The organism is Mesorhizobium sp. B2-4-3 (genome assembly GCF_006442815.1).
GTDB lineage: Bacteria > Pseudomonadota > Alphaproteobacteria > Rhizobiales > Rhizobiaceae > Mesorhizobium.
This window is the reverse complement of sequence record NZ_VFVL01000043.1, coordinates 1-41,778: the sequence shown is the minus strand read 5'-3', so window position 1 is coordinate 41,778 and position 41,778 is coordinate 1. Positions and strand designations below refer to the sequence as shown.

General features: G+C 64.8%; 44 protein-coding genes. 30 read left to right on the top strand and 14 right to left on the bottom strand.

Annotated elements, in window-relative coordinates; translation table 11 throughout:
* Positions 1-295: 295 nt before the first annotated feature.
* The 3 genes from ccmB (at position 296) to FJ956_RS27965 (ending at position 1,966) form a co-directional block, all read left to right on the top strand.
* On the top strand, positions 296-961 hold the full coding sequence (ccmB, locus tag FJ956_RS27975; RefSeq protein WP_140684299.1) for a heme exporter protein CcmB: 666 nt from the start codon (positions 296-298) through the stop codon (positions 959-961).
* 262 nt (positions 962-1,223) lie between these two features.
* Entirely contained in the window at positions 1,224-1,391 is a 168-nt protein-coding gene (gene ccmD, locus FJ956_RS27970) for a heme exporter protein CcmD (protein WP_140684301.1), read from the top strand.
* Complete coding sequence (locus tag FJ956_RS27965) at positions 1,388-1,966, top strand: DsbE family thiol:disulfide interchange protein (RefSeq protein ID WP_140684303.1); 579 nt, start codon at positions 1,388-1,390, stop codon at positions 1,964-1,966. The genes ccmD and FJ956_RS27965 overlap by 4 nt, the downstream gene beginning before the upstream one ends.
* Before the next feature lie 235 nt (positions 1,967-2,201).
* Here FJ956_RS27965 and FJ956_RS27960 read toward each other — a convergent pair whose 3' ends face one another.
* A complete protein-coding gene (locus tag FJ956_RS27960) occupies positions 2,202-2,366 on the bottom strand; it encodes a hypothetical protein (protein WP_246672231.1) in 165 nt (54 codons plus the stop codon).
* A gap of 292 nt (positions 2,367-2,658) precedes the next feature.
* Here FJ956_RS27960 and FJ956_RS27955 point away from each other — a divergent pair, with 292 nt between their 5' ends.
* Both FJ956_RS27955 and FJ956_RS27950 read left to right on the top strand, forming a co-directional pair.
* Complete coding sequence (locus tag FJ956_RS27955) at positions 2,659-3,579, top strand: SMP-30/gluconolactonase/LRE family protein (protein ID WP_140684307.1); 921 nt, start codon at positions 2,659-2,661, stop codon at positions 3,577-3,579.
* Positions 3,580-3,738: 159 nt separating this feature from the next.
* On the top strand, positions 3,739-3,945 hold the full coding sequence (locus FJ956_RS27950) for a 4-oxalocrotonate tautomerase family protein (protein WP_140684309.1): 207 nt from the start codon (positions 3,739-3,741) through the stop codon (positions 3,943-3,945).
* A gap of 217 nt (positions 3,946-4,162) precedes the next feature.
* On the opposite strand, the gene FJ956_RS27945 is transcribed toward FJ956_RS27950, so the two are convergent.
* The 8 genes from FJ956_RS27945 to FJ956_RS27910 form a co-directional block, all read right to left on the bottom strand.
* Positions 4,163-4,711 carry an NADPH-dependent FMN reductase gene (locus FJ956_RS27945; RefSeq protein ID WP_140684311.1) on the bottom strand — a complete coding sequence of 183 codons (549 nt, stop codon included), beginning with the start codon at positions 4,709-4,711 and terminating at the stop codon, positions 4,163-4,165.
* Between the two features lie 39 nt (positions 4,712-4,750).
* Positions 4,751-5,371: a pyridoxamine 5'-phosphate oxidase family protein gene (locus FJ956_RS27940; protein ID WP_140684313.1), complete on the bottom strand. Its 621-nt coding sequence runs from the start codon at positions 5,369-5,371 to the stop codon at positions 4,751-4,753.
* Between the two features lie 33 nt (positions 5,372-5,404).
* A complete protein-coding gene (locus tag FJ956_RS27935; protein WP_140684315.1) occupies positions 5,405-6,061 on the bottom strand; it encodes a septation protein A in 657 nt (218 codons plus the stop codon).
* Positions 6,062-6,125: 64 nt separating this feature from the next.
* On the bottom strand, positions 6,126-7,847 hold the full coding sequence (ftsY, locus tag FJ956_RS27930) for a signal recognition particle-docking protein FtsY (RefSeq protein WP_140684317.1): 1,722 nt from the start codon (positions 7,845-7,847) through the stop codon (positions 6,126-6,128).
* Positions 7,848-7,862: 15 nt separating this feature from the next.
* Positions 7,863-9,191: a tRNA (N(6)-L-threonylcarbamoyladenosine(37)-C(2))-methylthiotransferase MtaB gene (gene mtaB / locus FJ956_RS27925; RefSeq protein WP_140684319.1), complete on the bottom strand. Its 1,329-nt coding sequence runs from the start codon at positions 9,189-9,191 to the stop codon at positions 7,863-7,865.
* Positions 9,191-10,075, bottom strand: a complete 885-nt coding sequence (gene dapF / locus FJ956_RS27920; protein WP_140684321.1) for a diaminopimelate epimerase — start codon at positions 10,073-10,075, stop codon at positions 9,191-9,193. The genes mtaB and dapF overlap by 1 nt, the downstream gene beginning before the upstream one ends.
* 73 nt (positions 10,076-10,148) lie before the next feature.
* On the bottom strand, positions 10,149-10,310 hold the full coding sequence (locus FJ956_RS27915) for a DUF1328 family protein (protein WP_140684323.1): 162 nt from the start codon (positions 10,308-10,310) through the stop codon (positions 10,149-10,151).
* Positions 10,311-10,370: 60 nt separating this feature from the next.
* Positions 10,371-11,381, bottom strand: coding sequence for an MBL fold metallo-hydrolase (locus FJ956_RS27910; RefSeq protein WP_140684325.1), 1,011 nt, complete (start codon positions 11,379-11,381; stop codon positions 10,371-10,373).
* A 127-nt stretch (positions 11,382-11,508) separates the two neighbouring features.
* Here FJ956_RS27910 and FJ956_RS27905 point away from each other — a divergent pair, with 127 nt between their 5' ends.
* The 3 genes from FJ956_RS27905 (at position 11,509) to zapE (ending at position 14,075) form a co-directional block, all read left to right on the top strand.
* Entirely contained in the window at positions 11,509-11,946 is a 438-nt protein-coding gene (locus FJ956_RS27905; RefSeq protein WP_140684327.1) for a VOC family protein, read from the top strand.
* 196 nt (positions 11,947-12,142) lie between these two features.
* Entirely contained in the window at positions 12,143-12,682 is a 540-nt protein-coding gene (locus FJ956_RS27900; RefSeq protein WP_140684329.1) for a protease inhibitor Inh/omp19 family protein, read from the top strand.
* A 193-nt stretch (positions 12,683-12,875) separates the two neighbouring features.
* Positions 12,876-14,075, top strand: coding sequence for a cell division protein ZapE (gene zapE, locus FJ956_RS27895; RefSeq protein ID WP_140684358.1), 1,200 nt, complete (start codon positions 12,876-12,878; stop codon positions 14,073-14,075).
* A gap of 158 nt (positions 14,076-14,233) precedes the next feature.
* On the opposite strand, the gene FJ956_RS27890 is transcribed toward zapE, so the two are convergent.
* Positions 14,234-14,698, bottom strand: a complete 465-nt coding sequence (locus tag FJ956_RS27890) for a GNAT family N-acetyltransferase (protein ID WP_140684331.1) — start codon at positions 14,696-14,698, stop codon at positions 14,234-14,236.
* 212 nt (positions 14,699-14,910) lie between these two features.
* On the opposite strand from FJ956_RS27890, the gene mdh reads away from it, so the two are divergent.
* The 12 genes from mdh to lpdA all read left to right on the top strand — a co-directional run bounded on the left by mdh (position 14,911) and on the right by lpdA (position 27,625).
* A complete protein-coding gene (gene mdh, locus FJ956_RS27885; RefSeq protein WP_140684333.1) occupies positions 14,911-15,879 on the top strand; it encodes a malate dehydrogenase in 969 nt (322 codons plus the stop codon).
* Between the two features lie 25 nt (positions 15,880-15,904).
* A complete protein-coding gene (gene sucC / locus FJ956_RS27880; RefSeq protein ID WP_140684335.1) occupies positions 15,905-17,098 on the top strand; it encodes an ADP-forming succinate--CoA ligase subunit beta in 1,194 nt (397 codons plus the stop codon).
* A 4-nt stretch (positions 17,099-17,102) separates the two neighbouring features.
* Positions 17,103-17,474: a cupin domain-containing protein gene (locus tag FJ956_RS27875; RefSeq protein ID WP_140684337.1), complete on the top strand. Its 372-nt coding sequence runs from the start codon at positions 17,103-17,105 to the stop codon at positions 17,472-17,474.
* A 3-nt stretch (positions 17,475-17,477) separates the two neighbouring features.
* Entirely contained in the window at positions 17,478-17,975 is a 498-nt protein-coding gene (locus tag FJ956_RS27870) for a DUF1579 family protein (protein WP_140684339.1), read from the top strand.
* A gap of 12 nt (positions 17,976-17,987) precedes the next feature.
* Complete coding sequence (sucD, locus tag FJ956_RS27865; RefSeq protein ID WP_140684341.1) at positions 17,988-18,890, top strand: succinate--CoA ligase subunit alpha; 903 nt, start codon at positions 17,988-17,990, stop codon at positions 18,888-18,890.
* Positions 18,891-19,034: 144 nt separating this feature from the next.
* The gene (locus FJ956_RS27860) at positions 19,035-22,022 is read left to right on the top strand and encodes a 2-oxoglutarate dehydrogenase E1 component (RefSeq protein ID WP_140684343.1); all 2,988 of its coding nucleotides are present in this window, start codon (positions 19,035-19,037) and stop codon (positions 22,020-22,022) included.
* Positions 22,023-22,083: 61 nt separating this feature from the next.
* Positions 22,084-23,364 carry a 2-oxoglutarate dehydrogenase complex dihydrolipoyllysine-residue succinyltransferase gene (odhB, locus tag FJ956_RS27855; protein ID WP_140684344.1) on the top strand — a complete coding sequence of 427 codons (1,281 nt, stop codon included), beginning with the start codon at positions 22,084-22,086 and terminating at the stop codon, positions 23,362-23,364.
* Positions 23,365-23,380: 16 nt separating this feature from the next.
* A complete protein-coding gene (locus FJ956_RS27850) occupies positions 23,381-24,115 on the top strand; it encodes a DUF4241 domain-containing protein (RefSeq protein ID WP_140684346.1) in 735 nt (244 codons plus the stop codon).
* Between the two features lie 151 nt (positions 24,116-24,266).
* Positions 24,267-24,932 carry a DUF4241 domain-containing protein gene (locus tag FJ956_RS27845; protein WP_246672232.1) on the top strand — a complete coding sequence of 222 codons (666 nt, stop codon included), beginning with the start codon at positions 24,267-24,269 and terminating at the stop codon, positions 24,930-24,932.
* Complete coding sequence (locus FJ956_RS27840; RefSeq protein WP_140684350.1) at positions 24,932-25,444, top strand: hypothetical protein; 513 nt, start codon at positions 24,932-24,934, stop codon at positions 25,442-25,444. The genes FJ956_RS27845 and FJ956_RS27840 overlap by 1 nt, the downstream gene beginning before the upstream one ends.
* Complete coding sequence (locus FJ956_RS27835; protein WP_140684352.1) at positions 25,441-26,196, top strand: SDR family oxidoreductase; 756 nt, start codon at positions 25,441-25,443, stop codon at positions 26,194-26,196. Before FJ956_RS27840 ends, FJ956_RS27835 begins: the two co-directional genes overlap by 4 nt.
* A 22-nt stretch (positions 26,197-26,218) precedes the next feature.
* Entirely contained in the window at positions 26,219-27,625 is a 1,407-nt protein-coding gene (gene lpdA, locus FJ956_RS27830; protein WP_140684354.1) for a dihydrolipoyl dehydrogenase, read from the top strand.
* A gap of 701 nt (positions 27,626-28,326) precedes the next feature.
* Here lpdA and FJ956_RS27820 read toward each other — a convergent pair.
* Both FJ956_RS27820 and FJ956_RS27815 read right to left on the bottom strand, forming a co-directional pair.
* Positions 28,327-29,391: a TraB/GumN family protein gene (locus tag FJ956_RS27820; protein WP_140684356.1), complete on the bottom strand. Its 1,065-nt coding sequence runs from the start codon at positions 29,389-29,391 to the stop codon at positions 28,327-28,329.
* A gap of 334 nt (positions 29,392-29,725) precedes the next feature.
* Positions 29,726-30,664: a tyrosine recombinase XerC gene (locus FJ956_RS27815; protein WP_140684905.1), complete on the bottom strand. Its 939-nt coding sequence runs from the start codon at positions 30,662-30,664 to the stop codon at positions 29,726-29,728.
* A gap of 98 nt (positions 30,665-30,762) precedes the next feature.
* Here FJ956_RS27815 and rimM point away from each other — a divergent pair, with 98 nt between their 5' ends.
* The gene (gene rimM, locus FJ956_RS27810; protein ID WP_140684904.1) at positions 30,763-31,362 is read left to right on the top strand and encodes a ribosome maturation factor RimM; all 600 of its coding nucleotides are present in this window, start codon (positions 30,763-30,765) and stop codon (positions 31,360-31,362) included.
* Complete coding sequence (trmD, locus tag FJ956_RS27805; protein WP_140684903.1) at positions 31,359-32,054, top strand: tRNA (guanosine(37)-N1)-methyltransferase TrmD; 696 nt, start codon at positions 31,359-31,361, stop codon at positions 32,052-32,054. The genes rimM and trmD overlap by 4 nt, the downstream gene beginning before the upstream one ends.
* A gap of 75 nt (positions 32,055-32,129) precedes the next feature.
* Here trmD and FJ956_RS27800 read toward each other — a convergent pair whose 3' ends face one another.
* Positions 32,130-32,882, bottom strand: a complete 753-nt coding sequence (locus FJ956_RS27800) for a sulfite exporter TauE/SafE family protein (RefSeq protein ID WP_140684902.1) — start codon at positions 32,880-32,882, stop codon at positions 32,130-32,132.
* 340 nt (positions 32,883-33,222) lie between these two features.
* Between FJ956_RS27800 and rplS the strand changes: the two genes are divergently transcribed.
* The 7 genes from rplS (at position 33,223) to leuC (ending at position 39,765) form a co-directional block, all read left to right on the top strand.
* Positions 33,223-33,744: a 50S ribosomal protein L19 gene (gene rplS / locus FJ956_RS27795; RefSeq protein WP_095769549.1), complete on the top strand. Its 522-nt coding sequence runs from the start codon at positions 33,223-33,225 to the stop codon at positions 33,742-33,744.
* A gap of 487 nt (positions 33,745-34,231) precedes the next feature.
* Complete coding sequence (locus FJ956_RS27790) at positions 34,232-34,651, top strand: organic hydroperoxide resistance protein (protein WP_140684901.1); 420 nt, start codon at positions 34,232-34,234, stop codon at positions 34,649-34,651.
* A complete protein-coding gene (locus FJ956_RS27785; RefSeq protein ID WP_140684900.1) occupies positions 34,648-35,148 on the top strand; it encodes a MarR family transcriptional regulator in 501 nt (166 codons plus the stop codon). The genes FJ956_RS27790 and FJ956_RS27785 overlap by 4 nt, the downstream gene beginning before the upstream one ends.
* Before the next feature lie 232 nt (positions 35,149-35,380).
* A complete protein-coding gene (locus tag FJ956_RS27780) occupies positions 35,381-36,178 on the top strand; it encodes a transporter substrate-binding domain-containing protein (protein WP_140684899.1) in 798 nt (265 codons plus the stop codon).
* A 260-nt stretch (positions 36,179-36,438) separates the two neighbouring features.
* Entirely contained in the window at positions 36,439-37,251 is an 813-nt protein-coding gene (locus FJ956_RS27770) for an amino acid ABC transporter permease (RefSeq protein ID WP_140684898.1), read from the top strand.
* Between the two features lie 57 nt (positions 37,252-37,308).
* Positions 37,309-37,959 carry a methyltransferase domain-containing protein gene (locus FJ956_RS27765; protein ID WP_140684897.1) on the top strand — a complete coding sequence of 217 codons (651 nt, stop codon included), beginning with the start codon at positions 37,309-37,311 and terminating at the stop codon, positions 37,957-37,959.
* A gap of 396 nt (positions 37,960-38,355) precedes the next feature.
* The gene (gene leuC / locus FJ956_RS27755; RefSeq protein WP_140684896.1) at positions 38,356-39,765 is read left to right on the top strand and encodes a 3-isopropylmalate dehydratase large subunit; all 1,410 of its coding nucleotides are present in this window, start codon (positions 38,356-38,358) and stop codon (positions 39,763-39,765) included.
* Positions 39,766-39,830: 65 nt separating this feature from the next.
* On the opposite strand, the gene FJ956_RS27750 is transcribed toward leuC, so the two are convergent.
* Positions 39,831-40,136 carry a hypothetical protein gene (locus tag FJ956_RS27750; RefSeq protein ID WP_140684895.1) on the bottom strand — a complete coding sequence of 102 codons (306 nt, stop codon included), beginning with the start codon at positions 40,134-40,136 and terminating at the stop codon, positions 39,831-39,833.
* Positions 40,137-40,294: 158 nt separating this feature from the next.
* Here FJ956_RS27750 and FJ956_RS27745 point away from each other — a divergent pair, with 158 nt between their 5' ends.
* Positions 40,295-41,491 carry a GGDEF domain-containing protein gene (locus FJ956_RS27745; protein WP_140684894.1) on the top strand — a complete coding sequence of 399 codons (1,197 nt, stop codon included), beginning with the start codon at positions 40,295-40,297 and terminating at the stop codon, positions 41,489-41,491.
* Positions 41,492-41,778 lie beyond the last annotated feature (287 nt).

Genomic DNA, 41,778 nt, shown 5'->3' with positions numbered 1-41,778 from the left:
CATCTGGCGGATGGGGGGATTGTGGTGGCGGCAACGCATCTACCGCTGGGGCTGGAGGGGGGGAAGGTGTTGGGGATGGGCGATTGATGTTGGCGCGAGGCACCCCCCTCTGCCCTGCCGGGCATCTCCCCCTCAAGGGGGGAGATTGGCTGTTCTGTCGCCGGCCTCTCCCTTTCGACCTGGGAGATTGGCGAAAGCCTGCGCGACATTCGATCTCCCCCCCTGCGGGGGAGATGGCCGGCAGGCCAGAGGGGGGTGTGCCGGAGCGCCAGCCTCGCCAAGGGATCCCTTCCTGATGTGGTCCCTCTTCCTGCGCGATATCCGCCTTTCCATCCGCGCCGGCGGCGGGGCGCTCATCGGCGTCATCTTCTTCCTCGCCGTCATCGTCACCATCCCGTTCGGCGTCGGGCCCGACCTCAACCTTCTGTCGCGCATCGGCCCGGCGATCCTGTGGATCGCCGCCCTGCTTGCCTGCCTGCTCGGGCTCGATCGCCTGTTCCAGGCCGATCGCGAGGACGGCTCGCTCGACCTCCTTGTCCTGAACAACGACCGCCACATGCTGGCGCTGACGGTGCTGACCAAATGCCTTGCGCATTGGACCGGCAGCGTGCTGCCGCTGGTGGTCGCGGCACCCCTGCTCGGTCTGTTCATGAACATGGAGCCGCTCGGCATCGGCGCCACCGCGCTCACGCTTCTCATCGGCACGCCGGCCATCACCTTCATCGGCGCCGCGGGTGCCGCGGTGGCGGTGGCGCTGCCGCGCGGCGGATTGCTGATTTCGGTGCTGGTGCTGCCTTTGACCATTCCGGTGCTGATCTTCGGCGTTTCGGCAAGCTATGGCGCCGTCGCCGATCCGGCGCCATTCCTGCAGCCTTTCCTCATTCTTGCCGCGCTGACGCTGTTTCTTGCCGTGCTCGGGCCGCTGGCGGCGGCGCTGGCGTTGCGGCACGGGACGGATTAGGGTCTGTTGGGATTCAGGTGATGTCGGCCTGCAAATGGCGGCTTCCTGCGCTTCCGGTGCTCACGTACATGGAAGTACGCTCCGCTCCGGTTCTCGGAACCCACCATTTTTGGCTCGGCCTGACCTGAATCTCAACAGACCCTGAGACGACGAGGACGTTCCTTCACTGCGGCACCGCGACAAATTGCGGAACTGCCGGCGCGAGGTTAAGGGAAGACATGATCGCAACGATTGGCACGGCGCAGAGCGGGGAGCGGCTGATATGAGCGCGCATGCCCTGTTCGTCACCGCCGCATACGCCATCACGGTCGTCGTGCTCGCCGGGTTGATCGGCTGGATCCTGCTCGACCAACGGGCGCGCAAGCGCGAGCTTGCGGCGCTGGAAGCGACCGGTGTGCGGCGTCGTTCCGACAAGGCAGTCAAATCATGAGCATCGAAAGCGGAGCTCCGGCGCCGCGGCGCCGCCTGTTCGTGCTTTTGCCGCTGCTGGTGTTCCTGGGGCTGGCCGGGCTGTTCCTGTCGCAGCTTCTCTCGGGCCGCGACACCTCGGAAATCCCCTCGGCGCTGATCGGGCTGCCGGCGCCGCAGACCGACTTGCCGCCGCTCGAAGAGACCAGCCTGCCGGGGCTCGCGTCAAAAGACTTTGCCGGCAAGGTGACGCTGGTCAACGTGTTCGCGTCCTGGTGCGCGCCGTGCCGGGAGGAGCATCCGGTACTGCTCGGATTGTCGCAGGACAAGCGCTTCACGCTCGCCGCGCTGAACTACAAGGACCAGCCGGAAAACGCCCGTCGCTTCCTTGGCGAGCTCGGCAATCCCTACCAGGCGATCGGCGTCGATCCGGCCGGGCGCGCGGCGATCGACTGGGGCGTCTATGGCGTGCCGGAGACCTTCGTCATCGGCAAGGACGGCAGGATCGCCTACAAGCATGTCGGGCCGCTGACGCCCGACTCCGTGAGGGCGTTGCTGCTGCCGCAGATCGAGAAAGCGCTGGCGGCGCCGGGCTGACGCGGCGCTGGGTCAAGACGCCCCCCTTATGTCGTCATTCTAGGGCGAAGCAAGGAGCGAAGCGACGCGGCGCAGACCCTAGAATCCATTCCGTGACGTCGATCGAGGAATGCGGCGCTCCAGAATTGGCGCTTGTGGGCGCGCGTTCTGCATCGCTGCGACGCTTGGAAGTCACGGAATGGATTCTCGGGTCAAGCCCGAGAATGACGAAGTGGCCGGACGATCGGCCTGTCGCTCAACCGTAGATCTGCTTGTGGATCTGGTAGAGCATTTCGGAACGGTCGGCGCGCAGATCGGCGAGATCGCGGCTGGACAGGTTCTCGATTTCGGCGATGAGGCGGTTGTAATGACGGCGCTTGGCCATGCTGGCGCGGGCGCGGGAGACAAGATTGTCGAACATGACAGGGTTCCTTTCATGCCGCAGTGGTGCGGCCGGTTGTTCCTCCCTGACGATTGCCAGCATGACATAGGAATGGTGCGTTGCAAAAGAAAGATGTTGCAATGCACCATTGCAGCCAGCGCATAGCCGGTTAATTGCGAGCTAACAGGCCCTGCGTCCGGCGCGGCATGCAAGCGCGCCCGGCTTCATGCAGCTTGCATCTGTTTTGTCATACAAATTGCTGGGCTGCCGTCTTGCCAGATCGGGCGCGGGCTGGCTTGATCCACCGTCACGTGATGCCGGGAGGAAATTGATGGCGGCCGCAGACTATTACGAAGTTCTCGATCCGCGCTTCGCGCGCCTGTTCAACGGCAGCGCCCAGGTGGAGAAGCTGTTCACCGGATGCCGGTGGGCGGAAGGGCCGGCCTGGTTCGCCGCCGGCCGCTATGTCGTCTGGTCCGACATCCCGAACAACCGCATGCTGCGCTATGACGAGACCGACGGCAGCGTCAGCGTGTTCCGCCAGCCGTCCGGCAATTCCAACGGCAACACGGTCGACCGGCAGGGCCGGCTGGTGACCTGCGAGCATTCCGGCCGCCGCGTCAGCCGGACGGAGTTCGACGGCTCGATCACCACCATCGCCGAGACGTGGAAAGGCAAGCGGCTAAACTCGCCCAATGATGTCGTGGTGCGCTCCGACGGCTCGATCTGGTTCACCGATCCGAGCTACGGCATCGACACCGACTATGAGGGCGACAAGGCCGAAAGCGAGATCGGCGCTTGCAATGTCTATCGCGTCGATCCCGATACGGGCGATATCGAGGCCGTCATCACCGACATGGTGCGGCCGAACGGACTTGCCTTCTCGCTCGACGAGAGCCTGCTCTATGTCGTCGACACCGGCCGCACGCATGGCGAGAAGAACCCGGCGCATATGCGGGTCTTCAACGTCGGCAAGCACGGCAAGAAGATTTCCGGCGGCAAGGTGTTCGCCGACTGCAGCGCCGGCCTGTTCGACGGTTTTCGGCTCGATTCGGACGGGCGCATCTGGACGAGTGCCGCCGACGGCATCCATTGCTACGATCCGGACGGCACGCTGATCGGCAAGGTCAAGGTGCCGGAAGTGACCGCCAACTGCGTGTTCGGCGGCAACAAGCTCAACTGCCTCTACATCGCCGGCACCACCTCGCTCTACATGGTGCGGCTGATGGTGAATGGGGCGAAAACCTATTGAAGGTCCTGCAGGCGCTTCTTCGGCCATTCCTGGCCTTTCTGCGCATCCCAGCAGCGCCTGCGGCGCTGCGGCTCCCGCAACCGCCGCCATCCGCTTTGCCGGAGCGAATTGCCAAACCGTCGCCTGACACCAAACGGAAGAACCCACGGGGAGAACATCATGCCATTCGTCAACATCCGCATCGTCAAGGAAGTGATCGCCGCCGATCCGGCCGGCAAGAAGGCTGACATCGCGAAGAAGGTGACCGCGGCCATCATGGACGCCACCGGGCTCGGCAATGACGATGTCTGGGTGGTGTTCGAGGAGGTCAACGCGCGCGACTGGTATGTCGGCAAGACCGACGTCGAGACGCGGCGGAAGGGGTAGGGCGCAGCAGGTTCGGGTGCCTGCGAGGTTCTTTCGGCGACGGCGAGGTATGGGCGCTCCCCTTCGCGTTCGTCATCCTCGGGCTTGACCCGAGGATCCATTCCGTGACCTTCGACGTCGAGCGCAACGGTGCAGAATTCTGTAATCGTCGCAACGCCTTAGCGTCACGGCATGGATCCTAGGGTCTGCGCCGCGTCGCTTCGCTCCTTGCTCCGCCCTAGGATGACGAGGCTATGCTGGCGCCGATAAACCCCACAAAACCCCGCACCGCCTCCTGCATCGCCCGCCGGTTCGCATCTTCGCCAAGGACCGCCTCCGCCTCCACCGGCTTCTTGCCCAGCAGCGCGATCTCCAGCGCCGTCTCCTCATACATCGCGAACGACATCGTCCGCATGATCTCAGCCAGTGCCGCCCGCGCGTAGAGCGAACGCGGCGAGGCGTGGACCAGCATCGCCGGCTTGCCGACCGCGGCATCGCGCGAGACCAGCCAGTCCAGCGCGTTCTTCATGCCGCCGGGCACGCCATGCGCGTATTCCGGGCAGGAGACGATGACGCCGTCAGCCTGGGTGACCATCTCGATCAGCCGAGCCGCTTCGGGCGGCGTGCGCTCGCCCTCGTCGTCGGGGTTGAAGATCGGCAGCCGGCCAAGGCCGTCGTAAACCTCGACGCGGCAGTCCGCGGGCGCGTTGGCGGTCAATGCGGCAACGAGGGCCGAGTTGGTCGAGGCGGCGCGCAGGCTGCCCGATATGGCGATGATCTCGATCAAGGGAGGGAGCCGGACGAAGGGTTGAGTCGTCCGCGAAGCCTACCACATGGTCTGGCGGTAATCGTCGTCCAGCTCGCGGTCGATCTCGCCGGCGCTTTCGCCAAGGGCCAGCTGGTCGCGTATGATCTGGCCGAGCGTCGGCAGGGTCGCGCGGTCGTACCAGGTCTCCGGCTTCCACAGATCGGAACGCATGAAGGCCTTGGCGCAGTGCATATAGGCAGCCTTGACCGTCACCACGATCACGCTCTGCGGCTCCTTGCCGTCGACGGCCAACCGCTCGCGCAAGGTCGGGTCGACGGTGATGCGGGCATCGCCATTGACGCGCAGCGTCTCGTTCATGCCGGGGATGAGGAAGAGCAGCCCGACCGATGGGTTGCGGATGATGTTTTCCAGCGTGTCCAGCCGGTTGTTGCCGGGACGGTCGGGGATGGCGATGGTGGAGTTGTCGAGGATGGCGGTGAAGCCGGGCTTGTCGCCCTTGGGCGTCACGTCGGCATTGCCGGCGCCGTCGGAGGAGCCGATCAGCACGAAGGGGCTCTTGCCGATGAAGGAGCGGCAATGGCCGTCGAGGCTTTTCAGTTCCTTGCGGATCGAGCCGTCGGTCGGCCGGGGCGTCTTGTAGATCGTCCTCAGCTCGTCGTGCGTGGTGAGGAATTCCATGCTGTCCCCCAAGTCTCGCCTAAAGTTCTGCTCTTAATTTCCGGCCTTCTCTTCCTTGGCTTTTTCCTCCAGCGAGTGGCGCATGATCAACGGCATCTGGCTGAAGGTGAACAGCAAGGTGATCGGGATCGTGCCCCAGACCTTGAAATAAAGCCAGGTCGCCTCGGAAAAGTTGCGCCACACGACCTCGTTGAGCACGGCGAGGAACAGGAAGAACAGCCCCCAGCGGAAGGTCAGCTTGCGCCAGCCCTCGGCATCGAGCTGGAAGGCGGAATCGAAGACGTAACCAAGCAGCGACCGGCCGAATAGAAGCCCGCCGAGCAGGGTTACGCCGAACAGCGAATTGATGATCGTCGGCTTCATGAAGGCGAAGGTCTTGTCCTGCAGGTAAAGCGCCAGCGCGCCGAAGACGAAGACGACGATCGCCGAGACCAGCGGCATCAGCGGCAGGCTGCGCGTCAGCAGCCAGGAGGCGCTCAGCGAAAGCGCCGTCGCGACCATGAAGAAGGCGGTGGCGATCAGGATCGGCTCGCCGAGATGCGTAAGTATCGGAAATTTCTCGGCCAGCCACTCGCCGCGGATGGTGGTGAAGAAGAACACGAGCCCTGGCCCGAGCTCGAGCAGGAACTTCAAGCCGGGGTTCATCGGCTTGCGGCGTGGATCGGACGGGTCGCGTTCGAGGATGTTCATAAAAGTCCTTCTTGCGCATGATCTGGCCGAAAAGCAGGCGGCCCTTCCAAGATCGCGCCTTTGTTCAAGCCACGCCGGCGATTGCTCTCGCGAATTCGCTGGCGGAAAACGGTTCGAGGTCGTCGACCTGCTCGCCGACGCCGATGAAATAGACCGGCAGCCGATGCTTGGCGGCGATCGCCACCAGAATACCGCCGCGCGCCGTGCCGTCCAGCTTGGTCATCACCAGCCCGTTGACGCCGGCGACGTTGCGGAAGATCTCGACCTGGTTCAGCGCGTTCTGGCCGGTGGTCGCGTCGACCGTCTGCAGCACCGTGTGCGGCGCTTCGGGATCGAGCTTGCCCAGCACGCGCACGATCTTCTCCAGCTCCGCCATCAGCTCGGTCTTGTTCTGCAGGCGGCCGGCGGTATCGATGATCAGCACGTCGGAGCCGGCCTCCTTCGCCTTCTCGAAGGCGTCATAGGCGAGACCCGCCGCATCGGCGCCGAGTTTCGAGGCGACGACCGGCGATTTCGTCCGCTCGCCCCAGATCTTCAACTGCTCGATCGCGGCGGCGCGGAATGTGTCGCCGGCGGCCAGCATCACCTTGAGGCCGCCATCGGTGAGCTTGGCGGCAAGCTTGCCGATGGTGGTGGTCTTGCCGGTGCCGTTGACGCCGACGACCAGGATGACATGCGGCTTATGGCTGAGGTCGAGCTCGAGCGGCCTGGCGACCGGCGTCAGCACCTTCTCCACCTCCGCGGCCATCACGGCGCGGACTTCCGCGTCGGAGACATCCTTGCCGTAGCGGCTGGAGGCGAGAGAATCGGTGACGCGCAGCGCGGTTTCCACGCCGAGATCGGCGCGGATCAGCACGTCTTCCAGGTCCTGCAGCGTGTCCTCGTCCAGCTTTCGCTTGGTGAAGACGCCGGCGATGTTGCCGGTGAGCTCGCGCGAGGAGCGCGCGAGCCCTTCGCGCATGCGCTGGAACCAGGATGGCCGCGGCTCCGGCTCCGGCGCCTTTACCGGCTCGGCCTTCTGCTCGACCTTTTTTGAAACCGTCACCTTGCCGGCGGCGGGGACGGGCTTTGGCGGCGGCGGCACAGCCTCCGGTTCCGGCGCGATCTCGGCCAGGATCGGCTGCGGCTCGACAGGCGCCGGCTGTCGAATAGGAGGCGAGATTTCCGCGGCAGCTCCGGCGGATGGTTCTGCAGAAGGCGCCTCCGCTGGCGGCACCTCGATCGGCACCGGCGTATCGGCGGGAATCTCGCTGGGCGGCGTCGGTACTTCGGCCGGTGCCGGCTCAGGCAGCGGTTCCGGACGCGAGGGCTCGATCTCCGGCTGAGCCGGCGCGGGTGCGGGCACTTCCTGCGGAGCAGGTTCAGGCGCCGGCGTCGGCGCGGGTAAAGGCTCAGGTCGCGCGGGCGGCACTTCTTCGGGCGCCGGCGGCTCGGGCTTCTCAGGCGCCGGTTGCGGCTCTTCTTCCGGTTCAGATTGCGGCAGCGGTTCCGGCTCGTCGGGAACGATCGGCTCGGGCGTCGGTGGGACAGTCGGAGCGGGCTCGGGCTTCGGCTCTTCAGGCAGAGCGGGAGCAAGCTCAACAGCGGGTTCGCTCGCCGGCGCGGCCTCCGCCACGGACTGCTGCTCGTCGCGCGCCAAAAGTTCCGGCGCAGCCTGCTCGGCCTCGGGCTTCAGTGCTTCGAGCGCGTCCCATTTGATCGGCGGCAGCGGGGCCGTCTCGTCGGCGCGCTCCTCGACGACCTCTTTCTTGCCGAACGAAAATATCTTCTTGAAAAAACCAGCCATGCGTCTCGCAGTTTCTCAGGCGGCTTGCGCGGCAAGCGGAGCCGCAATCAGTCGGGCGCCGTCATGGCCGGCGATCACGGCCTCGACGATCTCGCCGGGCGCGCCGGTGTCGATCGCGGCCAGCGTGAAACCCTCGGTGCGGCCAAGCCCATCGCGCTCGACCAGGATCGACTGTCGCGTGCCGGCAAGCGACGACAAATGACGACGATAGGCGGCCTCGCCGGCGGCGCGCAGCCTGGCGGCGCGCGCCTTCACCACCTCGCGGCGGACCTGCGGCATGCGCGCGGCGGGCGTGCCTTCGCGTGGGCTGAACGGAAAGACGTGGAGATGCGTCAGCCCGCATTCCTCGACGATTTTCTCCGAATTCTCGAACATCGCCTCGGTCTCGGTCGGGAAGCCAGCGATGATGTCGGCGCCGAAGACGATGCCGGGGCGAAGCTTGCGCACATCCTCGCAGAAGCGGATCGACTGGTCGCGCAGATGCCGGCGCTTCATGCGCTTCAGGATCATGTCGTCGCCCGACTGCAGCGAGAGGTGCAGATGCGGCATCAGCCTGTGCTCAGTGGCGATGGCGTCCAGCAGGTCGTCGTCGGCCTCGATGGAATCGATCGAGGACAATCTCAGCCGCCTCACGTCGGGCACCTGGCGCAGGATCGTCTTCACCAGCTTTCCGAGCTTCGGGCTGCCGGGCAGGTCGGCGCCGAAGCTGGTCATGTCGACGCCGGTCAAAACGATCTCGGCATAGCCGTTGCCGGCCAACCGCTTGACCTGCTCGACGACCGCGCCCATCGGCACGGAGCGCGAGTTGCCACGGCCGTAAGGAATGATGCAAAAGGTGCAGCGATGGTCGCAGCCGTTCTGAACCTGCACGAAGGCGCGCGCCCGGCCCTCGATGGCGTCGACCATGTGGCTTGCCGTCTCGCGCACGGAAAAGATGTCGTTGACGCGCGCCTTCTCGGTGTCGTTGACGCCGAAATCGGGCAGCGCGCGGTAGGAGTTGGCCTTGAGCTTCTCCTCATTGCCGAGCACCAGGTCGACCTCGTCCATGGCGGCGAAATTCTGCGGCTCGGTCTGCGCCGCGCAGCCGGTGACGATGATGCGCGCCTCAGGGTTCTCGCGGCGCGCCTTGCGGATCGCCTGCTTGGCCTGGCGCACCGCCTCGGCGGTGACGGCGCAGGTGTTGAAGATGACGGCGCCGCCCTGAAGCGCGCCAAGGCCGGCGCTTTCGGCCTCGCGGCGCATCACTTCCGATTCATAGGTGTTGAGGCGGCACCCGAAGGTGACGACGTCGATACCTGTCGTGGTGGAGGCTTGGGTCGCCACGCCTTTTTGAAGGGCGGGCATCAGGCGGCGCTTTCGGTGTCGCGAACCCAGGCGCCGGTCGAGGGATCGAAGCTGCCGGAAAACTCCCATTCGGCAGCACCGGTCAGGATGACGTGATCGTCGTCGCGCCACTCGACATTGAGCTCGCCGCCGCCGGGAGTCAGCAGCGAGACGCTGCGGCCGGTGCGCCTGGTGCGGGCGGCCGCGACCACGGCGGCGCACGCGGCCGAGCCGCAGGCCTTGGTGAGGCCGGCGCCGCGCTCCCAGGTGCGGATAATCATCGTCTCTGGCGACGTCACCCGGGCGATGGTGATGTTGGCGCGCTCGGGGAAGATCGGATGGTTCTCGAGCAGCGGGCCGAAGCGGTCCAGCTCGTAGGACCAGACGTCGTTGTCGACCCAGAAGATGGCATGCGGGTTGCCCATCGAAACCGCCGAGGGCGAATGCAGCACCGGGGCGTCGATCGGACCGATCTGCAGCTCGATCATGCGGGTATCGCGGAATTCTTCCGCCAGCGGGATCTCCTGCCAGCCGAAGCGGGGCTTGCCCATGTCGACCGAGATCGTCCCGTCGGCATGCTCCTGCGCATTCAGGATGCCGGCGCGGGTCTCGAAGGCGAAGCTCTTGTTGCCCGTCTCGGCAGCCAAAGCCTGCACCACGCAGCGCATGCCGTTGCCGCAGGCCTGCGCACTGGTGCCATCGGAATTCAGGATGTCGATATAATAGGCGGTGCCCGGCGTCTTCGCGTCGTGGATCGCCATGATCTGGTCGAACTTCGTCGCCTCGCCGGCATTGAGAGCGATCGCCGCCGCGGCTGTCACCTTGTCGGCGCGGCCGCGCATATCGGCAACGATGATCTCGTTGCCGATGCCGTTCATCTTGGCGAAGGGGGCGCTGCCTGCCATCTAACCGGTCGTTCCAATTCCGTTTGGCCGCTATATGGCGGAAATGGCCCAGAATTACCAGTCCGGCCGCGTCTTATGTGACGGCGAATACCCCGAGCACGATCAGCAGGAAGATGATCAGCACGACGCCGATCAGGATGCGTGCGCCGGTGGCGGCGGCGCCCGCCAGCGCCGGCATGCCGAGCAGGCTCGCGGCGGCGGCAATGATGAGAAGGATGATGATCCACTTGATCATGGACGGGGCTCCAAGCCGAATTGCGTCGCGAAACCAACGCGTTTCGTCGGCTTGGGTTCCTTAGCCGGTCAGCGGAATGTCCCACACCTCGCCCGGACGCATCGCGCGGAAATGCTCCGGCGCAAGGTCTTCGGCCGCCAGCGCCTCGGCCAGCTTCTGCGCCGGTTCCTCGACCGGCTCGTCGGTGAGATGGAATGTGCCCCAATGGCAGCCTGCGGCGTGAGCCGCATTGCACAGCTTCATGCCCTGAACGGCCTCCTCAGGGTTCTGGTGCTGCGGCGCCATGAACCAGCGCGGTTCATAGGCGCCGATCGGCAGGATGGCGAGGCGGAAGCCGCCATGCTTTTGCGCCATCAGCCGGTAGTTGATGCCGTCATGAAATCCGGTGTCGCCGGCGAAATAGATATTGCCGGCCATCGTCTCGATGACGAAGCCCGCCCACAGCGCCATGCGGCGGTCGCGCCCGCCGCGCGCCGACCAGTGATGCGCCGGCTCGACATGGATGGCGGCCGCGCCGGCGTCGACCCTGTCGCCCCAATCATGCACGCTGAGCCGCATGCCGGGCGCTCCGCGTCCGATGATGGCGTCGTTGCCGAGCGGCGCGATCACCAGCGGGTCGTGTCTCTCCCTCAGCCGCTTCAGCGTGGCGATGTCGAGATGGTCGTAGTGATTGTGGCTGATCAGGACCAGGTCGATCGGCGGCAGGTCGGCAAAGATAATTCCCGGCGCATTGACCCTTCTCGGCCCGGCGAAGGCGAAAGGCGAGGCGCGCTCCGACCAGACCGGATCGGTCAGGATGTTCAGGCCCGCCGTCTGGATGAGAAGCGAGGCATGGCCGACCATGGTAAGCCTCAGCGCGCTGCCTTCCACCCGTACGTCCGGCTTCGCCGGGGGATAGGGGCTCGGAACCGCAGCCGGCCATTTCGCCCGCCCGCCGCCGAACTGCCATTTGAGGAGATCGGTGAAGCGCCCGGGCGGCTTGCCGCCGGGATTGAAGAACAAGGCGCCGTCGAAATGATCGCTGGGCGGCCCGCTGTAGTAGCGGTTGGCGGTTCCTGTTCTCGCGGCCATTCTGTCTCCCGCCCGCTTGCGTCGTTTCCTGAGATAAGGACGCGCCGGCCTGGCGCAAGCATTTTGCCCCCGAATGCCAATGGCCGAAGCCCGGCTCGTCTAGGATCGGCAGACAGGGGTGATCGCCATGGCAATGAAGCGAACCAAGACACCGTGGATGAAGGCTGAGGATTTCGGCCGCTCGCTGCCGCTTGGGGTCGGCGTCAACTTATTGGTCACCGACATGACGGCGATGGAGGCTTTCTGCCGCGACGTGCCTGGCGCCCGGATCATCTATGCGGACGAGGACTTTGCGGCGATCGAGCTTCTGGGCTCAATCTTCATGCTGCATGCCGACCATTCCTATCTCGACAATCCGATGACCGGTATCACGGCGGGCGCCGAGACACGCGGGACCGGCATAGAGCTGCGCCTTTACGGCGCCGATCCGGACTCGGTCGGGAAAAAGGCGGCGGCGCTCGGCCACATCGTGCTGGCCGGCTCGATCGACAAGCCGCATGGCCTGCGCGAATGCTACATCGTCGGCCCGGATGGTTATATGTTCGTGCCGAGCGCCAGGATTTAATATTGGTATTTCAATAGATTACGAGGTTTCAGCGGCATCTTCCCGACTGGGGCCCTCCGTTGCGATAAATTTGCAACAGCCGCTTCGAAAACCCTATTTTAACCATATCGGGTTGAAATTCTGCCACCTTCGCCGTCTTGGTGAAGCGGAGATTACGCGGATGGCTCCCCCCGGCCAGATCCGACGGAGGTTGTAAATGCATTTTTCAAGGACTGGCCTTCTGGCCGTATCGCTGGCCGCGCTCGTTGCGAGCGGCTGCTCGACCTCGCGCTTCTCGTCGATGGACGACCAGCAGCCGGCGCCGCTGACCCCGGCGCCCTCCGGCACGGTGACGCAGAATCAGCTGCCGCCGCCGGCTTCCCCCGGCGCCGCCGATTCGTCGCAATTCCCGACCGCTCCGAAGAATACTCAGGTCGCCTCGCTGCCGCCGGACGGCACGGCGCCCGCCGGCGCCACCGATCTCACCGCGGCCAGCGTCGCCGGCGTGTGGAGCGTCAACGTCTCCGGGCAGAGCTGCAAGGTGGCGACGCCGCAGACCAAGTTCGGCGCGGGCTACCGCGCCGGTCCGTTGCACTGCCCGGCTCCGATCGACGGCATCAAGTCGTGGAATGTCGCCGGCAAGCAGCTGACACTTTACGATGAAAATGGCGGCACGCTGGCCAGGCTCTATTCGTCCGGCGGCGAAAAGTTCGACGGCCAGACTTCCAACGGGCAACCCATCTCGCTTACAAGATAGCGCGAGGGTGTGCTGATATTCGGGTGAGGCCGGCCTGCAAATGCCGGCTTCCTGCGCTTCCGGTGCTCACGTACGTTAAGTACGCTCCGCTCCGGTTCTCGGAAACCGCCATTTTCGACTCGGCCTGACCTGAATCTCAACACACCCTGGCCCTTCCTTGAGCGTTCCGCGCAAAAAGCAAATGACCGGACCCATGCATCTGCGCGACGGTATCCAGACCCACGCGACCGTCAGGCAGCGCTACGAGCATCTCGTCCAGAGCGGGGCGGTCGGGCGCGACCCGGCGCAGGAGCGCGTCGTCGCCGCGCTCGACCGGCTGACCGACGAGATCTCAGCAAAAAGGCTGGCGCATAAATCGAGCGCGCTGGGCTGGCTGTTCGCGGCCAAGCGGCAGCCGCGCGAGCCGGTCAAGGGCCTCTACATCCATGGCGGCGTCGGGCGCGGCAAGACCATGCTGATGGACATGTTCTTCGAGCTGTTGCCGGTCCGGCGCAAGCGCCGCGTGCATTTCAACGACTTCATGGCCGATGTGCAGGACCGTATCCAGAAGCACCGGCAGGCGCGCAAGGACGGCACGGTCAAGGAAGACGACCCGATCCCGCCGGTGGCCCGGGCGCTCGCCGATGAAGCCTGGGTGCTGTGCTTCGACGAGTTCTCCGTCACCGACATCGCCGACGCGATGATCCTGTTGCGGCTGTTCTCGGCGCTGTTCGCCAGCGGCGTGGTGCTGGTCGCCACCTCCAACGTGGCGCCGGAGAACCTCTATCGCGACGGGCTGAACCGCCAGCTCTTTTTGCCGTTCATCTCGCTGCTCGAGCGCAACGCCCATGTGATGACGCTCGATGCCGAGAAGGACTACCGGCAGGAAAAGCTCGACCGGCAGCCGGTTTATGTCACGCCGGACGATGCCGCGGCCGAGCGCGCGCTGGACGAAGCCTGGAAGGCGATGACGTATGGCCAGCCGGCCGGCGAAGTCACGTTGACGCTCAAAGGCCGCCACCTCGTCGTGCCGCGCGCCGCCGGCGACGCCGCGCGCTTTTCCTTCGCTGACCTCTGCGAAAAGCCGCTCGGCGCGCGCGATTATCTGGCGATCGCCGGCCGCTTCTCGACCGTGTTCATCGACCATGTGCCGGTGCTTGGCGAAGGCAAGCGCAACGAGGCCAAGCGCTTCATCCTTTTGATCGACACGCTCTACGACCATCATATGCGGCTGGTGATGAGCGCCGCGGCGGCGCCCGAACGGCTCTACACCGCCAAGCGCGGCACGGAGGTGTTCGAATTCGAGCGCACCGCCTCGCGCCTGGTCGAGATGCAGAGCCGCGACTGGCTCGACGGGTGGGCTGAGCGGCGGAAGGACGAGGCGCCGGCTGAGGCAAGGCAGGCTAAGGGCTAGCCTCCTCACCTTCGTCATCCTCGGGCTTGACCCGAGGATCCATTCCGTGACGTCCGAACATGGAACACGGCGGAGCAGAATTCTGAACCGTTCCAAAGCTTTAGCGTCACGGCATGGATTCCAGGGTCTGCGCGCGTCGCTTCGCTCCTTGCTCCGCCCTAGAATGACGAGGGCGGGGGCGTTTCGGCCAACTTCGAAAGCCTGTACACATACATCACGAAATCCTCCGCCTTCCCATGCGGCTCCTTCCTCGCTTCATAAAGCGCCCGCGCCGGTCCGTTGTCGGGCTCGGTGCCGACCCAGGCTTCCTCGCAGCCATGCTCGCGGCCGATCTCGAACATGGCATCGAGCATCTTTCGGGCGATACCTTGCCGCTGGAAAGGCGGCGCCACGCCGACCTCGTCGATGTAAAGCTCGCCCACCTTGTCGGGATGGCGATGAATGACGGCGGCGCATTGGCCCACCACGATTTCGTCAACTATCGCCACGACGATGAAGTGGCCGGGCGCGTTAAGATAGGCGGCGAGGCGATATGGCCGCACCGGCTCGTCGAACACCTCGTCGGCCACTCGCATCACAAGGGCGTCATCGCCGGGATGAAGCCTTCTGATTTCGACGTTCATTGTGTAAATTCTCCTCAGTCGGCTCACAAACTTTGACGTTTACGTAATTCCCGATGCATCTAACCGATTGAAAATGTTAGGCTCAAAATAATCGTTTGAATTTCTTCCGTGCCGGAGTTATTCGGTGCGGCCAAATCTCGCGGTTTCCCGCATCCTTTTCGGCCTCCCCAGCCCGTCACGACCTCGTCACAGACAAAGGAAAACATCCTCACATGGCACGCAACAAGATAGCGCTCATCGGCTCGGGCATGATCGGCGGCACGCTCGCCCATATGATCGGCCTCAAGGACCTCGGCGACGTGGTGCTATTCGATATCGCCGAGGGCATTCCGCAGGGCAAGGGCCTCGACATCGCCCAGTCTTCGCCGGTCGACGGGTTCGATTCCAGGCTGACCGGCGTCAACGACTATGCCGGCATCGAGGGCGCGGATGTGTGTGTCGTCACCGCCGGCGTGCCGCGCAAGCCCGGCATGAGCCGCGACGACCTTCTCGGCATCAACCTCAAGGTGATGGAACAGGTCGGCGCCGGCTTGAAGAAGTACGCGCCGAAGGCTTTCGTCATCTGCATCACCAACCCGCTCGACGCCATGGTCTGGGCGCTGCAGAAGTTCTCCGGCCTGCCTACCAGCCATGTCGTCGGCATGGCCGGCGTGCTGGACTCGTCGCGTTTCCGTTATTTCCTGGCCGAAGAGTTCAAGGTCTCGGTCGAGGATGTCACCGCCTTCGTGCTCGGCGGCCACGGCGATTCCATGGTGCCGATGATCCGCTATTCGACGGTCGCCGGCATCCCGCTGCCCGACCTCGTCAAGATGGGCTGGACCTCCAAGGAAAAGCTCGACCAGATCGTGCAGCGCACCCGCGACGGCGGCGCCGAGATCGTCGGCCTGCTCAAGACCGGCTCGGCCTACTACGCGCCGGCGGCCTCCGCGATCGCCATGGCCGAATCCTACCTCAAGGACAAGAAGCGTGTGCTGCCCTGCGCGGCGCATCTCTCCGGCCAGTATGGCGTGAAGAACACCTATGTGGGCGTTCCGGTGGTGATCGGCGCCGGCGGTGTCGAGCGCGTCATCGAGATCGACCTGTCCAAGGCCGAGCAGAAGATGTTCGATTCCTCGGTCGCGGCGGTCCAGGGCCTGACGGAGGCCTGCACCAAGATCGCCCCGCATCTCGCCGGCAAATAACAGTCCTCCCCGGAGAACCACGCGCATGAATATCCATGAGTATCAGGCCAAGGCGCTGCTGAAGACCTTCGGCGCGCCGGTCGCAAGCGGCATTCCGGTGTTCAAGGCCGGCGAGGCGGAAGCCGCCGCCAAGGCGCTGCCCGGCCCGCTCTATGTCGTGAAGAGCCAGATCCATGCCGGCGGCCGCGGCAAGGGCAAGTTCAGGGAACTCGGCCCCGACGCCAAGGGCGGCGTGCGGCTGGCGAAGTCGGCGGCCGAAGTCGTCGCCAACGCCAACGAGATGCTCGGCCATACGCTGGTCACCAAGCAGACGGGGCCTGCCGGCAAGCAGGTCAACCGCCTCTATATCGAGGACGGCGCCGACATCGCCCGCGAGCTCTATCTGTCGATCCTGGTCGACCGTTCGGTCGGCCGCATCGCCTTCGTCGTCTCGACCGAGGGCGGCATGGACATCGAGACGGTCGCGCATGACACGCCGGAAAAGATCGTCACCGTCGCCATCGATCCAAAAAAGGGCGTGAGCGCCGAGGACGTGAAGAAGCTCAACACCGCGCTGAAGCTGGACGGCGACGCGGCGAAGGACGGCGGCACGCTGTTCCCGATCCTCTACAAGGCCTTCGTCGAGAAGGATATGAGCCTGCTCGAGGTCAATCCGCTGATCGTCATGAAGGACGGCCATCTGCGCGTGCTCGACGCAAAAGTGTCGTTCGACAACAACGCGCTGTTCCGCCACCCGGACGTGATGGAACTGCGCGACACCACCGAAGAGGACGAGAAGGAGATCGAGGCGTCGAAATACGACCTCGCCTATGTCGCGCTCGACGGCAATATTGGCTGCATGGTCAATGGCGCCGGCCTCGCCATGGCGACGATGGACATCATCAAGCTCTATGGTGCTGAGCCGGCTAACTTCCTCGATGTCGGCGGCGGCGCCTCCAAGGAAAAGGTCACGGCGGCGTTCAAGATCATCACCAAGGATCCGGCCGTCGAAGGCATCCTGATCAACATCTTCGGCGGCATCATGAAGTGCGACGTCATCGCCGAGGGCGTGATTGCCGCGGTCAAGGAAGTCGGCCTGAAGGTGCCGCTGGTGGTGCGTCTCGAAGGCACCAATGCCGAACTCGGCAAGAAGATCATCAACGACAGCGGCCTCAATGTCGTGTCGGCCGACGATCTCGACGACGCGGCCAAGAAGATCGTCAAGGCGGTGAAGGGCTGAACGGATGCCCCCGCGCAAGATAAACCTGGTCGAGGCGGCGGATCAAAAGATCGCCAAGGTCTTCGATCCGCATATCGCCGGCGACGTCAATGACAGCCAGGCCAAGGTCGCCAAGTTCGGCGAGGTGTTCGACTGGCATGCGCATGACAATGAGGACGAGGCCTTCCTCGTGCTGCGCGGCAGGATCGCCATCGATTTCCGTGACGGGCCGGTCGAGCTCGGCGAGGGCGATTTCATCGTCGTGCCGCGCGGCGTCGAGCACCGGCCGCGCTCGCTGACCGCCGAGCCGGTGGTGCTGATGTTCGAGCCGGCGACGACCTTGAACACCGGCAATGCCAAGAGCGACCTCACTGTCCCCGACCTGAAGCGGCTCTGAGCCATGAACGCGTCGCCCTTCTCCTCCCTCTCGGACGGTCACCAGCGCCTGCAGGCGCTGGTCGGCGCTTGGCGCGGCGAGGAAGAGGTCGCGGCGACGCAATGGACCGATGCCGGTGCGGCGACTTCGGACGTCCAGGCCGAGGCTGAGTTCGGCGGCCTGTTCGTGGTGCAGCGCTATCGCCAGCGCCGCGACGGCACGGTCTCGTTCGGCGCGCATAATGTGTTCGGCTTCGACCAGCAGAACAAAGTCCTCACCATGCATCAGTTCGATTCGATGGGGTTCGTGCCGATATCGCCGGCCATGGGCACGTGGAACGGCAATGAGCTGGTGCTGGAGCGGTCGTCGCCGCGCGGCGCCGCCCGCGTGACCTATGGTTTTGACGGCACAGAATCCTACCGCATGAAACTTCAGTTCAAGCCCGCCGGCAGCGATGCATGGCAAGACATGGTGAGCGGCCTCTACCGGCGCGTCTCGCCTTCCACGATCAACGGTTTTTAGAAAAGGGCCGCGATGTCCATTCTCATCGACAAGAATACCAAGGTGCTGGTCCAGGGTCTGACCGGCAAGACCGGCACGTTCCATACCGAGCAGGCGCTGGCCTATCACGGCACCAAGATGGTGGGCGGCATCCATCCCAAGAAGGGCGGCGAGACCTGGACCGGTTCCAAGGGCGAGAGCCTGCCGATCTTCGCCACGGTGGCCGAGGGCAAGGCAAGGACCGGCGCCAACGCCTCGGTCATCTACGTGCCGCCGGCGGGCGCGGGCGAGGCCATCATCGAGGCGATCGAGGCCGAGATCCCGCTGATCGTCTGCATCACCGAAGGCATCCCGGTGATGGACATGGTCAAGGTCAAGGCGCGGCTCGACCGCTCCACCTCGCGGCTGATCGGCCCGAACTGCCCGGGCGTGCTCACCCCCGACGAATGCAAGATCGGCATCATGCCCGGCAACATCTTCCGCAAGGGCTCGGTCGGCGTTGTTTCCCGCTCGGGAACACTTACCTATGAGGCAGTCTTCCAGACCACCAATGTCGGCCTCGGCCAGACCACGGCGGTCGGCATCGGCGGCGATCCGGTCAAGGGTACCGAGTTCATCGACGTGCTGGAGATGTTCCTCGCCGACGACGAGACCAAGTCGATCATCATGATCGGCGAGATCGGCGGCTCGGCCGAGGAAGACGCCGCGCAGTTCCTCAAAGACGAAGCCAAGCGCGGCCGCAAGAAACCGATGGCGGGCTTCATCGCCGGGCGCACGGCGCCGGCCGGCCGAACCATGGGCCATGCGGGCGCGGTGATCTCGGGCGGCAAGGGCGGTGCGGAAGACAAGATCGCGGCGATGGAATCGGCCGGCATCAAGGTTTCGCCGTCGCCGGCGCGGCTCGGCACGACGCTGGTCGAGGCGATCAAGGGTTAAGGCAGTAGTGAGTAGGCAGTGGTCAGTAGTCAACAGGGAAGAACGGGCGAGCAGCAGCTGAGCGGAAATTTCCATCGTTCTACTCACTACTGACTACTCACTATTCCCCTCGAAAGGAGACGGAGCCAGACTCCGCAGACGAAAATGGCAAGACAAGATCAGGCCAACGACCAATTCTCGCTCACCTCATTCCTCTATGGCGGCAACGCCGACTATATCGACGCGCTCTACGCGGCTTATGAGGACGATCCCGCCTCCGTCGATGCCGAGTGGCAGGATTTTTTCGCGGCGCTGAAGGACGACGCGGGCGATGTCCGCAAGAACGCCAAGGGCGCGTCTTGGGCGAAGCCCTCCTGGCCGATGACGGCCAATGGCGAGCTGGTCTCGGCGCTCGACGGCAATTGGGGGCTGGTCGAGAAGGCGATCGAAAAGAAGGTGAAAGGAAAGGCGGTCGTCAACGGCGCCGTGCTTTCCGACGCCGATGTGCACCAGGCAACGCGCGATTCCGTGCGCGCCATCATGATGATCCGCGCCTACCGCATGCGCGGCCACCTGCACGCCAATCTCGACCCGCTCGGCATCGCCAAGCCGCTCGAGGATTATAACGAGCTGTCGCCGGAGAATTACGGCTTCACCGAAGCCGATTACGACCGGCCGATCTTCCTCGACAATGTGCTCGGCCTCGAATTCGGCACCGTGCGGCAGATGCTGGATATCCTGACCCGCACCTATTGCTCGACGCTCGGCGTCGAGTTCATGCACATCTCCGACCCGGAAGAGAAGGCATGGATCCAGGCGCGCATCGAAGGCGCCGACAAGGAGATCACCTTCACCGCCACCGGCAAGAAGGCGATCCTGTCGAAGCTGGTCGAGGCCGAGGGCTTCGAGCAGTATATCGACGTCAAGTACAAGGGCACCAAGCGTTTCGGCCTCGATGGCAGCGAGTCGCTGATCCCGGCGCTGGAGCAGATCGTCAAACGCGGCGGCCAGCTCGGCCTGAAGGAAATCGTGCTCGGCATGGCGCATCGCGGCCGCCTCAACGTGCTTTCCCAGGTGATGGCGAAGCCGCACCGCGCCATCTTCCACGAGTTCAAGGGCGGCTCGGCGGCTCCCGACGAAGTCGAAGGCTCGGGCGACGTCAAGTATCACCTCGGCGCCTCGTCGGACCGCGAGTTCGACGGCAACAAGGTGCATTTGTCGCTGACGGCCAATCCCTCGCATCTGGAAATCGTCGACCCTGTCGTGATGGGCAAGGCGCGCGCCAAGCAGGACCAGTTCGCCGGCCGCGAACGCGGCGAGGTCGTGCCGCTGTCGGAGCGCGCCAAGGTGCTGCCGCTCTTGCTGCATGGCGACGCCGCCTTTGCCGGCCAGGGCGTGATCGCCGAGATTCTCGGCCTGTCCGGCCTGCGCGGCCATCGCGTCGCCGGCACGCTGCATTTCATCATCAACAACCAGATCGGTTTCACCACCAATCCGCGCTTCTCGCGCTCCTCGCCCTATCCGTCGGATGTGGCCAAGATGATCGAGGCGCCGATTTTCCACGTCAACGGCGACGATCCGGAAGCCGTGGTCCACGCCACCAAGGTGGCGATCGAATTCCGCATGAAGTTCCACAAGCCGGTGGTGGTGGACATGTTCTGCTACCGCCGCTTCGGCCACAATGAGGGCGACGAGCCGTCCTTCACGCAACCGATCATGTATCGCAACATCCGCACCCATAAGACCGTCGTGCAGGTCTATGCCGACAGGCTGATCGCCGAAGGCCACGTCACCCAGGCCGAGGTCGACAAGATGCGGGCCGACTGGCGCGCGCATCTGGAAGCCGAATGGGAAGTCGGCCAGCACTACAAGCCCAACAAGGCCGACTGGCTGGACGGCGCCTGGTCGGGCCTGCGCACCGCCGACAACCAGGACGAACAGCGGCGCGGCAAGACCGCCGTGCCGGTGCGCACGCTGAAGGAGATCGGCAAGAAGCTGACCGAGGTGCCGAAGGATTTCGAGGCGCACAAGACCATCCTGCGCTTCCTCGAAAACCGCCGCCAGGCGATCGAATCCGGCGAAGGCATCGACTGGTCGACGGCCGAGGCGCTGGCCTTCGGCGCCATCCTGCTCGACGGCAATCCGATTCGGCTTTCCGGCCAGGATTCGGAGCGCGGCACCTTCTCGCAGCGCCACTCGGTGCTTTACGACCAGCGCGACGAGAACCGCTACATCCCGCTCAACAACCTGTCGGCGGCGCAGGCCGGCTACGAGGTCATCAACTCGATGCTGTCGGAAGAGGCGGTGCTCGGCTTCGAATATGGCTACAGCCTGGCCGAGCCCAAGGCGCTGACGCTCTGGGAGGCGCAGTTCGGCGACTTCGCCAACGGCGCCCAGGTCGTGTTCGACCAGTTCATCTCGTCGGGCGAGCGCAAGTGGCTCAGAATGTCGGGTCTCGTCTGCCTCTTGCCGCATGGCTATGAGGGCCAGGGGCCGGAGCATTCGTCGGCGCGGCTGGAGCGCTTCCTGCAGCTCTGCGCCGAAGACAACATGCAGGTCGCCAACGTCACCACGCCGGCCAATTATTTCCATATCCTGCGCCGGCAGTTGAAGCGCGACTTCCGCAAGCCGCTGATCCTGATGACGCCGAAGTCGCTGCTGCGCCACAAGCGGGCGGTGTCGACACTGCCGGAAATGTCGGGCGAAAGCTCGTTCCACCGCCTGTTGTGGGACGATGCGCAGCTCTTGGCCAACCAGCCGATCAAGCTGGTGAAGGACTCCAAGATCCGCCGCGTCGTGCTGTGCTCGGGCAAGGTTTATTACGACCTCTACGAGGAGCGCGAGAAGCGCGGCACCAACGACATCTACCTTTTGCGCGTCGAACAGCTCTATCCGTTCCCCGCCAAGGCGCTGATCACCGAGCTGTCACGCTTCCGCAACGCCGAGATGGTGTGGTGCCAGGAGGAGCCCAAGAACATGGGCGCCTGGTCGTTCATCGATCCCTATCTCGAATGGGTGCTGGCGCATATCGACGCCAAGCATCAGCGGGTGCGCTACACCGGACGGCCGGCCTCGGCCTCGCCGGCGACCGGGTTGATGTCGAAGCATCTCAGCCAGCTCGCCGCGTTGCTCGACGACGCTCTCGGCGAATAGGGCGCTTGGTGAATAAGCAGACCTGACGAAACAGACCTCAAGAAGACAACGGACAGGCACAATGGCTACCGAAATCCGCGTCCCCACTCTCGGCGAATCCGTCACCGAGGCGACTGTCGGCAAGTGGTTCAAGAAGGTCGGCGACGCGATCGCCGCCGACGAGCCCCTGGTCGAGCTCGAAACCGACAAGGTGACGGTGGAAGTGCCCGCCGCGGGCGCCGGAACGCTGGCCGAGATCGCCGTCAAGGAAGGCGAGACGGTCAATGTCGGGGCGCTGCTCGGCTCGATTTCAGCGGGCGGCGCGGCCGCCGCTCCGGCCACGAAGCCGCAGGCGGTGGCGCAGGCCTCCAGCCCGGATGCCGCGTCCACGGTCAAGCAGGCGGCGGCCGAGACCGCCAAGGTCGCCGGCGACGGCGGCGCCATCGAGCCGCGCGCCATGCCGCCGGCGCCCGCCGCGGCAAAGCTGATCGCGGAGGCCAATCTCGCCGTCGACCAGCTTTCCGGCTCCGGCAAGCGCGGCCAGGTACTGAAGGGCGACGTGCTCGACGCCATCGCCAGGGGCGCGCCGTCGCAGCCGGCCGAGACGCCGAAGGCTGCTCCGGCGCCGGTCGTTGCCCGGGCGCCGTCCTCGACCGAGGATGCGCCGCGCGAGGAACGCGTGCGCATGACCAAGCTGCGCCAGACCATCGCGCGCCGCCTGAAGGAGGCGCAGTCGACCGCTGCCATGCTTACCACCTTCAACGAGGTGGATATGAGCGCGGTGATGGCGCTCAGGGCCAGATACAAGGACGTGTTCGAGAAGAAGCATGGCGTGAAGCTCGGCTTCATGGGCTTCTTCACCAAGGCGGTGACGCATGCGCTGAAGGAGATCCCGGCGGTCAATGCCGAGATCGACGGCACCGACATCATCTACAAGAATTTTGCTCATGTCGGCGTCGCCGTCGGCACCGACAAGGGGCTGGTGGTGCCGGTGGTGCGCGACGCCGACCAGATGTCGATCGCCGAGATCGAAAAGGAGATCGGCCGGCTGGGCGTGGCCGCGCGCGACGGCAAGCTGTCGGTCGCCGACATGCAAGGCGGAACGTTTACGATTTCCAATGGCGGTGTCTATGGCTCGCTGATGTCGACGCCGATCCTCAATGCACCGCAGTCCGGCATCCTCGGCATGCACAAGATCCAGGACCGGCCGGTGGTGGTCGGCGGCCAGATCGTCATCCGCCCGATGATGTATCTGGCGCTCTCCTACGATCACCGCATCGTCGACGGCAAGGAAGCCGTGACCTTCCTGGTGCGCGTCAAGGAAAGCCTGGAAGATCCCGAGCGGCTGGTGCTCGATCTGTGATCGGAGCCGATCCGCAATGAGCGGCTGGGTGGAGCGGTTCGGGTTTGCGCTGGGTCGCGCGCTTCGGACTTTTCGGCCAACCTCTGCGGTTGCTGCCGCTTCACCGGTGAAGTCGATTGAATCGGATCCGCCGCCGGAAAGCAATCTGGGCGTCTTCGCTCTCAGCGACGCCGAGATGGCGGAACGGAAGATCACCGCCATCACGATCGGTGAGCTTGAACTGCCGACCGGCGAAATTGTCGCCTGCGATCCGCTCATCACCGGACTAAGCCGGCCTGCTTTCAGCCGTAAAGTGAGGCCGGGACGACGCTACCCGGTCACGCTGCTTCAGGCGCAGGGCCACATTGCGGCAGCGGTCTTGCGATTCGGCCCTGGCTTGCCAACACGCTGGGAATTGGCAACTTTCGTTCCCGACCGCCCACCAGTCTATAAGTCCGAATTTCTTGAATTTATCGTCGATGACGCGGTTGCGTCATTCATGGACAAGTCGGTTCTGACACTGATGACTGACCCGGAGGAACTCGACGATTACCTTGCCGACGTTGCGTGTTCTCTCGACAGGTTTGGCATGGATAGTCCGATTGATGGAAACCCGCTCAATATCGCCATGTGCGACACTGGCTATGGCGACGGCGCGTATCGGTCCTTCTGGGGCCTGGACGCGGTCGGCGAACCACTTCTCCTGATGACCGACTTCGAAGTGCTCGAAAACGCAGATGGTCGCGAAAACAACCAGGCCGCCGATGGCTAACGAAATCTCGCCCATGACCGGATTTGTGGCCGGGTCGCCAGCCTCGATCACGAGCGGTCGGCTGCAACGGCTCAAACTCGGCCGGACGGCACGCGGCTTGCGGCGCACCATCTTCCTGCTTGGCCTCTCCGCCGCTATCCCGTCGCTCGCCATGGCCGCCGACTGGGATCCGGCGACGGCGAGCAGCAATTTCGGCATCTTTGCGCTCTCCGATGCGCAATTGGCGGAGCGCAAGATCACCGTCACGCCGATCGGCGAGCTCGAGTTGCCGACAGGCGAGATCATCGCCTGCGATCCCCTGATCACGACCGACGACTGGCCGGCGCTGGCCCGCAAGGTGAAGCCGGGGCGCTATCCGGTCGCGCTGTTCGAGGCGCAGGGCCGCGTCGCCGCCGCGTTCCTTCGCTTCCGTTCCGGCTTGCCCGTGCGATGGGAGCTTGCCCTTCTGCCGGGACAGGACGTTTCGACGCTGAACGGCGACGAGATCTTCGGCTATCCCGTTGATGCCGGCCTCGGCTCGTTCATGGACAAGGCCGCGATGGCCCTGATGTCGGCGGCGCAGGACAAGCTCAAGCCGGATCAGAACTATTATGACGATGTGCTGGCGGCCGAGTTCGCGCCCAACCAGGACCGGTTCGTCATGCACCATCCGGACGCCGGCAATCCGGTCAACGTCGCGATGTTCTGGAGCGGCTGGGGCGATGGCTTCTATCCGTCTTTCTGGGGACTGGACGCGGCCGGCGAGCCGGTGGTCCTGATGACCGATTTCGGCGTGCTCGAAAACGCCGACGGCCGAGAAGGCGACCAGGCCAAGTGATGACGAATGCCGCCTCGCCCATGATCGGATTGATGGCCGGGTCGCTGGCGCTTACGGCTGCGACTTCTAGCGCCCAGGCCGCCTGCCTGATCCAGCTCGCCGTCTATGGCGAGGCGCAGAGCGGCGCCGAGATCGACTTCACCCCGACCGGCACCTCGGCGACGATCACCAACGCATTCCGCATGATCCTCGACAACAATGTCGTGCTCGACGGCATCGCGATGTGGACCGAAGGCAGCGCCGCGCGGCCGCATGGCTCGCTGATGTACAAATGCCCGACGGGCGACGTCACCGGCGAGGAGCTTGCCGCCTGCACGGTCTGGGAAGGCGTCATCTACAGCGCCGACGAGGAGGGCACGATCGGCCTGCTGCCGGCCGAAGGCGCCGACGCGCCGAAAAGCCTGATCTTTCCCGATCTCGGGCCGTCGCTCGAAATGTCGGCGGCTTATGGCCCCGGCGGCTTTTCGAAAGTGCCGTGGGATATCTTCGTGCTGAAAGGCTACCAGGAATGAGCGCGGATAGGAAGACGCTGCTGGTCACCGGCGGCAGCCGCGGCATCGGCGCGGCCATCTGCCGGCAGGCGAGTGAGGCTGGTTATCGCGTGGCGGTGAATTACGTCTCCAACCAGTCGGCTGCCGATGCTCTTGTCGCCGAACTCAAAGGCGCTGGCGGCGACGCGTTCGCGGTCAAGGGCGATGTCGGCCACGAGGCTGGCGTCATCGCAATCTTCGAAGCCGTGGACCAGGCCTTTGGCCGGCTCGACGCTTTCGTCAACAATGCCGGCATCGTCGACGCCAAGGCGCGCGTCGACGAGATGAGCGTGGCGCGGCTCGAGCGCATGATGCGCATCAACGTCGTCGGCTCGTTCCTCTGCGCACGCGAAGCGGTGAAGCGCATGTCGACGCGGCATGGCGGCCAGGGTGGCGCCATCGTCAACATCTCCTCGGCGGCGGCCCGGCTCGGCTCGCCGGGCGAATATGTCGACTACGCCGCCTCGAAAGGCGCGATCGACACCATGACCGTCGGGCTGGCACGCGAGGTGGCGCTCGAAGGCATCCGCGTCAACGCGATCAGTCCCGGCATCACCGACACCGAAATCCACGCCTCGGGCGGCCAGCCCGACCGGGTGGCGCGGATGCAGGATCTGCTGCCGATGAAACGCGCCGGAACGGCGGACGAAGTTGCTGGCGCGGTTCTCTATCTTCTGTCGGACGCGGCCTCCTATATAACGGGCGCGATCCTCACTGTGAGCGGCGGCCGCTGAGGCCGGATAAAAGGACAAGACCATGGCTTATGACGTCGTAATCATCGGATCTGGGCCTGGCGGCTATGTCTGCGCCATCAAGGCGGCGCAGCTCGGCCTGAAGACGGCGGTGGTCGAGAAGAACGCCACGTTCGGCGGCACCTGCCTCAACATCGGCTGCATTCCGTCGAAGGCGCTGCTCCACGCCTCCGAGATGTTCGCCGAAGCCGGCCACGCCTTCGATACGCTGGGCGTCGAGATACCGGCGCCGAAGCTCAATCTGAAGAAGATGATGGCGCACAAGGACGCGACGGTTACGTCCAACGTCAACGGCGTCGCCTTCCTGTTCAAGAAGAACAAGATCGATTCCTTCCGCGGCACCGGCAAGGTGATTTCCGCCGGCAAGGTGTCGGTGACCGGTGAGGATGGCAAGGTCGAGGAGATCGAGACCAAGAACATCGTGATCGCCACCGGTTCGGACGTCGCCGGCATTCCGGGGGTCAAAGTCGATTTCGACGAGAAGGCGATCGTCTCCTCCACTGGCGCGCTGTCGCTGGCCAAGGTGCCAGCCACCCTGGTGGTGGTCGGCGGCGGCGTCATCGGGCTGGAGCTCGGCTCGGTCTGGGCAAGGCTCGGCGCCAAGGTCACGGTCGTCGAGTTCCTCGACACGATCCTGGGCGGCATGGACGGCGAGGTGTCGAAACAGTTCCAGCGGCTGCTCTCCAAGCAAGGCTTCGAGTTCAAGCTCGGCGCCAAGGTCACGGGCGTCGCCAAGGCCAAGAAGGGCGCCAGCGTCACCTTCGAGCCGGTCAAGGGCGGCGCGGCGGAAACCATCGAGGCCGATGTGGTGCTGGTCGCCACCGGGCGGCGCCCCTATGCCGACAGTCTCGGATTGAAGGAAGCCGGCGTCGAGCTCGACGAGCGCGGCCGGGTCAAGACCGATGGGCATCTCAGAACCAATGTGCCCGGCATCTATGCCATCGGCGACGTCATCGCCGGGCCGATGCTGGCGCACAAGGCCGAGGACGAAGGCGTGGCAGTCGCCGAGATCATCGCCGGCCAGGCCGGCCATGTGAACTACGACGTCATCCCGAGCGTCGTCTACACCAGCCCGGAGATCGCTTCGGTCGGCAAGACCGAGGAAGAGCTGAAGAAGGCCGGCATCGACTACAAGGCCGGCAAATTCCCGTTCAGCGCCAATGGCCGCGCGCGCGCCATGCTGCACACCGACGGTTTCGTGAAGATCCTGGCCGACAAGGCCAGCGACCGCGTGCTCGGCGTCCATATCGTCGGCTTCGGCGCCGGCGAGATGATTCACGAAGCGGCGGTGCTGATGGAATTCGGCGGTTCGTCCGAAGACCTCGCCCGCACCTGTCACGCGCATCCGACGATGTCGGAAGCGGTGAAGGAAGCGGCGCTGGCGACATTCTTCAAGCCGATTCATATTTAGCTGCGCGCCAGCGCAGAACCCATCGTTTCGTCATCCTAGGGCGAAGCAAGGAGCGAAGCGACGCGCGCAGACCCTAGGATCCATGCCGTGACGCTAAAGCGTTGCAACGGTTACAGAATTTTGCGCTGTCGCGCTCTACGGCAACGGTCACGGCATGGATACCCGGGTCAAGCCCGGGTATGACGAAGGCGCCGTAGTTGCCCCCCAACCAAAACGGCCCGCCTTTCGGCGGGCCGTTTGTCGTCAAGCTGTAGCCCGATTACTGAGCCGGCGCAGGTGCCGGAGCTGGCGCAGGGGCCGGCGCGGGTGCCGGAGCTGGCGCGGGTGCCGGGGCAGGCGCCGGAGCTGGCTCAGGGGCTGGAGCCGGCGTTGCAGGCGCGGGAGCCGGCGTGCTGGCGGCCGGCGGCTCAGCCGGGGCCGGCGCATGCTCGCCGCCGCTTCTGCCAAAGACATAATACGCAACAATGGCCAGGATAATAACAACTAGGGCGATCAGCCACCCGCTGCCGCCACCACCCGACTTGGGAGGCGTGCTCGAAGGGGTGAAGGGGTCGTTAGGGTTCGCCATGAAACGTGTCCTCCTTGGATGAAAGTCATCAAAATAACAGCCATCAACGCGCTGACCCCGCATCGGGTTTCACGCGGACGGACGGAAAGCGCTGAAAAACCGGCGTTTTCAGGTCCGCCAGCCGTCAGACGACTCAGTTGACGGCGGTAACACTATACCCTGCCTTGCGAAAATCCTCGACCAGTCCTTCCGGACCGGGCAGATGCATGGCGCCGACGGCCATGAAAACGTTGCCCTTGGCCAATATCGGCCCGGCATGCGCCGCCATCACCTTGTTGCGGCTCGTGATCATGGTCTGCTCGAAGGCGGCATAGCCGGCCTTGTCGTCCGCCGTCTCCGGCAACACGGCCCGGAAGAGCGGCCAGAACATGCCGACCTCGCCACGCTGGTAGAGCACGATCATCGTCTCGTTGACGTCGTTCACCTTGTCGCCAAGCTTCATCGTCTCGACCAGGCTCTTCATATGGAATTCGAGCGGCAGCGAGGCCATGGCGCGCAACTGATCGACGGCGGTCTCGAGCCCTTCGACGTCCTTGCCCGATGCCTTGGCGTCCGAGGCGAGCTTGACGTCCAGCACGGGTTCGCCGGCGCTCTGGCGCGCCACCTCACAGGCCGGCAACGCCATCATCGCCGACAGGATCCACGGCTTCATCTTGGCGACCGTCGCCGGCGGAATGCCGCGCGCGTCGAGCCCCTTGTCCAGCGCCGCCGCATCGTCCGGCGACAGGAGCGACGACAGCGTGGTGTTGTCGGTGAACATCATCAGGCCGGGTTCGCTGGCCATCGCGGCCATCATCTTGGCCTTGTCGAGCGCGTCGGTGGTCTCGATGACGATCGTGCCGGCGCCGTCATAGGCTTGCTGCGCGGCGGCCGGCAGCGTGGTGACGCGCGTATCGGTCATGTGCATGGTGCCGAACAGATAGGACGGCTTTTCGCCCGGTTTCTCCAGCTTCCAAAGCAGGCCCTTGCCGTTCGGGACGGCCCCCGCCTCGGTCTCGACCTTCTTGAAGGCGGCGGGATCGTTCTTTTCCAGCGCCGTCAAAAGATCGGTGCCGGCGCAACTGGGCGCGCCAGCATGCGCCCGGCCGGCGATCAGCAGAACGACGAGGAAAGACAGGAAAAACAGCAGGTTGAGCGCCGCAAGCAGCTTCAACGAGACAAGGGCCGCGCGGTCGGCGATGGCGATGACGCGTTTCATGGAAAGCGTCTTAGCGTCGAAAAGCGGCAAAACGGTTAATTGGCAGGGTGAAATTGTTTCAGGTGCGGTGAGCTGTCGGACGGAATGCCGTTGGTGGTTAGCGGAAACTCCCATCGCGGTCGTCATCCACGGGCGGAGCAAGGAGCGGAGCGACGCGCGCAGACCCAAAGATCCATTCCGTGCCTTCAAAGCGCCGCTGCGGTCCAGAATTCTGCACCGTTGCACTCCACGGCCGAGGTCACGGCATGGATTCTAGGGTCTGCGCGCGTCGCTTCGCTCCTTGCTCCGCCCTAGAATGACGAGTTCGGAGGGCTCCGGATGACCTCAGAGGCGGTCACGCCCTTGGATGGGCCTTCTCGTAGATATCCAGCAGCCTTGCCGTGTCGACGCCAGTATAGATCTGGGTGGTCGACAGGCTGGCGTGACCAAGCAGTTCCTGGATGGTGCGCAGGTCGCCGCCGCGGCCGAGCAGATGGGTGGCGAAGGAATGGCGCAAGGCATGCGGCGTCGCGGTGTCGGGCAGGTTGAGCGCCGAGCGCAGCTTGGCCATCTCGCGCTGGACGATGGCCGGGTTGAGCGGGCCGCCGCGGGCGCCGCGGAACAAAAGACCCTTGGGATCGATATTGAAGGGGCAGAGCCGGCGGTATTCGGCGACGGCTTTGCTAGCCACCGGAAGCACTGGCACCAGCCGCGTCTTGCCGCCCTTGCCGATGACGCGCAGCACGGTGTCGGTCTCGGAGGCGAGGTCGCCGGCGGTCAGGCCGAGCGCTTCGGAGATGCGCAGGCCTGAGCCATAGAGCAGCGTCAGCACGGCGGCATTGCGGGCGGCGATCCATGGCTCGTCAGCGAGCTGGCCTTCCACGGCCACCACTTGTTTGGCGTCGCTTGCCGTCAGCGGCTTGGGCAGCGATTTCGGCTGCCGCGGCGCGCGCAGAGCCGCCGCGCCGGCGGCGTTGACCAGGCCGCGCCGTTCGAGAAAGCGCAGCAGTGAGCGGATGCCGGCAAGGCCGCGGCCGAGCGTGCGCGCGCCAGCGCCTTCATTGCGGCGCTTGGCGAGGAAGCCGCGCAAATCGGCGGGGCGCAGGTCGGCGATGTCCGAGATGCCTGGAGAACCGCCGCGATGCCCGGTCAAGAAATGCAGGAACTGCCGGGTGTCGCGCTCATAGGCCTCGACGGTCTGCGGCGACAGCCGGCGTTCATGCGCCAGCGTCTTCAGCCAGGTCTCACGCGCCGCCTGGAGGTCGGGTTTGGCCGGGATGAGGAATTCCTGCATGGCGGCAGTTTCGGGCATGCAAGTTAGGAAGCGGTGAAGAGGCGATCATTGAAATGACAGCTTGACGGCGTTAGAGCAGGGCAAAGGAAGCGCCGCCGATGTCGAAGCTCGAAAACCCTGTACAGATGGCCGTTATCGGCGCCGCGCACGGCATCAAGGGCGAATTGCGGGTGAAAACCTTCACCGGCGATCCGCTGGCGCTGGCCGATTACGGTCCGCTTTATGCCAGGGACGGCCGCGCCTTCCAGATCAACGATATCAGGCCGGCCGGCACCGTGGTGGTGGTGCGCTTCAAGGGCGTCGGTGACCGCAACGCCGCCGAGGCGCTGGCCGGTACGGAGCTGTTCGTCGACCGCTCGGTGCTGCCCGACGACGGCGAGGAGGACGAGTTCTATCACGCCGATCTCATCGGGCTCGACGTCAGGGACGATACGGGCGTCATCGGCAAGGTCGTCGCCGTGCACAATTTCGGCGGCGGCGACATCCTCGACGTCACGCTTGCCGGCCGCAAGGGCGTGCTGATCCCGTTCACGCAGGCCGCGGTGCCGCATGTTTCGATCGCCGACGGATTCGTGGAGGTCAACCCTCAGGCAGCGGGGCTGGTTGAAGACGAAGAAGACGGCGAAGCGCCCAGAGATGCCGGCTTCGACCCGAAAGGCCGGCCGCGCGGACCGAAGGATGCCGGGGGCAACCGTTGAGCTTTGCCGCTTCGGTGCTGACGCTCTATCCGGAGATGTTCCCGGGCCCGCTCGGCCTGTCGCTGGCCGGCCGCGCGCTGGAGGCCGGCACCTGGTCGCTCGAGGCGATCCAGATCCGCGATTTCGCCACCGACAGGCACCGCACCGTCGACGACACCCCGGCCGGCGGCGGCGCCGGCATGGTGATGCGCGCCGACGTGCTGGCCAAGGCGATCGACCACGCCTCGCCGCCGGGCGATGAGCGTCCAAGGCTGCTGATGAGCCCGCGCGGAAAACCGCTGACGCAGGCGCGCGTGCGCGAATTGGCCGCCGGTCCGGGCGCGGTCATCCTGTGCGGGCGCTTCGAAGGCGTCGACCAGCGGCTGATCGAGGCGCGGGGGCTGGAGGAAGTCTCGGTCGGCGATTTCATCCTGTCGGGCGGCGAGCCGGCGGCGCTCGTGCTGCTCGACGCCGTGGTGCGGCTTTTGCCCGGCGTGATGGGCAATGCGGTGTCGGGCGAGGAAGAGAGTTTCGAGAACGGCCTCCTCGAGCATCCGCACTACACGCGGCCGCAGGAATTCGAGGGCAAGCCGATACCGGAGGTGCTGATCTCCGGCAACCACAAGAAGATCGCCGCCTGGCGACGCGCCGAGGCCGAGAAGCTGACCAGGGAGCGGCGGCCGGATTTGCTGGGGTCCGATCCGCCCCGGTAGCCCGGGGGCGATCGTCCTTTTATCTGACCATGATCTTTTCCGAAAACCGGTTCCCACTTTTCGGGATCATGGTTCTCACCCCTTGGTGAAGTAATAAAAGGCCAGAAACAGGCCGACGGCGACGACGAAGCCGCGCACGAGGCCCTGCGGCACGCGCTTGGCGATCCAGACGCCGGCATAGCCGCCGAGCGCGCCGCCCGGGATCATGACGATCGCCTGCGGCCAGGCGACGACACCGCCGGAGACGAAGACCAGGATGGCGATGGCCGCGATGACCACGGCCAGCATGTTCTTCAGCGCGTTGAGCCGGTGGTAGTCGCCGGCCTGCGTCAGGCCGAGCGTCGCCAGCATCATGACGCCCATGCCGGCGCCGAAGAAGCCGCCATAGATCGAGGTTACGAACTGGGCGAGCGATCCGGCGAACGAGCCGACCCTGGCTTGGGCGCCGGGCTTGGGCGCCGGCTTCAGCCATGGCCCGGCGGCGAAGAGCGCGGTCGCGGCGATCAGCAGCCATGGCACCAGCGCGCGGAAGGACGGGTTGGAAAGCGCAAGCAGGATGAGCGAACCGGCCAGCGCGCCGAAGGCCGAGATCACGCAGAGCAGCAGCGCCTGACGCCAGAAATGCCTGATGTCGTCGAGATAGGCGAGCGTGGAGGTGATATAGCCGGGAAACTGCGTCACCGAGGAGGTGGCGTTGGCGACGATCGGCGGCACGCCGACCAGCGTCATGGCGCCGAAGGTGACGAAGGTGCCGCCGCCGGCGACGGCATTGACGGCACCGGAGACAAAACCCGAAAGAAACAGCAAGGCGGCATCGAAAAAAGTCATTTCCCCGCTTAGGAAGCTTGCAAGCCGCGCGCAACCCGGCACGGCCGCGGTAATGTGGGGCCATGGGGGCAAAATATGTCTCAAGATCTTTTTTGATGCATGTCGCCGTCCCAGAACCGCTCACACTTCCGGGCGACATGCATTAGGGCGTGACAAAGCGGCAAAATGGCTGTATGTGCCCGCCCGAACCGGAAGAACGATCTTCTGGACCCGTCAACAAGTGCGGTGTAGCCGTCCCTGCCCGATGTTTCGACAAAGGGCATAGCCGAGCGGTCATTGGAACTGCAAGGCGAGCGTTGGACGCTCTGACTGTCGGAAGAACAAGAAGTGGATATTTGAGATGGATCTCATCCGTCAGCTCGAGGCCGAACAGGCCGCCAAGATCGAAGCCAAGCGCAAGCTGCCCGAATTCCAGCCGGGCGACACCGTGCGCGTCCAGGTGCGCGTCACCGAGGGCACCCGCACCCGCGTCCAGGCCTATGAGGGCGTCGTCATCGCCCGCGCCGGCTCGGGCTTCCAGGAGAATTTCACTGTACGCAAGATTTCCTACGGCGAAGGCGTGGAGCGCGTTTTCCCGGTCTACTCGCCGATGGTCGAGGGCGTCGAGATCGTGCGTCGCGGCAAGGTTCGTCGCGCCAAGCTCTATTACCTGCGCGACCGTCGCGGCAAGTCGGCCCGCATTTCGGAAAACACCGGCGTGCGCGCCCGCAAGCTGAACGACGAAGAGCGCGATGCGCTGAACGCCGAGCGCGCCCGCATCGAGGCCGAGAAGGTCGCTGCCGCTCAGGCGCTGGCCGCCGAGACGGCCGCCAAGGAAGCCGCCGAGAAGAAGGCCGCCGCCGAGGCCGCTTCGGCCGAATAAGGCTTTCGCGAAACAGGTTTTGGAAAGGCGGCTTCGGCCGCCTTTTTCGTATTGCGGCTATCGCAAGCGTTCGGAATTGATCGAAGCCTTCGCGGTTTCGTCATTCTAGGGCGGAGCGACGCGAAGCGGAGCGGAGACCCTAGAATCCATTCCGTTACCTTCGCGAGCGATGCGGCGGTAGAGAATGGAACTCCGTCGAACCTTCCTGAAAAGATAGGTCTGGACCGCAGTATCGCTCTTATCTCACGGAATGGATTCCAGGGTCTACGCGCGTCGCTTCGCTCCTTGCTCCGCCCTAGAATGACGAAGGTGATAGGTCAGCGTTCCCTTCCTTCTGCCCGCGAACGTTTTGGATTTCTACGCCGCAGCAGCGCTTTGATCCTCGCGCACCGCTTCGCGTCGCTCCGCCCGTGCATGAAGACATCGGGGTTGACATCCAATTACCTTGTACACTAAATAATCGTGCACAAATCAAATGGAGACAAAAATGTCGGCACTTTACAGCACCCAGGCTCACGTCAGCGGCGGCCGCAACGGTCACGGCGAGACCAGTGACGGCCTGCTCAAGGTCGACCTGGCGATGCCGAAGGAACTCGGCGGCAAGGGTGGCGCCACCAATCCCGAACAGCTTTTCGCCGTCGGCTATGCCGCCTGCTTCGAGAGCGCGGTGCGCTTCGTCGCCCGCCAGCAGAAGCTGCCGCTTGAGGACGCTTCGGTCACCTCCACGGTGAGCCTCTATCCGAACGACCAGGGCGGCTTCAGGCTCGGGGTTTCGCTGGCGGCGGAGATCAAGGGTCTTGATCAGGCGGGCGCAGAGGCGCTTGTATCGGAAGCGCACAAGATCTGCCCCTATTCCAACGCCATCCGGGGCAATATCGATGTGGCGCTCTCGGCAAAGGCTGCATGACGACGAAAACCGAAACCATGACCAAGCAAGCTCCGGCGCAGGGCGCCGGGGCGCTCGAGGTGCCGCGCCTCGACCAGCAGCTTTGCTTCGCGCTCTATTCGGCAAGCGGGCTGATGACAAAGCTTTACCGGCCGTTGCTCGATCCGCTCGGCCTCACCTATCCGCAATATCTGGCGATGCTGGCGTTGTGGCAGCATTCGCCGAGCACGATCGGCGAGCTCGGCGCAGCGCTTGGGCTCGATTCGGCGACGCTGACGCCACTGATCAAGCGGATGGAAGGCGGCGGCCTCGTGACGCGCCGGCGCGATAGCGCCGACGAACGCCGGGTTCTGGTCGAGCCGACAGCCAAGGGTCAGGCGCTGCGGGCGAAGATGAAAGACGTGCAGGAGGGACTGAGCTGCGGCATGCCGCTGGAGCGAGCCGAGCTCAAAGCCCTGCACGGCACGCTGACACGACTGGTCGCCGGATTGCGCGAAGCCACGGCCAATCAGGACTGAACGCCGCAAAGGCTGTCCTCGAAACCATCCCCGAAGAGCATCGGATTGCGTGTTGGCCGGCCTTGTGTCAGCGCGGACCGGCTTGCAAGGCGCATGCGGCTCTATCTCTTTGTTTTTACGCAATTCCGAACGGAAAACCGCTTCACACTTTTCCTGGAATTGCTCTAAAGTCGGCACCGGATTTTTCCTGGCCGCGAGATTGCAGCGCGGCCCGCACCTTCGGAGATTTGTCATGACCAAGTCGAAACTGCTGCTGGCCGCCATGGTGGCCTGGCTTCTCGCGCCTGTCGCGGCGCTCGCCGATACGCTGCCCGATCTCGGCGGCAAGAAGGTCGTGGTGGTGACGGAAAACGCCTATCCGCCGCTGCAGTTCATCGACAAGAAGACCGGCAAGCAGATCGGCTGGGAATATGACGCGATGGACGAGATCGCCAAGCGGCTGAACTTCAAGGTCGAATACCAGAACACCTCCTGGGACGCGATGATCCAGGCGGTTTCCGACAACCAGTACAACATCGGCATGACCGGCATCACCATCAAGGACGACCGCAAGGAGAAGGTCGACTTTTCCGATCCCTATATGCGCTCGGAGCAATTCATGCTGGTGCGCGGCGATGAAAGCCGCTTCACCGACGCCAAGACCTTCGGCGCCTTCAAGGACGGGCTGATCGGTGCACAGCCCGGCACCACGCCTTTCTACACCGCCGTCTACAGCGTGCTCGACGGCAACGAGCAGAACCCGCGGATAAAGCTGTTCGAGACGTTCGGCGCGACCGTGCAGGCGCTGAAATCGGGCGACGTCGACGTTGTGCTCACCGACGGCACCGCCGGCCAGGGCTATGTCGATGCCTCCGAAGGCAAGCTCAAGCTGATCGGCGGGCCGCTCGGCACCGAGGATTTCGGCTTCATCTTCCCGAAGGGCTCGGACCTGGTGAAACCGGTCAATGCCGCGATCGCTTCGCTGAAGGCCGACGGCACCTTCGACAAGCTCAACAAGAAGTGGTTCCTCGATTACAAGATGGGGCAGTAGGCCCTGTTGTCGCGATGGCCGGCAAAGCTGCCAATCTCCCCCCTTGCGGGGGAGATGCCCGGCAGGGCAGAGGGGGGTGTGCAGGATCGCGATATTTCCGTTCCAAGCTTCTTCGAAGAGAATCCGATCGAGGGCTGTGATCGTAATCAGTTGATAGGCCGGCGGGACAGCACCCCCCTCTGGCCTGCCGGCCATCTCCCCCGCAAGGAGGGAGATCAGCAGCTCTTGCGAAGGCATCTATTCACCAGCGTTGGGAACTGATGCCCGCCACCCCATCCACATCCAAATCCGAATTCCCCTGGTGGCTGGCCGCCGCCCTCGTCCTTGCTTTGGCCGCTGCCGTCGCCATTGCGTCCAGCGACCTCTATGCGCAAGTCTTTGCCACCGTCGCCAAGGGCATCGGCGTCACCATCTTCGTCACCGCGGTCGCTTTCGCCTTGGCCTCCGCGCTCGGGCTCGGCATCGCCCTGATGGCGCTCTCGGGGTCGCAATGGCTGCGGCAGATCGCGCGCTTCTATGTCGAGATCATCCGCGGCGTGCCGATCCTGGTGCTGTTGTTCTGGATCGCCTTTGCCGGCGCGCCGGCCTTCGTCGCCGCCTGGAACGCGCTGACCGCGCCGCTGCAGAGCGCCGGCCTGATCGGCGAACTGCTGGTGCGCGACGTGTCGCTGCTCTGGCGCGCCATCATGGCTTTGACCATCGGCTACTCGGCCTTCATCTCGGAAGTGTTCCGCGCCGGCATCCAGTCGGTCGAGAAGGGACAGATCGAAGCCGCGAAGGCGCTTGGGCTCAGCCGAGCGCAGCGCTTCGGGCTGATCGTCTTTCCGCAGGCGATCCGCACCATCCTGCCGCCGCTCGGCAACGACTTCGTCGCCATGGTCAAGGATTCCTCGCTGGTCTCGGTGCTCGGCGTCGCCGACATCACCCAGATGGGCAAGGTCTATGCCGCGGGCTCCTTCCGCTTCTTCGAGACCTATTCGATCGTCGCCTATATCTACCTCATCCTGACCGTCGGCCTGTCGCTGGCGCTGCGGACGCTGGAACAGCGGCTGCGCCGCCAGCATCGGGAATAGCCGGCGGCCTCCGAGCGCGCTACGATCCTTCAGCACATCATCGCGGAGGACACGCCCATGGATTTCGACAAGGCCAATGCGGCGCTGGACTCCGTCTATTCGGCCGATTCGCCGGAGGCGCTCGCCAAGGCCTATGCCGACTGGGCCGCGACCTATGACAGCGAGACCGCCTCGCTCGGCTACCTTCTGCCTTTCCTCATCACCGCCTGGGTGGCGCGGCACGTGCCGGCGGGCGAAGGTCCGCTGCTCGACGCCGGCTGCGGCACCGGCCTGTCGGGGCCGTCGCTGAAGGCTCTGGGCTATGGCGACATCGCCGGGCTCGACCTCTCCGACGACATGCTGAAGATCGCCGGCAGCCGCCAGGCCAACAACAAGCCGGCCTATGGCGAGCTGAAGAAGGCGATGCTCGGCGGTCCGCTGCCGTGGCCCGACCGGCATTTCCGCGCCTTCTTCTCGACCGGCGTCTTCACCATCGGCCACGCGCCGGCTTCGGGACTGCATGAACTGGTGCGCATCACCAAGGCCGGCGGTCACGCCATCTTCACCGTGCGCGACCAGGTTTTCGAGAGCGGCTGCTTCCAGGCGGTGTTCGATGAGCTGACGCAGGCGGGCAAATGGCGGCTGGTCGAGGAAAGTCCGTGGTTCCGCTGCTATGCCATCGGCGACCCGGAGGCGCTGGTGAAGACGTTTGTGTTCGAGGTGATGTGAGCTGCGAGTTTCCCTTCTCCCCTTGCGGGAGAAGGTGGCCGCGAAGCGGCCGGATGAGGGGTGCTCCAGGGAACGCCGACGCCTCACTTCGCTGGAACACCCCTCATCCGTCTCGGCGCTGCGCGCCGATCCACCTTCTCCCACAAGGGGAGAAGGGAAAGTCGCGCCAATTGCCGAAAAGCCAAAACATTGCTATCTACCCCGCCATGGAAAAGCTTTTCAGCGATCCGGCCTACAAGGGTTTCGTGCTGCAGGACAGGAAGCGCCTGCCGTCGCGTTTCTCCGCGCGCGTCTGCGGCGCGCTCACCAGCCGACTTCGCTGAGCCGACCGATCGCAGTCGTCGCGCCGGGTTGCCGGCGTCCTTTTCCCATTCTCATATCGACGGATTTACGCACATGAGCGCACCGCGCACCCTCTACGACAAGATCTTCGACGACCATACGGTCGACCGCCAGGACGACGGCACCTGCCTGCTCTATATCGACCGCCACCTCGTGCATGAGGTCACCAGCCCGCAGGCCTTCGAGGGCCTGCGCATGAGCGGCAGAAAAGTCCGGCATCCGGAAAAGACGCTAGCCGTGGTCGATCATAATGTGCCGACCTCGCCCGAGCGCAAGTTCGGCATCAAGAACGAGGAAAGCCGCATCCAGGTCGAGGCGCTGGCCAAGAACGCCAAGGATTTCGGCATCGAATATTATTCCGAGAACGATATCCGCCAGGGCATCGTCCACATCATCGGGCCGGAGCAGGGTTTTACGCTGCCCGGCATGACCATCGTCTGCGGCGATAGCCACACCTCCACGCATGGCGCTTTCGGCGCGCTGGCGCATGGTATCGGCACGTCGGAAGTCGAGCATGTGCTGGCCACCCAGACGCTGATCCAGCGCAAGGCCAAGAATATGCTGGTGCGCGTCGATGGCCAGTTGCCGGAAGGCGTCACCGCCAAGGACATCATCCTCGCCATCATCGGCGAGATCGGCACCGCCGGCGGCACCGGCTACGTCATCGAATATGCCGGCGAAGCGATCCGCTCGCTGTCGATGGAAGGCCGCATGACGATCTGCAACATGTCGATCGAGGGTGGGGCGCGGGCCGGCCTGATCGCGCCGGACGAGACGACCTTCGCCTATGTCAAGGACAAGCCGCGCGCCCCGAAGGGCGCTGCCTGGGATGCCGCGCTCGCCTATTGGAAGACGCTGCATTCCGACGAGGGCGCGCATTTCGACAAGGTGGTCGTGCTCGACGCGGCGAAGCTGCCGCCGATCGTCTCCTGGGGCTCCTCGCCCGAGGATGTCGTCTCGGTGCAGGGCATCGTGCCCAATCCGCAAGAGATCGCGGACGAGAACAAGCGCACGTCGAAGATCCGCGCGCTCGACTATATGGGGCTGACGCCGGGGACCAAGATCACCGACATCGCGCTCGACCGCGTCTTCATCGGCTCCTGCACCAATGGCCGCATCGAGGACCTGCGCGCCGCCGCCAAGGTGGTCGAGGGCAAGAAGGTCAATCCGCGCGTCAACGCCATGATCGTGCCCGGCTCCGGCCTGGTCAAGGAACAGGCGGAAGCCGAAGGCCTCGACAAGATCTTCGTCGCCGCCGGCTTCGATTGGCGCGAGCCCGGCTGCTCGATGTGCCTGGCCATGAACGACGACCGGCTGAAGCCGCATGAGCGCTGCGCCTCGACCTCGAACCGCAATTTCGAGGGCCGGCAGGGTTTCAAGGGCCGCACCCATCTGGTGTCGCCGGCCATGGCCGCGGCCGCCGCGATCGCCGGTCATTTCGTCGACATCCGCGACTGGAAGTAACCGCACAGCTGCAGCGCTCAACGGAGGCCCGGACAGGACGTTCGGGCCTTTTTGCTTTCAGCGATCTATCTGCGAATGATCTCGTGGAACTCCTCGCGCCGGCCGGGCTCGTCGGCGGCGACGACCAAGGCCAGCTGCCGCTCGTCGAAGATCCTGAACCACTCGTCCCATTCGACAAGCTCATAGCCGCCAGTGTTGATCGGACGCTCCGGGCGGTCGGTGTCTTCATAGGCCTGCTGGCCGAAAACCAGCCGCAGCATGGCCTGCGTTCCCGCCTCTGGCGAGACGTCGACGATGGCCGGAAAGCCGGCGCGCGCCGCCGCCCAGGAGCGGATTTCATCGTGGTTCGTCAAAGTGATCGTGCCAGCCATCTCGATCGTCTCCCGTCTGGCGTCTCCTGCCTGGCCGGACAACGCCGCTCCGGCAGGCCGGTTCCGCGGCATGCGATGTGTTTGTCCGGGCTTAACCGCTTGTTTGGGCTTGCGTCCTAGTATCTCCCCCTGGGTAAGTTGGGGAAAGTCGCAGTCCTTTGGACACCGGTCTGCTCATAGCGCTGCTCAATCCGACGATAGCGCTGGCGCTTGGCGCTGCGTTCCTCGTGCTGTGGTCTTATCAGCGCCATCGACCCTATCTGGCCGCGCTCGGCGCGAGCTACTGCCTGTCGGCGCCGGGTTTCCTGCTGCAGTATTTCACGCTTCCCGTCGGCGTGGCGCTGACCAAGCTCGTTTCGAACATCTGCTTCACGATCGCGGCCTGCTGCCTCTCCAGCGCGATCATCGCGCGCTATGGACGGCGCGTGCCCTATGTCGGCATCGTCATCATGACCGGAGGCGGGCTTGCCGCTTTCATCTGGTTCATGTTCGTCCAGCCGGATCTCACCTGGCGGGTGCTGGTCATGAATTTCGGCTTCGGCGCGCTCAGCCTGCTCGTCGCCGCGGAACTGAGAACGGTGCGCAACAACGGTCCGACCGAAAAGATCCTGTTCGCGCTGTCGCTGCTTTCCGGGCTGAACTTCATCGCCCGCACGCTGATCGTCGTCATCGCGCATGGACCGTTCCCCGGCTATGACGGCTTCTACGGATCGTCCTACTGGACGACGGCGCTGCTTTCGCACGCGCTGTTGTCGCTGCTGATCGCGCTCTGCCTGTTCACGGCCGCGGCGCTCGACGTGATGAGGGCGCTGAAGGCCGAGACCCATACCGATCCGCTCTCGGGCATCCTCAACCGCCGCGGTTTCGAGCAGCGGGCAACCGTGCTGCTCGATCAGTGCGGCAAGGCCGGCTTTCCCGTCGCCCTGGTGCTGGCCGATCTCGACCACTTCAAGGCGCTGAACGACCGGCACGGCCATGAGGCGGGCGACCGGGTCATCGCCGACTTCGCGGCCAAGCTGCGCTCCGCCACCGGCGCGCGCGGGGCCGCCGGGCGCATCGGCGGCGAAGAGTTCGCCGTGCTTTTGCCGCTCAGCGACCTGGGGTCGGCAAGGCTCTTCGCCGAAGCGATCCGCTCCTTCTATTCGACCGGCGCGATCGACGGGCTGCCGCCCGGCACCAGGGTGACCGCCAGCTTCGGCGTTGCCGCCCGCACCGGCAGGGAAGGCCTGGCGCCGCTGATGCGGCGCGCCGACGAAGCGCTCTACAAGGCCAAGAAGAACGGCCGCGACAGTGTGCGCCTGTCCTACGAGAGGCCCGAGACCGCTTTCGTCGCCGAGCCGCTCGCCGTCGGTTGAGGTAGGCAGGCCCGGGCTGTCCAAGCCCTCCGCTTCGTCCAGAAGGCGATCGCAACGTTCGCGATTGGCCGAAACCCCTCATCCTCGTCATTCCAGGGCGGAGCAGCCGCGAAGCGGCGTCGCGGAGACCCTGGAATCCATGCCGTGACTCTGATCAAAGAATGCGGCGGAGCAGAATTCTGCACTGCGGCAGCGCTCGGAAGTCACGGAATGGATTCTAGACGTTATGACCGTGGTCTGAGCGGCGGCCCGTCCTAAGTCTTTGCAGCTGTAAAGCAAACGGGGAT

What these genes read in the sequence shown, in the direction of transcription:
- ccmB (WP_140684299.1), top strand. Translation starts at nt 296, where the DNA reads ATGTGGTCCCTCTTCCTGCGCGATATCCGCCTTTCCATCCGCGCCGGC.
- ccmD (WP_140684301.1), top strand. Translation starts at nt 1,224, where the DNA reads ATGAGCGCGCATGCCCTGTTCGTCACCGCCGCATACGCCATCACGGTC.
- FJ956_RS27965 (WP_140684303.1), top strand. Translation starts at nt 1,388, where the DNA reads ATGAGCATCGAAAGCGGAGCTCCGGCGCCGCGGCGCCGCCTGTTCGTG.
- FJ956_RS27960 (WP_246672231.1), bottom strand. Translation starts at nt 2,366, where the DNA reads ATGTTCGACAATCTTGTCTCCCGCGCCCGCGCCAGCATGGCCAAGCGC.
- FJ956_RS27955 (WP_140684307.1), top strand. Translation starts at nt 2,659, where the DNA reads ATGGCGGCCGCAGACTATTACGAAGTTCTCGATCCGCGCTTCGCGCGC.
- FJ956_RS27950 (WP_140684309.1), top strand. Translation starts at nt 3,739, where the DNA reads ATGCCATTCGTCAACATCCGCATCGTCAAGGAAGTGATCGCCGCCGAT.
- FJ956_RS27940 (WP_140684313.1), bottom strand. Translation starts at nt 5,371, where the DNA reads ATGGAATTCCTCACCACGCACGACGAGCTGAGGACGATCTACAAGACG.
- FJ956_RS27935 (WP_140684315.1), bottom strand. Translation starts at nt 6,061, where the DNA reads ATGAACATCCTCGAACGCGACCCGTCCGATCCACGCCGCAAGCCGATG.
- ftsY (WP_140684317.1), bottom strand. Translation starts at nt 7,847, where the DNA reads ATGGCTGGTTTTTTCAAGAAGATATTTTCGTTCGGCAAGAAAGAGGTC.
- mtaB (WP_140684319.1), bottom strand. Translation starts at nt 9,191, where the DNA reads ATGCCCGCCCTTCAAAAAGGCGTGGCGACCCAAGCCTCCACCACGACA.
- dapF (WP_140684321.1), bottom strand. Translation starts at nt 10,075, where the DNA reads ATGGCAGGCAGCGCCCCCTTCGCCAAGATGAACGGCATCGGCAACGAG.
- FJ956_RS27915 (WP_140684323.1), bottom strand. Translation starts at nt 10,310, where the DNA reads ATGATCAAGTGGATCATCATCCTTCTCATCATTGCCGCCGCCGCGAGC.
- FJ956_RS27910 (WP_140684325.1), bottom strand. Translation starts at nt 11,381, where the DNA reads ATGGCCGCGAGAACAGGAACCGCCAACCGCTACTACAGCGGGCCGCCC.
- FJ956_RS27905 (WP_140684327.1), top strand. Translation starts at nt 11,509, where the DNA reads ATGGCAATGAAGCGAACCAAGACACCGTGGATGAAGGCTGAGGATTTC.
- FJ956_RS27900 (WP_140684329.1), top strand. Translation starts at nt 12,143, where the DNA reads ATGCATTTTTCAAGGACTGGCCTTCTGGCCGTATCGCTGGCCGCGCTC.
- zapE (WP_140684358.1), top strand. Translation starts at nt 12,876, where the DNA reads ATGCATCTGCGCGACGGTATCCAGACCCACGCGACCGTCAGGCAGCGC.
- FJ956_RS27890 (WP_140684331.1), bottom strand. Translation starts at nt 14,698, where the DNA reads ATGAACGTCGAAATCAGAAGGCTTCATCCCGGCGATGACGCCCTTGTG.
- mdh (WP_140684333.1), top strand. Translation starts at nt 14,911, where the DNA reads ATGGCACGCAACAAGATAGCGCTCATCGGCTCGGGCATGATCGGCGGC.
- sucC (WP_140684335.1), top strand. Translation starts at nt 15,905, where the DNA reads ATGAATATCCATGAGTATCAGGCCAAGGCGCTGCTGAAGACCTTCGGC.
- FJ956_RS27875 (WP_140684337.1), top strand. Translation starts at nt 17,103, where the DNA reads ATGCCCCCGCGCAAGATAAACCTGGTCGAGGCGGCGGATCAAAAGATC.
- FJ956_RS27870 (WP_140684339.1), top strand. Translation starts at nt 17,478, where the DNA reads ATGAACGCGTCGCCCTTCTCCTCCCTCTCGGACGGTCACCAGCGCCTG.
- sucD (WP_140684341.1), top strand. Translation starts at nt 17,988, where the DNA reads ATGTCCATTCTCATCGACAAGAATACCAAGGTGCTGGTCCAGGGTCTG.
- FJ956_RS27860 (WP_140684343.1), top strand. Translation starts at nt 19,035, where the DNA reads ATGGCAAGACAAGATCAGGCCAACGACCAATTCTCGCTCACCTCATTC.
- odhB (WP_140684344.1), top strand. Translation starts at nt 22,084, where the DNA reads ATGGCTACCGAAATCCGCGTCCCCACTCTCGGCGAATCCGTCACCGAG.
- FJ956_RS27850 (WP_140684346.1), top strand. Translation starts at nt 23,381, where the DNA reads ATGAGCGGCTGGGTGGAGCGGTTCGGGTTTGCGCTGGGTCGCGCGCTT.
- FJ956_RS27845 (WP_246672232.1), top strand. Translation starts at nt 24,267, where the DNA reads ATGGCCGCCGACTGGGATCCGGCGACGGCGAGCAGCAATTTCGGCATC.
- FJ956_RS27840 (WP_140684350.1), top strand. Translation starts at nt 24,932, where the DNA reads ATGACGAATGCCGCCTCGCCCATGATCGGATTGATGGCCGGGTCGCTG.
- FJ956_RS27835 (WP_140684352.1), top strand. Translation starts at nt 25,441, where the DNA reads ATGAGCGCGGATAGGAAGACGCTGCTGGTCACCGGCGGCAGCCGCGGC.
- lpdA (WP_140684354.1), top strand. Translation starts at nt 26,219, where the DNA reads ATGGCTTATGACGTCGTAATCATCGGATCTGGGCCTGGCGGCTATGTC.
- FJ956_RS27820 (WP_140684356.1), bottom strand. Translation starts at nt 29,391, where the DNA reads ATGAAACGCGTCATCGCCATCGCCGACCGCGCGGCCCTTGTCTCGTTG.
- FJ956_RS27815 (WP_140684905.1), bottom strand. Translation starts at nt 30,664, where the DNA reads ATGCAGGAATTCCTCATCCCGGCCAAACCCGACCTCCAGGCGGCGCGT.
- rimM (WP_140684904.1), top strand. Translation starts at nt 30,763, where the DNA reads ATGTCGAAGCTCGAAAACCCTGTACAGATGGCCGTTATCGGCGCCGCG.
- FJ956_RS27800 (WP_140684902.1), bottom strand. Translation starts at nt 32,882, where the DNA reads ATGACTTTTTTCGATGCCGCCTTGCTGTTTCTTTCGGGTTTTGTCTCC.
- rplS (WP_095769549.1), top strand. Translation starts at nt 33,223, where the DNA reads ATGGATCTCATCCGTCAGCTCGAGGCCGAACAGGCCGCCAAGATCGAA.
- FJ956_RS27790 (WP_140684901.1), top strand. Translation starts at nt 34,232, where the DNA reads ATGTCGGCACTTTACAGCACCCAGGCTCACGTCAGCGGCGGCCGCAAC.
- FJ956_RS27785 (WP_140684900.1), top strand. Translation starts at nt 34,648, where the DNA reads ATGACGACGAAAACCGAAACCATGACCAAGCAAGCTCCGGCGCAGGGC.
- FJ956_RS27780 (WP_140684899.1), top strand. Translation starts at nt 35,381, where the DNA reads ATGACCAAGTCGAAACTGCTGCTGGCCGCCATGGTGGCCTGGCTTCTC.
- FJ956_RS27770 (WP_140684898.1), top strand. Translation starts at nt 36,439, where the DNA reads ATGCCCGCCACCCCATCCACATCCAAATCCGAATTCCCCTGGTGGCTG.
- FJ956_RS27765 (WP_140684897.1), top strand. Translation starts at nt 37,309, where the DNA reads ATGGATTTCGACAAGGCCAATGCGGCGCTGGACTCCGTCTATTCGGCC.
- leuC (WP_140684896.1), top strand. Translation starts at nt 38,356, where the DNA reads ATGAGCGCACCGCGCACCCTCTACGACAAGATCTTCGACGACCATACG.
- FJ956_RS27750 (WP_140684895.1), bottom strand. Translation starts at nt 40,136, where the DNA reads ATGGCTGGCACGATCACTTTGACGAACCACGATGAAATCCGCTCCTGG.